Source organism: Microcoleus sp. T3_B1 (assembly GCF_036700445.1).
GTDB lineage: Bacteria > Cyanobacteriota > Cyanobacteriia > Cyanobacteriales > Microcoleaceae > Microcoleus.
This window is the reverse complement of the sequence record NZ_JAUBOX010000050.1, coordinates 1-55,566: the sequence shown is the minus strand read 5'-3', so window position 1 is coordinate 55,566 and position 55,566 is coordinate 1. Positions and strand designations below refer to the sequence as shown.

The 55,566-nt window shown below is 46.1% G+C and carries 42 protein-coding genes and 3 pseudogenes; 31 read left to right on the top strand and 14 right to left on the bottom strand.

From position 1 onward, the window contains the following. The 15 genes and pseudogenes from QT990_RS23335 to QT990_RS23265 form a co-directional block, all read left to right on the top strand. Positions 1-797: pseudogene (locus tag QT990_RS23335) on the top strand (IS701 family transposase); the annotation flags it as partial. 299 nt (positions 798-1,096) lie between these two features. Next, on the top strand, positions 1,097-1,435 hold the full coding sequence (locus QT990_RS23330; protein WP_333143916.1) for a DUF433 domain-containing protein: 339 nt from the start codon (positions 1,097-1,099) through the stop codon (positions 1,433-1,435). Positions 1,436-1,438: 3 nt separating this feature from the next. Continuing rightward, positions 1,439-1,801: a DUF5615 family PIN-like protein gene (locus QT990_RS23325; protein ID WP_333143917.1), complete on the top strand. Its 363-nt coding sequence runs from the start codon at positions 1,439-1,441 to the stop codon at positions 1,799-1,801. Positions 1,802-2,049: 248 nt separating this feature from the next. Further along, the gene (locus QT990_RS23320; protein WP_333143918.1) at positions 2,050-2,211 is read left to right on the top strand and encodes a hypothetical protein; all 162 of its coding nucleotides are present in this window, start codon (positions 2,050-2,052) and stop codon (positions 2,209-2,211) included. A 37-nt stretch (positions 2,212-2,248) separates the two neighbouring features. Then, a complete protein-coding gene (locus QT990_RS23315) occupies positions 2,249-2,569 on the top strand; it encodes a DUF433 domain-containing protein (protein ID WP_333143919.1) in 321 nt (106 codons plus the stop codon). A 355-nt stretch (positions 2,570-2,924) separates the two neighbouring features. Beyond that, positions 2,925-4,553, top strand: a complete 1,629-nt coding sequence (locus QT990_RS23310; protein WP_333143921.1) for a leucine-rich repeat domain-containing protein — start codon at positions 2,925-2,927, stop codon at positions 4,551-4,553. A gap of 138 nt (positions 4,554-4,691) precedes the next feature. Beyond that, complete coding sequence (locus QT990_RS23305) at positions 4,692-6,137, top strand: tyrosine-type recombinase/integrase (protein WP_333143922.1); 1,446 nt, start codon at positions 4,692-4,694, stop codon at positions 6,135-6,137. Positions 6,138-6,494: 357 nt separating this feature from the next. Then, positions 6,495-7,208: a hypothetical protein gene (locus QT990_RS23300; protein WP_333143923.1), complete on the top strand. Its 714-nt coding sequence runs from the start codon at positions 6,495-6,497 to the stop codon at positions 7,206-7,208. 580 nt (positions 7,209-7,788) lie between these two features. Next, a complete protein-coding gene (locus QT990_RS23295; protein ID WP_333143924.1) occupies positions 7,789-10,659 on the top strand; it encodes a DUF3854 domain-containing protein in 2,871 nt (956 codons plus the stop codon). Positions 10,660-10,729: 70 nt separating this feature from the next. Next, positions 10,730-11,068 (top strand): hypothetical protein, encoded by a 339-nt coding sequence (locus QT990_RS23290; RefSeq protein ID WP_333300897.1) that lies wholly within the window; start codon positions 10,730-10,732, stop codon positions 11,066-11,068. A gap of 416 nt (positions 11,069-11,484) precedes the next feature. Next, on the top strand, positions 11,485-12,972 hold the full coding sequence (locus tag QT990_RS23285) for a COR domain-containing protein (RefSeq protein WP_333300895.1): 1,488 nt from the start codon (positions 11,485-11,487) through the stop codon (positions 12,970-12,972). A 66-nt stretch (positions 12,973-13,038) separates the two neighbouring features. Continuing rightward, on the top strand, positions 13,039-13,551 hold the full coding sequence (locus QT990_RS23280; RefSeq protein WP_333143927.1) for a dihydrofolate reductase family protein: 513 nt from the start codon (positions 13,039-13,041) through the stop codon (positions 13,549-13,551). 223 nt (positions 13,552-13,774) lie between these two features. Beyond that, complete coding sequence (locus tag QT990_RS23275; RefSeq protein ID WP_333143928.1) at positions 13,775-14,194, top strand: XisH family protein; 420 nt, start codon at positions 13,775-13,777, stop codon at positions 14,192-14,194. Beyond that, positions 14,182-14,517 (top strand): XisI protein, encoded by a 336-nt coding sequence (locus QT990_RS23270; RefSeq protein WP_333033025.1) that lies wholly within the window; start codon positions 14,182-14,184, stop codon positions 14,515-14,517. Before QT990_RS23275 ends, QT990_RS23270 begins: the two co-directional genes overlap by 13 nt. Before the next feature lie 7 nt (positions 14,518-14,524). Further along, entirely contained in the window at positions 14,525-14,821 is a 297-nt protein-coding gene (locus tag QT990_RS23265; RefSeq protein ID WP_333143929.1) for a hypothetical protein, read from the top strand. Between the two features lie 207 nt (positions 14,822-15,028). Here QT990_RS23265 and QT990_RS23260 read toward each other — a convergent pair whose 3' ends face one another. The 3 genes from QT990_RS23260 to QT990_RS23250 all read right to left on the bottom strand — a co-directional run bounded on the left by QT990_RS23260 (position 15,029) and on the right by QT990_RS23250 (position 20,542). Continuing rightward, the gene (locus tag QT990_RS23260; protein WP_333143930.1) at positions 15,029-15,628 is read right to left on the bottom strand and encodes a hypothetical protein; all 600 of its coding nucleotides are present in this window, start codon (positions 15,626-15,628) and stop codon (positions 15,029-15,031) included. Positions 15,629-15,733: 105 nt separating this feature from the next. Then, complete coding sequence (gene ileS / locus QT990_RS23255; protein ID WP_333465806.1) at positions 15,734-19,348, bottom strand: isoleucine--tRNA ligase; 3,615 nt, start codon at positions 19,346-19,348, stop codon at positions 15,734-15,736. 630 nt (positions 19,349-19,978) lie between these two features. Next, positions 19,979-20,542 carry a Uma2 family endonuclease gene (locus tag QT990_RS23250; RefSeq protein ID WP_333289406.1) on the bottom strand — a complete coding sequence of 188 codons (564 nt, stop codon included), beginning with the start codon at positions 20,540-20,542 and terminating at the stop codon, positions 19,979-19,981. Positions 20,543-21,093: 551 nt separating this feature from the next. Between QT990_RS23250 and QT990_RS23245 the strand changes: the two genes are divergently transcribed. Continuing rightward, entirely contained in the window at positions 21,094-21,330 is a 237-nt protein-coding gene (locus tag QT990_RS23245; RefSeq protein WP_333465805.1) for a hypothetical protein, read from the top strand. Positions 21,331-21,334: 4 nt separating this feature from the next. On the opposite strand, the gene QT990_RS23240 is transcribed toward QT990_RS23245, so the two are convergent. Next, positions 21,335-21,745 (bottom strand): Npun_F0494 family protein, encoded by a 411-nt coding sequence (locus QT990_RS23240; RefSeq protein ID WP_333143934.1) that lies wholly within the window; start codon positions 21,743-21,745, stop codon positions 21,335-21,337. 92 nt (positions 21,746-21,837) lie between these two features. Here QT990_RS23240 and QT990_RS23235 point away from each other — a divergent pair, with 92 nt between their 5' ends. Beyond that, positions 21,838-24,573, top strand: a complete 2,736-nt coding sequence (locus QT990_RS23235; RefSeq protein ID WP_333143935.1) for a DNA methyltransferase — start codon at positions 21,838-21,840, stop codon at positions 24,571-24,573. Positions 24,574-24,803: 230 nt separating this feature from the next. On the opposite strand, the gene QT990_RS23230 is transcribed toward QT990_RS23235, so the two are convergent. Further along, positions 24,804-25,094, bottom strand: coding sequence for a hypothetical protein (locus QT990_RS23230; protein ID WP_333143937.1), 291 nt, complete (start codon positions 25,092-25,094; stop codon positions 24,804-24,806). Positions 25,095-25,469: 375 nt separating this feature from the next. Here QT990_RS23230 and QT990_RS23225 point away from each other — a divergent pair, with 375 nt between their 5' ends. The 3 genes from QT990_RS23225 (at position 25,470) to QT990_RS23215 (ending at position 29,931) form a co-directional block, all read left to right on the top strand. Then, on the top strand, positions 25,470-25,952 hold the full coding sequence (locus tag QT990_RS23225) for a hypothetical protein (RefSeq protein WP_333465804.1): 483 nt from the start codon (positions 25,470-25,472) through the stop codon (positions 25,950-25,952). A gap of 213 nt (positions 25,953-26,165) precedes the next feature. Continuing rightward, complete coding sequence (locus tag QT990_RS23220) at positions 26,166-26,615, top strand: peroxiredoxin (protein WP_333465803.1); 450 nt, start codon at positions 26,166-26,168, stop codon at positions 26,613-26,615. Between the two features lie 661 nt (positions 26,616-27,276). After that, positions 27,277-29,931 carry a C39 family peptidase gene (locus QT990_RS23215; RefSeq protein ID WP_333465802.1) on the top strand — a complete coding sequence of 885 codons (2,655 nt, stop codon included), beginning with the start codon at positions 27,277-27,279 and terminating at the stop codon, positions 29,929-29,931. A gap of 294 nt (positions 29,932-30,225) precedes the next feature. On the opposite strand, the gene QT990_RS23210 is transcribed toward QT990_RS23215, so the two are convergent. The 4 genes and pseudogenes from QT990_RS23210 to QT990_RS23195 form a co-directional block, all read right to left on the bottom strand. Then, positions 30,226-31,113 (bottom strand): PEP-CTERM sorting domain-containing protein, encoded by an 888-nt coding sequence (locus QT990_RS23210; protein ID WP_333143941.1) that lies wholly within the window; start codon positions 31,111-31,113, stop codon positions 30,226-30,228. A 1,112-nt stretch (positions 31,114-32,225) separates the two neighbouring features. After that, the gene (locus QT990_RS23205) at positions 32,226-33,431 is read right to left on the bottom strand and encodes a transposase (RefSeq protein WP_333300899.1); all 1,206 of its coding nucleotides are present in this window, start codon (positions 33,429-33,431) and stop codon (positions 32,226-32,228) included. Then, positions 33,370-33,984, bottom strand: a pseudogene (locus QT990_RS23200) (IS607 family transposase). The gene QT990_RS23205 and the pseudogene QT990_RS23200 overlap by 62 nt, the downstream one beginning before the upstream one ends. Positions 33,985-34,035: 51 nt before the next feature. Then, positions 34,036-34,275, bottom strand: a complete 240-nt coding sequence (locus QT990_RS23195) for a hypothetical protein (protein ID WP_333143942.1) — start codon at positions 34,273-34,275, stop codon at positions 34,036-34,038. Positions 34,276-34,886: 611 nt separating this feature from the next. On the opposite strand from QT990_RS23195, the gene QT990_RS23190 reads away from it, so the two are divergent. The 8 genes from QT990_RS23190 to QT990_RS23150 all read left to right on the top strand — a co-directional run bounded on the left by QT990_RS23190 (position 34,887) and on the right by QT990_RS23150 (position 47,222). Beyond that, complete coding sequence (locus QT990_RS23190; RefSeq protein WP_445252066.1) at positions 34,887-36,773, top strand: ferredoxin--nitrite reductase; 1,887 nt, start codon at positions 34,887-34,889, stop codon at positions 36,771-36,773. A 91-nt stretch (positions 36,774-36,864) separates the two neighbouring features. After that, positions 36,865-38,184 (top strand): CmpA/NrtA family ABC transporter substrate-binding protein, encoded by a 1,320-nt coding sequence (locus QT990_RS23180; protein WP_333465801.1) that lies wholly within the window; start codon positions 36,865-36,867, stop codon positions 38,182-38,184. 180 nt (positions 38,185-38,364) lie between these two features. Continuing rightward, a complete protein-coding gene (gene ntrB, locus QT990_RS23175; protein ID WP_333143944.1) occupies positions 38,365-39,234 on the top strand; it encodes a nitrate ABC transporter permease in 870 nt (289 codons plus the stop codon). A gap of 225 nt (positions 39,235-39,459) precedes the next feature. After that, the gene (locus tag QT990_RS23170) at positions 39,460-41,484 is read left to right on the top strand and encodes a nitrate ABC transporter ATP-binding protein (protein WP_333465800.1); all 2,025 of its coding nucleotides are present in this window, start codon (positions 39,460-39,462) and stop codon (positions 41,482-41,484) included. A gap of 104 nt (positions 41,485-41,588) precedes the next feature. Next, positions 41,589-43,247, top strand: coding sequence for a nitrate ABC transporter ATP-binding protein (locus tag QT990_RS23165; protein WP_333465799.1), 1,659 nt, complete (start codon positions 41,589-41,591; stop codon positions 43,245-43,247). Positions 43,248-43,620: 373 nt separating this feature from the next. Beyond that, entirely contained in the window at positions 43,621-45,816 is a 2,196-nt protein-coding gene (locus QT990_RS23160; protein ID WP_333310362.1) for a nitrate reductase, read from the top strand. 268 nt (positions 45,817-46,084) lie between these two features. Continuing rightward, positions 46,085-46,399, top strand: a complete 315-nt coding sequence (locus QT990_RS23155; RefSeq protein WP_333143949.1) for an RNA-binding protein — start codon at positions 46,085-46,087, stop codon at positions 46,397-46,399. A gap of 364 nt (positions 46,400-46,763) precedes the next feature. After that, complete coding sequence (locus tag QT990_RS23150) at positions 46,764-47,222, top strand: phosphate-starvation-inducible PsiE family protein (protein WP_333143950.1); 459 nt, start codon at positions 46,764-46,766, stop codon at positions 47,220-47,222. 69 nt (positions 47,223-47,291) lie between these two features. Here the strand turns inward: QT990_RS23150 and rimM are convergent, their stop codons facing one another. The 3 genes from rimM to QT990_RS23135 all read right to left on the bottom strand — a co-directional run bounded on the left by rimM (position 47,292) and on the right by QT990_RS23135 (position 50,207). Further along, positions 47,292-47,933, bottom strand: a complete 642-nt coding sequence (rimM, locus tag QT990_RS23145; RefSeq protein ID WP_333143951.1) for a ribosome maturation factor RimM — start codon at positions 47,931-47,933, stop codon at positions 47,292-47,294. A 165-nt stretch (positions 47,934-48,098) separates the two neighbouring features. Next, on the bottom strand, positions 48,099-48,731 hold the full coding sequence (locus QT990_RS23140) for a response regulator transcription factor (protein ID WP_333206562.1): 633 nt from the start codon (positions 48,729-48,731) through the stop codon (positions 48,099-48,101). A gap of 222 nt (positions 48,732-48,953) precedes the next feature. Then, positions 48,954-50,207: a molybdopterin-binding protein gene (locus QT990_RS23135; RefSeq protein WP_333143952.1), complete on the bottom strand. Its 1,254-nt coding sequence runs from the start codon at positions 50,205-50,207 to the stop codon at positions 48,954-48,956. Positions 50,208-50,324: 117 nt separating this feature from the next. Here QT990_RS23135 and QT990_RS23130 point away from each other — a divergent pair, with 117 nt between their 5' ends. The 3 genes from QT990_RS23130 (at position 50,325) to cobO (ending at position 52,375) form a co-directional block, all read left to right on the top strand. Then, entirely contained in the window at positions 50,325-50,942 is a 618-nt protein-coding gene (locus QT990_RS23130; protein ID WP_333143953.1) for a hypothetical protein, read from the top strand. Positions 50,943-51,101: 159 nt separating this feature from the next. After that, on the top strand, positions 51,102-51,680 hold the full coding sequence (locus QT990_RS23125; protein WP_333143954.1) for a Uma2 family endonuclease: 579 nt from the start codon (positions 51,102-51,104) through the stop codon (positions 51,678-51,680). A 59-nt stretch (positions 51,681-51,739) separates the two neighbouring features. Further along, positions 51,740-52,375 (top strand): cob(I)yrinic acid a,c-diamide adenosyltransferase, encoded by a 636-nt coding sequence (gene cobO, locus QT990_RS23120; RefSeq protein ID WP_333411082.1) that lies wholly within the window; start codon positions 51,740-51,742, stop codon positions 52,373-52,375. A 298-nt stretch (positions 52,376-52,673) separates the two neighbouring features. Here cobO and QT990_RS23115 read toward each other — a convergent pair whose 3' ends face one another. Together QT990_RS23115 and QT990_RS23110 are read right to left on the bottom strand one after the other, a co-directional pair. Continuing rightward, positions 52,674-55,211, bottom strand: coding sequence for a CHASE4 domain-containing protein (locus tag QT990_RS23115; RefSeq protein ID WP_333143955.1), 2,538 nt, complete (start codon positions 55,209-55,211; stop codon positions 52,674-52,676). Between the two features lie 72 nt (positions 55,212-55,283). Then, positions 55,284-55,566 (bottom strand): annotated as a pseudogene (locus tag QT990_RS23110) (RNA-guided endonuclease IscB); the annotation flags it as partial.

Below are 55,566 nucleotides of genomic sequence, written 5' to 3'. Positions count from 1 at the left end.
CTCATTACCAGAGGGAGAGGAAGACCCAGAATTCAAGAAAAAGCCAGAAATAGCCATAAATTTAATCGACAAAACCTCCTTCGAGAGGCTATAAACCAGGAATAGTCTTGATGGATGCAGGGTATGGTAATAACACCAGTTTTTTACAAGAATTAGAAAACCGCAAATTAAAATATATCGGAGGAATCGCCAAGAATCGCAAAGTAATAATTCAAAAAACCGAAAATGAAACAGAGGAAATTCGAGTAGACAACTTAACAAAAGCTTTACCTGTAGGGGCTTTCACAAAAATTCAACTCAATCTCGAACGACCGAGAACAGTATGGGTAGCAATTAAGGAAGTCGAATTATCAAAATGCACAGGTAAGAAAGTAATAGCCATCGTCATGAATGCAGAGACTTTCGATACCGCGACTGAAATAGATTATTTGATGAGTAATGTTGACTTATCAACAGCGACAGAGGAGTGGATAGTAAAAACTTATTCACAAAGAAATTGGGTCGAAGTTTTCTATCGGGAAGCCAAGGGCTGGTTGGGGTTAAATGAATATCAAGTCAGAGATGAAATCAGCCTGAAAAGACATTTCATTATGGTGTTTTGTGCCTACACTTTCATTCTCTGGCATACCTTAACAGGAGGATTAAGGCGCAAATGGGCAAACAAACCTTTAAACACTTTTAGTGATGCACTCGAAGCATTTCGGACAGCCATATCTTTTAGGTTTGTGAAATGGTTGAACCAAAATTGGGACGTATTCTCCGCTTATAAAGCCAGTTTAGGCTTTGTTTGGGCTTAAAATTTGTTTAAGTCCCGCTAAAAGCTTGTAGAAACCGGGCTCCTCGCCCCATGCGTGAATCTCAGAAACCGGGTTTCTCTCGATATTTCTCATCACCCAACCAAAAATTCGTAGAAACCCGGTTTCTCGCCCCATGCTTAAATCTCAGAAACCGGGTTTCTCTATGCTTCACCCATCCCCAGCGAAAATTTAACAACAGTTCGATCGTGTTTCGAGCGCCCTCATCTGGCAGGATGAAGCATTTTAAATTTGGGCGATCGCGAGTATAATAGTAAATAGCTAAAAGAGGAATTTTAGATATGGAATTGAATGAGTATTTTGATTTCTTGGCACCAGATGATATTCGCATTAAAGGACACCGCATCGGGATTGAGACGGTACTGTACGAGTACCTGCATCGGGAACGCACCGCCGAAGAAATTCAGCAATTCTATCCATCTCTAACTTTGGCAGAGGTTTATGCGACTATTTTGTATTATTTGGAGAACAAAGAAGCAGTAAGTCGATATTTGGAAGACTGGTTGGAGTGGTCGCACCAGCAGCGAAAAATGCAAGCAGCAAATCCCCATCCGGCTGCCGAAAGATTGCGAAAATTGAAAGCAGAATGGGCAAAGCAAACCGCGAACCAGAGTGATTGAGAAATGGCGTTTAAATATTTGATGGATGAGAATGTTACTCCCGTTTATGCTACACAGCTTCACCGGAAACGGCCTGATTTAGTAGTTTGGTCGGTGGGTGACATCGGTACGCCTCCGAAAAGTACGCTCGATCCTGATATCTTGGTGTGGTGTGAAGAGCATAACTTTATTTTGGTGACGAACAACCGCAAGTCAATGCCCGTGCATTTGGTAGATCATATAGCTGAAGGTAGGCATATTCCAGGGATTTTTATTTTGAACTCAGATTTAAGTATTGGGCAAAATATTGAGGAATTGATTTTGATTGCTTATGGTTCGTTCGATGATGAATATCAAGATCGGATCGTCCATCTTCCTTTAACATAAACGGGACTTATGCGCGGGGGATAGGCCATGCGTGAATCTCAGAAACCGGGTTTCTCTCGATATTTCTCGTCACTCAACCAAAAAATTCAGAGAAACCCGGTTTCTCGCCCCATGCGTAAATCTCAGAAACCGGGTTTCTCTCGATATTTATCGTCACCCAACCAAAAAATTCAGAGAAACCCGGTTTCTCGCCTCAATGCCAAAAATTCCTGTCACAATAAAATGAATCCTAGCAAGAGACAAAGGGCATGACGCGAGAGGAAGCAGGGCGGCGAATTGACCAAGCAGCCGAGGAACAATTGACGGAACTGGATTTGGCGGGGTTGGGGTTGGAGGAATTGCCGCCGGAGATAGGCAAGTGTACGGAGCTTGAGAGGTTGGTGTTGGGAAATTTTGCTATGATAGTTTGAGCGATCGCACTATTATATATTCCGTAAATTACCAGCTATGAACATTCAGTTGGTTGACTCCTTAATTCAAGTCATTGAGTCGCTGACACCTGAAGAGAGTTTGCTATTCCAAGAAAAACTCTCGGCTAGGGCGATTCAGAGTACGCCTGGAGTCTGTGGAGGAAATGCCCGGATTCGCAACACCCGCATTCCTGTTTGCACACTGGTTTCGCTTCACCAACAGGGGGCCCATGAGGCTGAGTTACTTCGGAATTATCCAGGTTTGTCGGATCGCGATTTAGAGAATGCTTGGCGTTATTACGATCGCCACCGCGAAGAAATCGATCGCGTTATTGTTTCTCATCAAACAGATGATTGAAAGGGTGAGGCTTTATTAAGAGTGAAAATTTCCAGATCGTAACGCTCGATGTTGGCGTAGCCTTTTTCCTCAAACAGGATATTTCCCTCATTCCAGCAATCCGGCAGGGGTTGAAACCCCTGCCTCAAAGTGAAAGTCCTCTCAAAGAGGACTAATGAGTTTTTCAGTCCTCTTTGAGAGGACTTTCGCTATTAGACAGGGAATTCATTCCCTGGCGGACTGTCGGGTGGGCGAGAAGGCTCGGTGGACTGACAGCTTAAGTTGTCACACCTTGGTCACTGCCGTGTAGTTATTCCCCTCTACTAACCAAAAATTCCTGTCACAATAAAATGAATCCTACCGAGAGACAAAGGGCATGACGCGAGAGGAAGCAGTGCGGCGAATTAACCAAGCAGCCGAGGAAAAATTGACCCAACTGGATTTGTCGGGGCTGGACTTGGAGGAATTGCCGCCGGAGATTGGCAAGTGCACGCAGCTTGAAACGTTGCGGTTGGGGGAGAAGTTCTATGAAGAGAAAAGAGAATTGGTTAGGAATAAGTTAACTGAGTTTCCTGATGCTGTTCTTCAATTAACCAACTTAAAAATACTTAACCTCAGTCACAATCAGATTACCTGCATCCCAGGGGCGATCGGGCAACTGTCGAATCTGACACTGGTTAACCTCAGTAGCAATCAGATTACCCAAATCCCAGATGCGATCAGCAAACTATCAAATTTGACATGGCTGCTCGTCAGTAGCAATCAGATTACCTCCATCCCAGATGCGATCGGGCAACTGTCCCATCTGACATTGCTTGACCTCGGTGACAATCAAATTACCTCCATCCCAGATGCGATCGGGCAACTGTCGAATCTGACAAGGCTTTACCTCAGTTACAATCAGATTACCTCCATCCCAGATGCGATCGGGCAACTGTCGAATCTGACACGGCTTGACCTCGATAGCAATCAGATTACCTCCATCCCAGAGGCGCTCGGGCAACTGTCGAATCTGACAGGGCTTTCCCTCCGTAGCAATCAGATTACCTCCATCCCAAAGGCGCTCGGGCAACTGTCGAATCTGACACGGCTTTCCCTCCGTAGCAATCAGATTACCTCCATCCCAGAGGCGCTCGGCCAACTGTCGAATCTGACACGGCTTTCCCTCAGTAGCAATCAGATTACCTCCATCCCAGAGGTGCTCGGCCAACTGTCGAATCTGACACGGCTTGACCTCGATAGCAATCAGATTACCTCCATTCCAGAGGCGATCGGGCAACTGTCGAATCTGACACTGCTTGACCTCCGTTTCAATCAGATTGAAAAGATTCCTGAATGCTTAGAAACACTGCCACAACTTAAATACCTCGATCTTCGCCACAATCCCCTGCCCGTTTCTCCAGAAGTTCTAGGGTCTGCAAACCAGAACGAAGAACCCGGTACTCCCGCCGCCATTTTCAACTACCTGCGCCAACTCCGCAGCGGCGAAGTCCGCCCCCTCAACGAAGCCAAAGTCCTCCTCGTCGGGCAAGGCAGCGTCGGCAAAACCTCCCTGATCAACCGCCTCATCGACAACAAATACAACCCCAACGAGCCCCAAACCGACGGACTCAACATCACAGACTGGAAAATTACAGTCAACACCAAACAAGTCAAACTCAACGTCTGGGACTTCGGCGGACAAGAAATCTACCACGCCACCCACCAATTTTTCCTTACCAAACGCAGCCTCTACCTCCTCGTGTGCAACTGCCGCACCAGCGAAGACGAAAACCGCCTCGAATACTGGCTGAAACTGATCGAAAGCTTCGGCGACGCTTCCCCCGTCATCCTCGTCGGCAACAAGTGCGACGAACAACCCCTGGACCTCAACCGCAAAGCCTTGCGCGACAAATATCCCAACATCAAAGCCATTCTCGAAACCTCTTGCCAAAGCGGAAGCGGAATCGACGAACTCCGCAGCGCCATCCACACGGAAATCTCCGAACTCAAACAAGTCTACTAAAAATCTGCTATACTATTCTAGGAAGTAGCCGCCTACAGTTGGCGGCTGCTCATAAAAATGCACATAAGTGCAGAAATCTAGAATCCGTCTAGAAAACCCAGAACCTTGACAAACCAATAGTTTCAGGAAGAACAACCTATGAGAGCCGATAAACGTCCTCAACAGTCCTGCGATGTTAGTGTCACCCGTGACGGTAAATCACTCCGATTAGGGTTTCCTAAGCGTCACACGCCGTTATGGGAACAGTTAAAAGGTAAATCCCTTAAAGGAAAGCCTAGTTACCTGTACCTGACTAAATACGGGTTTAGTGCTGACAATCCAGAGGACTGGAAACGGGCTACCCAGTTAGCGATCGCTATGGAGGCTGACCTTGACCACACTGAATGGGAGAAGCTATTTGACCCGACACTTGCCAAGTACGGCTTAGGGGGAGGTAAATATGCCAAACTGGCCGATGTACTTCAATTACCAGGTACAGTACAGCTTGAACCCGAAATAACAGTAGGGGAGATGTGGGAAGCTTACCTAGAGTGGAAAAAGACTGTTATTGAGGAAACAACGTTCAAAGTCAGGTATGAGACACAATTCTCAAATTTGATTTACGGTAAAATCTGGAACAATCAAACCAAAGCATTTACTCAGTCAGGATTAAGCATTGATTTAATCCGATTGGATGACAAACAAAATTTGATTCTAGTATTGTCTAGAATCAAATCATCAAAAAAAACGTATTTTTTGTCTGAGTTAAATCAGGCATTTGAGTTTTCCAAATCCAAAGGGATGTTGGTTAATGCAACCACCGAAAACCCGTTTGCACTTGATAAGTTCAGCACACCCGCTGTTACAACGCAGCAAAAGTACGCATCTAAAATAGTAAACGGAGAGGAAAAAGAATGGCACGAGGTGTTAGACGAAAAAGAACTTGAAGACGACCGACGTGCTTTTAGTAAGGAAGAATGCAAGATTATTATCAAGGCTTTTTATGAATCCAAGTCTAAAGCTGTAATTCTGTACGCTCCCTTGATCGAGTTTTACTTTTTAACCGGGTGTAGAACTTCTGAAGCATTACCTCTCACGTGGAAGGATGTTGATTTAGAGCGCAATTTAATTCGGTTTAGCAAGTCGCTAGGCTCGTCAACAAAAAAGGTAAAAGAAACCAAAACAGGTGAGGTAAGACTTTTCTACTTTAGTGAGAATTCTCGATTAAGGGAGCTATTGTTAAAGTTAAAAAGTGAAAGTTCAAGCGAGTTAGTTTTTCCAAACAAAAAAGGGAAACACAGACTACAATCGAGCGTTGCACAAACTTGGAGAGGGTACAAGCAAAAGAGAATACTCAAAGATGGTACTGAGACAGATTACTGGTATTTCGGAGTAGTTGCTCGATTAGTAGAGGAAGGCAAGATATCAGGCTATCTCTCCCTATATCATACCCGTCACACTTACATCACGCTTACAGCACAGGCTAACAAGCACAACAACAACGCACTATTACATATTGCTACTTCCTGCGGTAACAGTGTAGATGTAATTCTCAGGCACTATCTGGGAGTAAGTGAAGAAACTAGAATCGTAGAAGCTTTTTAGCCCCAGCTACCTCCCAGCCTACCGCCCCCCTTAATAAGGGGGGTTTTTTATTGGCTATTTTTTGCCTTGCCTGTTTGTGTCTCTGCCTGTATTTTCTGGCGTAGCCGCCAACAGTTGGCGGCTATTCGTAAAAATAGAGATAAATAAGCAGTGAACTTAATATCAAGTATTCACTTGTGTCACGTGAGTGACAGTAAGTAGTCCCGTTCTGTTGGCAACAAAACTTAACAGTTGCAGTATTGACACTTTAGCCTGAATGCTGCGATCGTCAAAAGTAAGAGAAAGCAACACAGCCACCGGGTTGCACCCCGATGACTGCTGTTTTCTCAATTGGTTCAAGCAATTGAGAATATTATTATGTCACAACAGTCCGCTTCACGTACCCCACGATCGGCTTCTTTTAACTATTCGTGGGATAAGCCCCTTGCACTCCGTTGGTATCGAGATGCCGTGTTTGATGGTATCCGCCACACCGAGGCTTTTGCCTGCATTGATATCGGTACTGGCGTTAAGCCGTGGTTGCACTACTACCAGGCTCCCGTGCTATTACCGGAACAGGTAGATGCCCTTTATGACGTTGAGCCAAAAACTACCGATCGCCTAATCCGCAACTTTGAACCACAACTTGTAGGGGATGGCTTGTTCAGTTGTCCCGAAACCTTCATTGAACACTCGGAACCCGTACTCGGTATCTGCTGGATAGGAAAACCCCACCTCAACTACCTGTTGCCCCCACGGGCCGTACTTAAGCTGGCCTGTTGGATGCCAGCAACTACCGAGGTGCTGCGGGTACTAACGTGCCTCGAAGCGATCGCAAAAAAGGCATATGAGCCACTACCGGAACCGGTGAGGATGAGCCAACACTACAAGGTAGTCGAACGGCGAACCGCCCCCAAGGATAAATTGGTAATGGTACAAGAAGCGCAAGAGCTAGGGCTTTACGCCTATGCCAAACACTTTGGGGACTTGAAGTCGGGCATCACCTACAGTCGGTTGCTTACTCACTACAAACGGGGTGGACAGTTCCCGCCCACACGGCAAGAGCTTAATGATTTGTTGATTGAGTTTTAGGTTGGTATCCGATCGGTAAGGTCACAAGTAAAAAAGCTAGAGTCACATCATCTGCATAGTGTGAAGCTAGCTTTTCTTTTTTTGTGAGCATTTTTACAAGTAGCCCCCTACTGTAGGGGGCTACTCTAGGAAATACACTTACTTACTTAAGCACCTGTTATACAAAGTAAGAAAAATGCGTCTTGTGTATAAATTTTGTGAGATTTAGTGTAAATTTCTCTCACGCTGTATAGACTTTAATACACGAGAAAATAATCCTAACCCTTATAGGGTTCCGGAAGAATTATAACGCTGTATAAGCTTTATTTGTGGGATATTTGCCATCCCCCGACAGGTTACAATTTCAACAGCAGAATTTGCCCGCTTGTACCCGCAGGCAAAAAAAAGGCTCTCGCTGTCCCTAAATAGCGTTAGCTGGTGAAGAGAGACAACAAAAACCCAAAAAACCTGAACCAAATTTAACTTATTTTCTAGACTTTTTCTAGAAAGTCCCCTTGCCGGAAGGGTATATCACGGCATCAATTCACTAGCTAAACACTAGGGATAGCGGTTAATCACCTTACTTGCAGGAACAACCGCTATGGATAGTATACCATCATCTTCTACAGTTGTTGCCGCTACCCGCAACAAATCTTTACTCAATGCCGCTGACAAGGACTATTTAAGAGTCGAGCGAAAACTTCCTCTGGATTGGATATATGCAAACTGTGGTAGTGCTGACATCCCGAAAGCCACGGTATTGCTGGGATATGAGGCTAAATCACCCTGTATAGTTTTTTACGGCAACCTCGAACAACTGCAACTACGGCCAATTAACCCGTGGCCGTCAAAGGACGGAAAGCTTCCTAAATATCGCACCCCTAAAGGTGAATACGATGCTTTCCTTGCCAAGCATCCAGAAGTCGAAACATATTGGACTGATTTAGAGGCTCTTAAAGCCCGATGCTTCACCATTAACGGCAAACCCTACCTACTCATCACCGAGGGGTGCATAAAGGCAATTAAGGGCTGTATGTGGGATATCCCTACGGTAGCCCTAATGGGGATAGATATGGGATTAACCCCAAAGGCAAAGGGTGAACCCGACTTGATACCAGGGCTGAAACGATTAGCTGAAGCGGGTTTTAACTTTATCATCTCTTATGACTCCGATCCACCTGAGAAGGTGGAAACCATAAAGAATGTTCGCCGTGCCGAAAAAACCCTCACTAAACACCTGAAAGCCTATGGCTGCGAGGTACTATCGGTTACAGGCAATTGGAACCACGAGGACGGCAAGGGGATGGATGATTTCATCAATAATCAAGGGATTGAGGCCTTCAGGGCAATACTGATGAAAGCTAGTAATGTAGTTGAATCACCTGACACAACTGATAGTGATACACCAACAAAAAAGAAAAAGCCACCGACACCGCGAGAAGCAGCGGCCCGGTTAGCCGAACAATATGGGCATCAGTGGAAATATGATGACGAACAAAAAACGTGGCGGATATACTCCGGTAAACACTGGGAAAAGGTAGGGATAGGGCCGTTTAAGAGTTTGGTCAAAACCACTATTGACGCAAAAAACATAAACTACAGCGGGATTGAGTATATTAACAACGTGGTGGAATTGCTCCAATGTGACTTGCGACAAATCCGCTGGCAGTATTGGGATAGAAAGCGTTACATCAACTTTAGTAATTGCGTTCTAGATGGTAATACCCTCACAACTCAACCGCACTCACCGGGTACGGGGTTTACCTCGTTCTTACCCTTCGACTACAAGCCACTAGAAGGCGATTTAAGCGACCCGTTAGAGGCTTTACGGGTAAATTGTCCTAATACCCATAAATTCTTCAGGACGGCGATGCAAGACGATGAGCGAAAAATGTTTAAGTTGCTAGCCATTGCTAACGCCATACTCAAACATCGGTTTTTCGACTTGCAGATGTTCGTTCACTTGGTCGGAGCGCCGGGTTCCGGTAAGGGTACTTTTACTCGGTTGATGGAGAAAATGGTTGGACGGGAGAACTTTAAGGGCTGCCAGCTCGATCGCCTAAGTGACGGATCGACTAAGGCATCAGTTGTGGATAAACAATTGGTAGTGTTTGCCGATGAACGAAAACCCGTAGGTATTGACTCGATTCTCAGTTTTACGGGTGGAGATGCTGTTAGTTACCGGGAATTGCACACTCCGGCCGCCGATGCGTTTTTCTACGGGTGCTTCCTCATCTGTAGTAACAAACCCATATTTGTGGGTGACACTACCGGGCTAGAGCGTCGGTTGTGCCTGGTTCACTTTGATAACCCCATACCTACCGAAAAACGCGACCACGCTATCGAAAGTGAGTTTGAGGCAGAAATACCCGCATTGATTGGAATAGCCCTCTCCCTCGCAAATAGCGCCGTTACTCAAGCGATACGCGGTATCGGAGCCGAAAAGATTGCTGAGTTCAAATATAAGGAATGGGAGATGAAAGTCGAAACAAGCTCGACCGCTGCATTCTTTGATATGGAACTGGTACTAGACCCGGCCGCTACTACCCGCACCGGGAAGCTTTACGAGGCTTACAAGGATTTTTGCGAAGAGAGTGGGTTCTCGAAAGTAAGTATTGTCAAATTCCCCCGCTTGCTTGCCGACTTGCTGACAGACGAGAATTTACCCTTTACCCGACATCAGGGTGCACAAGCCTATTTTGAGGGATTGAGGGTGAGAGAAAAGTCGGATAACCATATCACTCACTCCGAAACTTTAGTCGGGATTGAGGGAGTTAGCGAGGGAGTTGCAGGGAGTTTGCAGGGAGTTGGGGAGGGAGTTGAACCCCTACCAGATATACCTTTGAGGGAGTTGAGGGAGTTAGACCCTAAAGTTTCAAACGGAAACAAAAATAAAGAAAATTATCTGCCAGATAAGGAAGAAAGTGATCGAGAAAGTGAGTTAGAAAAAGATTTACCCCCCCAAACTCCCTCAACTCCCTCAAACCCAGTACCAGTAACGATTCAAACTCCCTCAATAACTCCCTCCCAAGTGCCACCACCCCCCCCCTCAACTCCCTCAAACCCGACTAAAGCCGATATGCAAACCACCGCCAACAGACAGCGGGCTGAAAGGATGGCCGACGAGTACCGGGAAGCAAAAGCGAGCGGCGATACCGAAAAAATGGAAGAGATAAAGAAATTTATTGAAAGTACCGATGGACTTCACTTGAGGGGATTTTTCAAGCGAGCACTTAATGGGACATCCCCTACACAACAGCCCGCACCGAGGCCTTCCCGTATTTTGGAGGTAGGCGATCGGGTTGTTGTAGTGAAGCCCGGCGATCGCGCTAAGGGCGTTAAAGGGGAAATTACCAAAATTACCAATTACCCCACTTATACGGGCTTGCGGGTACAATTCGACAAAGAAGTAGCATTCGTAAGGGAACAGGAGTTCGTCGCCGGGGATTTGATGTATCTCTCCGAAAAGTAGTAGTTTCGAGTGTCATCTACCTACAGCCTAACTTTCTACCCCTAGTCACTTGTGTCGCGTGACTAAACACTTGACAGAACTAAAGCATCCGTGCCAGTCTGTTAATAATAAATCACCTGACACAAGTGAAATAACTAAAAACATTAATGACGCTAGCCTAGCCAACCTCAAGCACTATGAGGGTAAATGGGAACACGGGCAAACCCGCACTATCCGAGTACCGATCGCCCTAGCAGATCGGGTGCTGACTATAGCTCGACAACTGGATAGTGGAAAATCATTTGACACAAGTGATTTACCTGATGCTGCTGTCTTACTCAACCAATTGAAAGCTAAGCGCAAAAAGTCTAAATGCGACCTAGCGGACGTAGAAGCAATTTTGGATATGCTGGGTAGCCTGTTACCTTAACTGATGACGATCGGCTGGCACGGCAGTGCGATCGCGTCAGTCACGCTATGTGTATGTTGTGATTGTAGGTTTTCGGCTTCTGACCGGGACGGGATAGCATTTTGAACAATAGCCGCCTACAGTAGGCGGCTATCCCTGGAAATACAGGCTTAGACTCGCAGATAGCGGCTTTTTTTTTGCTTAAATCCCAAAAAGTAAATTTTAAAATGGCATTTACCATCGAAAAACCCGATTTTGAGTTGAGGCCTACAGAGCGATCGCAAATATCGCTACCCTACCGCGTCTAGAATTTATCTAGAGAATATTCCCTTTAAAATAAGCTAGCTCAACACCTGGAACGACGTGTCCACGTTAGTCTTCTAGAAACAGTCTAGATTCTAGACTGAGAACGGCTGAAAGCATTGTTTTTTGGTAAATTGTTTAAACTCAAACAAGTCTACGATCTTTTGCCGCTAAGCTGGTTCCAAGTCAAGCAGCGCCTGGAAAACCTCGACAAAGACATCATCAGCATCAGCGAATACGCCACCATCTGCGCCAAAGAAAACATCTGGGAAGAAACCGACCAAACCCAACTGATCGGACTGCTGCACAACCTGGGCATTGTCCTCAACTTCCGCGAACACCCCATCCTGCAATCCACCAACATCCTCAATCCCCACTGGGTGACAGAAGGCATCTATGCCCTCCTCAGCGACGACGCACTCAAAGTCAAAACCAAAGGTATTCTCACCTACGCCGACCTCAGCCGCATCCTCGACTCAAATAAATATCCCAGCCGCCGCTACCACTGCCTCACCGGGTTGATGGAGGAATTTGAACTCTGCTTCCCCGTCAGCCATTGTCGGGCGCCGACTTTCCTCATCCCCGGCATCTTGCCCAAAGAACAACCGGAAAACACCGAACTCCAAGGCGAAACCCTGGAATTTCAATATCACTACCGCATCCTCCCCGACAGCATCCTCTCGCGTTTCATCGTCCTCACCCACGAGAAAATCCACAACAGCACCCACTGGCGCACGGGGGTTATGCTGGAGTACACCGAAGGCGCTGAGGTGTACAACATCGCCCGGATTAAATCTGACCCGGAAGATAAGAAAATCTTTATTGCCGTTAGCGGGCGGGAATCGACGCGGCGTTCTTTCCTCAGCATGATTCGCGATACGTTTACCAAAATCCACAATTCTTTTGCCAATCTGGAAATCAGTCAATGGGTGCCGGTTCCGGGTTGTCCCGATGCCGATCCGCTGGATTACGAGGAATTGCTAGGATTGGAGGAGATGGGCGAAAATACGGTGCGCGTTGGGAAACTTAAACTTAAACTGGATTTGCGGCCGTTGTTGGATGGGTATGAGTCGATCGAACTTCGGCGCAGAAAGCAAATGGGCGATCGAGAAATGGAAAAATACGGAAGAGAATATGACGACCTTGTAGATATCGCTAAACTAGCTGTTAGTAGACCAATTATTAATAAAGCAGAAGCAAAAATGACTCAAAATTCTTCTGAAATCAACAACTTTCAAGGTGCTTTTCAAGGTTCTAACTTTTCCGGCAATATCGGCGGTTCGTCGAACAGTGCCGAAGTTGGCGGCAATCAATCCCTGCAAAACAATAACGCCAATACGGCAGAAATCCTGAAACTGATTTCATCGATGCGTCAAACCGCCGATCAGTTTCCCGAAGACATCCGCGATGAGATAATTATTGATATTGAAGATGTCGAAGCGGAAATTAAGAAACCGGAGAATCAATGGAATAAAGCCAGATTAAAGAAAAGCTTAACAGCTATTTTAGCGGCGGGTACTGCGATCGCTATTCCGATCGCAGGAATGACTGATTTTGCTAATACGGCGATCGATCTCGGTCAAAAGGTGGGTATCGAACTCAAGCGGCCGTCAGGACGCTAAATCATTTAAAATTAAGGTGATTGGGGCGATAATCACCTCAATCAGTCCAAAAACCTCGGTGTTGCCATGCGTAAAATTGTACTATTCATTGCATCTAGTCTGGACGGTTATATCGCCCGATCGAATGGCGATATTGACTGGCTGTTTACAGACCAAAATTACGGTTATAGTAACTTCTTAGGTAGCATCGATACGGTTCTCATGGGTCGAAAAACTTACGAACAAGTTCTAACTTTTGGCGAGTATCCGTACCAGGAAAAAAAGAGCTATGTTTTTACGAAAAATCTAGATTTTCAAGGCACTTCAGATGTCGAAGTGGTAACAGATTTAGAGATTTTTGTCAATGATTTGCGCTTGCTGGACGGCAAGAATATTTGGTTGGTGGGAGGTTCTCTGCTGATTCGCGATTTCCTGAATCAAAACTTTGTCAACGAAGTGATTCTCTCGGTTCATCCGCTTATTTTGGGCGAGGGAATCCCTTTATTTGTTAATCCCATAAATACTACAGCTTTGCAGTTAACTGGATGTCAGACATACAGTTCTGGTATGGTTCAGCTATCTTATGATGTTGCGACTTGAGGGCGTGTCCAATTTTTAAGTGGCTTCTAACTGAGATGTTGCATCATTGTCAATAATCCTTTTAGGAACAGGCAAGATGCCTGTTCCACAAGAAAATTTATCTCTTGTGGAACGGGCATCTTGCCCGTTCTTGAGAATAGTGCCACATCTCAGTTGCCAAATACTGCCAGTTGGTTATCAAAAAAGGTAAGATAGGAATAAGTAAGTTAGTTATCGATATATTATGTCTGCCAGAGATGTTTTTCATGAAGTTGTCAAAACAGCTTTGCAAAAAGAAGGCTGGCATATTACCCACGATCCGTTTCCGATTAGTGTTGGCGGTGTAGATATGTCGATCGATCTGGGAGCAGAAAGGCTGATTGCGGCAGAAAGGCAAGGCGAAAAAATTGCCGTTGAGGTCAAAAGTTTTTTGGCAAAATCGTCGGCAATCTCGGAATTTCACAGAGCATTGGGGCAGTTCATTAATTATCGAGCCGCACTTAAAGAAAAAGCACCCGATCGCATTTTGTACTTGGCTGTGCCGTTAATAACTTATGAAGAATTTTTTAAACTAGATTTCCCGAAAGCAAGGATCGAGGAAAACCAGGTAAAAATGATTGTTTATGATACAGCACTTGAGGTAATTGTAGAATGGAAAAATTAATCAAATATCGGCAAATTGTGCAGCAAATGTTACTGGAGTACGGCAAGCGCAAACCTGCTCACGGAGACATTGAAGTCGAGACAATTCTTGATACAGAACGAGATCATTACCAAATCTTTTATGTGGGCTGGGACAAGCAGACTAGGGTGCATCACTGTAGCATTCACATTGATATCAAGGGCGGGAAAATTTGGCTTCAATGGAATGCCACTGAAGATGATATTGCTGAAGATTTAGTAATAGCCGGAGTTCCCAAAGAGGATATTGTTTGGGGATTTCAGCCCCCGTTTATGCGGAAGTATACGGGTTATGCAGTAGAATAGATCGCAGATGATGAAATGTGTTTGCTGCTTGTTGCTATTAATATCTTTTTTCTGGAATGCGCTTCCTGCTGAGGCCTCTGTATGCCGCAATTACCAAGGGCGCGAGATTTGCATTGTCGATATCAAACGCAGTGCAAAAAATTATTGGGAATACAGGGTAATTCTGAGTGTTGATGGAGTGAAAAAGCCTCTAGAAGTCTACAATTGCCGCGATCGCACTACAGTTAAGAAAGATGGCACAGTTTTGGCGTTTGGACAAAACCACCCTGGTGAAATCGTCTGCCGTTTTTTTAATCAGAAATAGTTTTGGTAATCGATTTTATAACCTCTATCTGTATAGTGTACACTGGACACCGGTTGAGTTTGTATGGTGTGGACTGCGTACAGTTTGACTATAAGTTATGGTAGGGTGCGTCAGCGCCGAAGGTTTTAATCGCCTACCTACTCAAGAAATTTTCCCCTGACACACCCTACAGTTAGCTACTAATACTGTTGAGTACACACCTTACTGTTAGCCGTTCATAGCTTTGATTAAAATTCCGATGATTTTCTGAATATCTCGGATAAAATACTCGGTTAAATCTATCGAAACCACGTTATTTTCTAGTTTTAGAAATTGCCAAACTGTACCAGTTGTGACAGCGCCGTAAATAATCGAGATTTCATTACCTTCTTGTTGGTTAAACAATTGTGCTGCTACCATTTCAGCGATACACTGACCTAATCCTGCTTTCAAGTTATCATTTTTTGCCTCTACAATTGCTAATATGGGAGTGGAAATAAACAATTGTTCCTGAGAATTGCTCATTAAAAAATCGCAAAATCCATTGAGTCCTTTACTTGGATCGACATTAAACTCGATCCCAGAAAATAAACTTATATGATAATTTAATTTGCGCCTAATTTCTAGAAGAATTGGGGCTATAATCATTTCTGATCTGGCTTTTTCGGTATTAATTGAAACAGCGAGATCGATATTTTCTTTGAGAATAGTTGTTAATAATTCGCTGGGTTCTATTTCGAGAACATCAGCGAATAGTTGGGAAGACTCAGTAATTGTTAATTCAAATATTTTACTTACATTACTTAATTTGAAATCGCTGTAAGCCATTGCTTTTATAATTCCGTAGTTACCAGAAACAAGGTTGCAAAAAAAATTTTTGAGATAGTAACGCACCCTACATTAAGATGTAAGGTGCGCGGTACACAGCCTACGTTAGAATTTGTGGTCTACTGCTGAAACGCAGCGTTCGCAAATTAGCGGATGTTCGATCGACTCGCTGACGTGAGTCGAGTAATTCCAGCAACGATCGCACTTTTCCCCGTCTGCTTTCACTACACCAATCGCCAATTCGGGAGACTGATAACTGTACGGCAATTCCTGCAGGATTGCATTGGATTCTACCAGTTCCACTTCCGAAGTAATGAACAAATACCGCAGTTCGTCTACACCGTTGCCGGTCATTGTAGAATCGTGCCCTGCAGCTATTTCAGCAGGAATTTCTGGCTTGGGTTCGATCGCAACTAATTCTGCTTGCGGGATTTGGGGTGTTTCTACAAACACTTTTTCGGCTGGGGCTGTTTGTACGATCGCCTGTGTTTCTACAAGCACAAGCGCTGTCTCTACTGGCGGTGCGAGGACGATCGCCTTTGTTTCTGCAAGCACGATCGCGGTTGTCTGGCCCAGCACATCTGCTGTCAGCAAATCAATTTGTAGTGCAATTTCTTGACGGTTGGCGGCAAACAGCAAGTGACGGAAAGCAAACCAGATTGTAAATAAGATGCCGATGACTTCAAAGAGGCCTCCCAACATCGGAATCTGATTCATCGTATCCAAAATCGCCAGCGTTACTCTGCCCGTTACTAACACAGAGGCTAACAGCCCAAGTGTTACCAGCGCTTGTTGGTATTCTGTGAAAAAGTTGCCCGCATATTCAGGCAAATTAGCCACAAACTCGGCGGCTCGATCTAAGATTTGCCCAGAATCTGAAGCCGACAGTTCAGGGACAGAATACTCTACTATCTGAGAAGATCGATCGCCCTTTTCTGCGATCGTTTTCGCCTCAACATAAATTTTGTTTTCTGTCAAGACTTTGGCAACTTTTGCCGCTTGTTCTTCCTGTTTATCTTGTGCTGCTTTTGCTTTCTCCTGGGCCGCTAACTCGATGACTGAATTTTGCGATCGCACATAATCCACCAATTCTTCGCTGCTGGGATTGAAAGCTTGCAATTGCTCTCTTTTCTCAACATCAGGAACGTACAATAAAACCTTAGCTTCCAAAGAAGAACCGATCGCCTTTTCCATCCGGGCTTTTTCCAAAACCTTGTTAACTTCGCCGCGCACTTGTCGCAAATACTGCCAGCGAGTAGCCAATTCTGGATTGTGCCACGAAGCATCAATTTGCACCCAGCCGGCTTCAAACACGGACTTGTAAGGAGTCGGATAGGGAAGGTACTGCCAAATATCCTCAGCCATGTGACACAAAACAGGTGCGATCGCCCTTGCTAAATTCTCCACAGCAATTGCAATCACCGTCTGACAACTGCGGCGGCGACGGGTATCTGTCGCGCTGATGTAAAGTCTATCTTTGGCAATATCCAAGTAAAAATTAGACAAATCCACCGTGCAGAAATTCTGCACAGTTTGGAAGAATCGGGAAAATTGGAAGCTTTCAAAAGCATCTTGGACTTCCGCAAATACTTCGCCCATTCTGTGCAGCATATAGCGGTCCAGTTCCGGCAATTCCTCGTAAGCAACGGCATCTTTTGCCGGATCGAAGTCGTGCAAATTGCCCAGCAAAAACTTAGCTGTATTGCGAATTTTGCGGTAAACATCTGACTGCTGTTTGAGAATGTTTTTGCCCAACGGCACGTCTGCCGAGTAGTCTACCGAAGACACCCACAACCGCAAAACATCGGCTCCATATTCCTTAATTACTGACGCCGGATCGACGACATTGCCTTCAGATTTGCTCATCTTCCGGCCTTTTTCATCTAGCACAAAACCGTGAGTCAAAACTGTTTTGTAAGGAGCAACGCCGTTAGTTGCTACACTGGTAAGCAAGCTCGATTGAAACCAGCCGCGATGCTGGTCTGAACCTTCCAAATAGATATCAGCAGGATAGTTTAATTCGGATCGACCTTGGGCAACTGCGGCCCAGGAAGAACCAGAGTCAAACCACACATCCATCGTGTCTGTACCTTTGCGGTAAGTGCGGCCGTTATTGCGGTAAGATTCCGGCAGCAATTCGGCGATCGACAATTCCCACCAAGCATCGGAACCTTTCTCGGCAAAAAGGGCTTGCACATGGGCGATCGTTTCTTCATTTAACAACGGTTCGTTGTTTTCTTCGTCGTAGAATACGGGAATGGGAACGCCCCAAGTCCGCTGGCGAGAAATACACCAATCCGATCGATCGCCCACCATTGCAGTAATCCGATTTTCCCCTTGGGCGGGAATCCAATTCACACCGGCGATCGCTTTTAAGGCTTCATCGCGGAACCCTTCAACGGATGCAAACCACTGTTCCGTCGCCCGAAAAATGGTCGGCTTTTTCGTGCGCCAATCGTAAGGATAAGAGTGAGCGTAACTTTCCTCTTTAATCAAACAATTTGCTTCGGCAAGGGCATCAATCACTGCGGCATTGCCGTTTCCGAGGACATTTAAACCTGCGAACTGTCCCGCTTCTGCGGTGAAATTTCCGTTCTCATCTACGGGCGTTAAAACTGGTAAACCGCAGCGTTTTCCTACTATAAAGTCTTCTTGTCCGTGGCCGGGTGCAGTGTGCACCAATCCCGTCCCCGAATCAGCAGTAATGTAGTCACCGCCGGCAACAATTGGACTTTCGCGATCGAACAGCGGGTGTTTGTAGATGCAACCTTCTAATTCTTTGCCTTTGAAGGTAGCAAGTATTTTTAATTCAGTGTTAAAAGTTGCCGACAGCCGATCGACCGCATCGACAGCTACTAACATAAATTGTTGTGCGATGTGGGAATTTGCCGGCGGTTCCACCACCGCATAAGTCAGTTCGGGATTAACTGCGATCGCCAAGTTTGCCGGAATTGTCCAGGGAGTAGTCGTCCAAATCGCCGCCCAGAGACTCGGCATATAGCGCTGTAGGGGCGGTGCCCCCGTGCCCGCCTTCTTCGACTGCAAAGATTTTGACAATTTTTTGACATGAAACCCGACGTAGATGCTGCGCGACGTGTGGCCTTCGGGATATTCCAATTCGGCTTCGGCGAGGGCTGTTTTCGAGCTCGGACTCCAGTGAACAGGTTTGAAGCCTCGGTAGATGTAGCCTTTGAGCACCATTTGACCGAAAACGCCGATTTGAGCGGCTTCGTATTCGGGTTTTAGGGTTAAATACGGGTGTTCCCAGTCGCCCCAAACGCCGTAGCGCTGGAAGGATTCGCGCTGCTGTTCCATTGTTTGCTGCGCGAAGGTGGCGGCTTTGCGGCGGAGTTCGATCGGCGTAAGATTTAGCCGCTCCTCCGATTTCATGTTCTGCAATACTTTAAGTTCGATCGGCAATCCGTGACAATCCCAACCGGGAACGTACCGGACTTTTTTGCCGCGCAGCATTTGGTAGCGGTTGATAAAGTCTTTGAGGATTTTGTTGAGGGCGTGGCCGATGTGAAGTTGTCCGTTGGCGTAGGGTGGCCCGTCGTGGAGGATGAACAAGTCGCCTGGGTTATTTTCCGAAAGCCGATCGTAGATTTCTTGATCTGCCCAAAATTGTTGCAATTCTGGTTCCCGTTTGACGGCGTTGGCGCGCATATCAAACTTGGTTTTGGGCAGGTTTACCGTGTCTTTGTAAGATTTAGCTTCCATTTTTGACAAACTTTTTATGTAGTTAGTTGTTAGTAGTTAGCGGTTATTTGAAAGATGATATCAAGTTCGGTTAAATAATCATAAAAAAACTCGGTAAGTGGGAAACGAGCGCGGCTTTAGCCCGCTCGTGGAAAACGGCGCGGCGATTTCAATCGCCTTGAATCCCCTTTCGGGGTTGGAGAGGGAATTTAATCAACCTCTCCAGTGAGGTATGGTTGCCTCAATCTCCCTTTCGGGGTAAGGTTCGCTTCGCCAATGTTATAAAGGCTTGTCACGCTTACAGCACTGTCTCAGTGACTTTAAGACTGTTTAACTGTAAACAACAGAGCGGAAAACTAGCAACGTATTCTCCGGTGTTATGACCTAAATAACGTAGTCAGTGAAGACTTAGGCTGGTCAGTACAGCTTGCGAGAGATATCTCTTACAAGCTCAGTGGCTTTAGCCCTGAGTTACTGACAATTAAGTTTGTAGTGACAACTTTAGTCATCTCTCGTCATTGAAGAGCTGACAACTAGATATTCTAGTATAAGCGATCGACCGCACATTAGATCGAACCAAATCCATAGAGATATCTCTCTTCTCTTCCTCTGCGCCCTCTGCGGTTAAATCATTCCTAAACCGAGGTAGCGCTACTCAGTCAGCCAACTGAACATTTCACCCACGGTGAGATTGAAGGATTCGGCAAAGGTTGGAACGGGGATGCGATCGCCCGGTTCTTCAAAAACTGCTATGGTGCGATCGGCAAAATAGACAAATACCAGTTCTTCTTCCGGGTCAATCAACCAGCCCATCTGGGTTCCGTGGCCGAGACTGTGGAGAATGTTGCGGACGACTTTAGTTTGACTTTGGTCAGGGGAAAGAATTTCGATTGTCCAGTCGGGGGCGATGGCGAAAGTGTTGGCTACTTCGCCGTTTTCGTCGCGGGGAATGCGTTCCCAGGTAAAGACTGCTAGATCGGGTACAGTCGATCGACCGCCAAAGGTACAGCGCAATTCTGGATAGGCGCGGGCGATGCGTTGCGGTTTGAGTACCCGGTGAATGTCAGCAGCCAAATCGCTTTGAATTGTGCTGTGTTTTCCTTGGGGCATAGGTTTCTGGATAATCTGACCATCGATGAATTCGCTGGCGGGTTTGGTTTCCGACAGTTGGAGAAATTCATCGAGAGTCAAAGGTTTAGAAGCGGTTTGAACCATTATTTTTATTTGATTTAAGTTTAATTTGTATTAGTTAAGCGATCGGGCGTTTAATTTATACTCACATTTTGCACCCTTGTTAAGAACAGGCAAGATGCCTATTCCACAAAAAAGCATAAATTTGCTTGTGGGATTCTCCGTGAAAGAAAACACACCCCAGTCCTTCTAAGAAACTCAAGTGAGATCGCGGTCTAACTCGTTTGACGGCGAGTCCGACAGGGATTGAAATCCCTGTCTCATAGCGCAAGTCCTCTGCAAGAGGACTGAGGAGGTTGATTAACGTGAAATGCGAAACTCAACATCAAGTTGAATTTAGACTTGCAGTCGCTTTTATGCAAAACTCAACATCGAATTGAATTTAAACTTGCAGTCCGACAGGGATTGAAATCCCTGTCTCATAGCGAAAGTCCTCTGCAAGAGGACTGAGGAGGTTGATTAACGTGCAATGCGAAACTCAACATCAAGTTAAATTGAGACTTGCAGTCGGTTTTATGCGAAACTCAACATCGAATTGAATTTAAACTTGCAGTCGGTTTTAACCGACTTTCGCTATGAGACAGGGAATTCATTCCCTGTCGGACTGTGGGAATGTCGGACTGTGGGAATGTCGGACTGTGGGAATGTCGGACTGTGGGAATGTCGGACTGTGGGAATGTCGGACTGTGGGAATGTCGGATTGTCGGAATGTCGGAATGTCGGACTGTGGGAATGTCGGATTGTCGGAATGTCGGAATGTCGGACTGTCGGAATGTCCGACTGTCGGACTGTCGGACTGGGACAAGCAATAAACGCTTAAAGAAACAGTCCCAACCCGCGGCTAACGGCATTTCCCATACGATCGCACAATGACGCGGCCGGCACCCCCTGTCCTTCCTGTTCCCATTTTTCCACGAGTTGGCGGCCTAGGGGCGTGAGGCGAAAACTGTCGGTAATCCCTTGTCCGTCTACTTCCCGCCGCAACACGCCGACTTGGATCAGCCAGAGTAGGGAGTTTTCGGCTACGAGTTCGGATACGGGCGATCGAGTGTAGCCGCTTTCGACACCGGAATTTGAGGCGATCGCAGTTAGGAAAACACTATTATCGCGGATGGTCTGGAAGAAGTGTAATTGAAAAGGGGAACAGCGGACGGCGCGATCGGCTCTTTTTACGGTGCGATCGGGATAACTAATAGATTTAAACGCTTCGGATGGAATAAAAGTCATTCAAAAAACCTCTGAACAGGTACTATATTTTTAATTGTTACAGATATCCGAGCGGGCTGATTCACCCTATCGATCCTAATTTTACACTTATTATGACCGATACACTAAATAATATCAACAGGTTTGTTGAATACGTCCGTACTTTGAATGGAGACGAAAAAGGCGAGGCACAGGTATTCTGCGATCGCCTGTTTCAAGCCTTCGGTCATCCAGGCTACAAGGAAGCGGGAGCCGAACTAGAATTTCGAGTAAAGGCGAAAGGCAAAACTACGAAATTTGCTGATTTGCTGTGGCGGCCCAGGTTGTTACTGGAGATGAAAAAACGGGGCGAAAAACTGGAAAAACACTATCAGCAAGCCTTTGAATACTGGCTTGAGCTAGTGCCGCAACGTCCCAAATATGTGGTTCTTTGCAACTTTGATGAGTTTTGGGTTTACGATTTCGATTTACAACTGCGGGAACCGGTAGACCGCGTAAATCTGGAAGAGTTACCCGCTCGCTTCACAGCCTTAAACTTTCTTTTCCCCGAAAATCGCCAGCCTTTATTCAATAACAACCAAATTGATGTAACGCGAACTGCCGCTGACAAAGTTGCTCTAGTTTTTAATCGGTTAGTAGAGCGCGGCGAAAAAGTAGAAACAGCTCAAAGGTTTATCCTTCAGTGTGTAGTAGCCTTGTTTGCTGAAGATATCGATTTGTTGCCGCGCGGTTTATTCACCGAGTTTTTAGGTGATTGCCAGATGAACCGAGTTAGTTCCTACGATTTAATTGGGGGATTGTTTCGGCAAATGGGGAGCGATCGCCCCGCACCTAAAGACAGTCGCTATCGGGATGTATCCTATTTTAATGGCGGTATCTTCTCAGTTGTTGAACCGATCGCCCTGACTCGCAGCGAAATCGATCTGCTATTGGAGGCAGCAAAGGAACGGTGGTCAAAGGTAGAACCGGCGATTTTTGGCGCGTTGTTTGAGTCCAGTATGGGCAAAGAGGAACGTCATGCCTTGGGAGCGCACTATACCAGCGAGGCAGACATTCAAAAAGTGGTTTTGCCTACGATTATACGCCCGTGGCGAGAACGGATTGAAGCTGCGAAGACGCTGAAAGATTTGTTGGCACTGCGGCAAGAATTACTTGATTTCAAAGTTCTCGACCCAGCTTGTGGCAGCGGTAATTTTCTCTATGTTGCTTATCGGGAACTGAAGCGACTAGAGGCACAATTGCTAACTAAAATTCATGAAAATTTCTCTCGTGCTGCTAATGCGATAGGTACGATGTCGCTGGTGAAGACAAGCCAGTTTTACGGCATTGACATCAAACCCTTTGCCGTGGAATTGGCAAAAGTGACGCTGATGCTTGCCAAAAAGTTAGCTTTAGATGAAGAAAACCAGTTGCTCAATGCGGTACAGTTAAACCTGGCACTGGAACTAGAGCAAGCATTGCCGCTCGATAATCTCGATCGCAATATCCGCTGTGATGATGCTCTGTTTTGCGAGTGGGAACAAGTTAATGTAATTATTGGAAATCCTCCCTTTTTGGGTGGTAATCGTCTGCGACTAACCCTTAGTGATGATTATGTCGATCGTATTTTTGCTAAATTTCCTGATGTAAAAGGTAAAGTAGATCTTTGTTCCTACTGGTTTCGCCTTGCTCATAATCACTTAAGGGAAGATTTCCGGGCTGGCTTAGTCGCAACAAACACCATCTCTCAAGGTCAAACTCGTCAAGCTACTTTAGACTACATCATTCAAAATGGTGGTTGTATTTATGATGCAATTTCTACTCAGCCTTGGTCTGGTGAAGCGAAAGTACACATTAGTATTGTCAATTGGCTCAAAAGTTCTGAGAGTAAAGAATTAACCTGCCGTATTGATTATAAAGTTGTTTCTCATATCAATTCTTCTCTCAAGGCAGAAGTCGATGCTTCTCAAGCTGTAAAGATTAAAGCCAACTTAAATCAATGTTTCGTAGGAGTGCAACCTAATGATAAGGGTTTTATTGTAACTGAAAGAGAGGTAAAGCAATGGATTAAAGCCGATCCTAAAAATCAAGATGTTCTCAAGCTCTTTTCAACGGGTGCGAATCTGGCACAGAACCCCCAGGGAAAGCCAGAGCGTTGGATTATTGATTTTGACAATCGCAGTTTAGAAGAGGTTAGTGATTACCAGCTACCGTTCGATCATGTTAAAAAGTACGTCAAGCCTCAACGAGAATCTAATCGAGAAGCCGTCATGCGGGAAAAATGGTGGCGATTCAAGCGCACGAATGAAGCAATGCGAAAAGCTCTAGCAACTTTACCCTTTTGTTTCGCCGTCCCAGAAACTTCAAAGTGGTCGATATTTTTAATTTCTGATTGTAATTACTTGCATGGAAATAGCTGCCATCCTGTGGCTTCAGATGACTTCTATGTTCTTGGCATCCTAACTTCAAATCTGCATCGTCAGTGGGTAAAAGCACAAAGCTCAACCCTTAAAGCCGATACACGTTACACTCACAACACCTGTTTTGAAACATTTCCCTTTCCCCAAAATTGCCCAGAAAAAACCAAAACTGAAATTCGAGCAGCCATGCAGGTTCTCCATGACTACCGCACCGAGTATATGGAGCGCAAACAGTGCGGCATTACCCAACTATACAACCAATTTTTTGATGAACCCGCCAGCCAACTTGCCAAACTCCATGCCCAATTAGACCAACTCGTTTGCAAAGCCTACGATATCAAAGCCAACCAAGACCCCTTAAAGTTTCTATTAGAATTAAACTTTGAAGTTGCACAGCGAGAAACTGAGGGATTACCTGTTGTCGCTCCCTGTTTGCGGCCTGTTGTATAAGAATGCTAGTTAAATCAACTTACTTAACGAATCATCCCTTCAATTTCTGGATCGGTAAACCCAAATTGCCTGAAAATCCGCCACACATAAGCTGGTGACATTTCCCTACACCGATATCAATCGTAACAATCCTTTTTCGGCCTTCAATTTCACGCATATACAAACTATGATCCCCTTTACCCTCTCGGTAAAACTGACATCCGTTTTGTTCTAAAATCTTAATTAATGCTTTAGGTTTTAAAGAGGGAAGGTTTTTCGGCATAAACTTTCCTTAATTCATAAGTATCTGAAGCTTCCGCATCTTCTAAAGTCAGAAATTCGTGTAACTCATTAATAGAAATAGGACTGAGATAAACATCAGACTCTGATTCATAGACTTCGGAAAATGACTCAATAGCTTGTTTGAGTTTATCAATAGATTGTTCGGGAGTATTGCCTTGTCCCACCAATCCATTTTCTAAACACAGAGAGACCCAACGCTCAGCACTTTTTATGAGAATAACAGTGTAGAAATCAATCATATTCTGTTGGGTAAATTAAACAGGGCTCTTATACATATCGCCGGCTGTATACTATAAAGTAAGGACAAGCGTCATGTCCGATTGCGGTAACACCCGGACATGACGACTACTCCAAATGTTGAAATAGCCAACAAGGGAGCATATTAATTATGTCACAACCTCGGTATGATGACGAAAAAAACGAGACGCGCCATACAGCTACAAGCGAAGAGGCTTGCACTAATATGGAATAAAAATACGGTTGGCAGCTTAAAAATGTAGAAGAGACTGGCAATTCTATTTTGAGCGTAGATTGCATTTTTGAGGGAAATTGCGAGTTTCCGCCCTCGCCAATGGACTTGAGTCAAGGTGATTACCTGAAGGAGAGAAAACAAGATGCGTAAATACATTATTTTCCGAGCCGACAAAGGTGAACTGGAAAAATACCGATCGCTCACCGAAACAAAAGTAGGAGAAAGCTTTTACCGAGTAGCTAATGCTGGATCGGTTAAGTCATTGATTTGGACAATAGCCGAGCATTATGACTCTAGCGGCAAGCCATCCCCAGCACCGGGCTATCGTTTAACCGAAAGCGTTATTGTCGAAAGTGCGATCGCCCCAATGTTTCCCACTGCATCAACTCATTTCAGAGACAGCGGCTGGGAGGTTGTGAAAGTTCACGAATACACTCCTGAAATTCCAGCTCCCTATGGCGCAGAATTTGACTCAATTTGTATTTGCTATTGCGCTTACAAACCAATAGAAAATGCTCCTCTCAAGCAATACGAGCGATCGCCCGTCACCCTTGATTCATTCGCAGGCGATCGAACAGCTTACGATCGCTGGTTAAAGTCCCAAAAACAAACGACTGAAGTTTAATTAAATGTCATGAACAGGCAAGATGCCTGTTCCACAAAGAGGAAATTTTATTGTGGGGTGGGTTTCTCGCCCGCCCCTAAAGAGATTATTGCAAATCCTGCAAGATGTCATATAAAAACGTTCTGAACCCAGATTTGGTATTATGCCCCCAGAATTTAAAACCCGCCCAAAATCAATTAAAATACATTTATAAATCCCAAGAAAAACAAAACTATGACTTTACCAGTTGGGTGCGCCGCCCCTCAATTTACCGCCAAAGACACCAACGGCAACACCGTCTCCCTGTCCCAATTCGCAGGTAAAACCGTAATCTTGTATTTCTACCCCAAAGATGACACCCCCGGCTGCACCAGACAAGCCCAAAGCTTCAAAGCAGCCCATGAAGAATACAAAGGCAAAGATATTGTAGTTCTCGGTGTCAGCCGGGACAACGAGGAATCGCACCAAAAGTTCACAGAGAAATACGGTTTGCCTTTCCAACTATTAGCAGATGTTGATGGCACGATTACCAAAGCTTACGATGTCGAGAATGTCGAGAAAGGCGGTTATGCCAAGCGCGTTACTTTCGTCATCGACGGCACCGGCAAAATCATTCAAGTTTATGAGGGCGAAACCATGAAAGTTGACACTCACGCTCAAGATATTCTTGTCACCATAGTTTAGTCGAATTTTAGCCGATCGCACTAACACTCCTGCACGCACCAAACGGCTAAAAACCCGGTTTCTTACTAGATGCCTCGTTGCTATAGGCAATATTCTCGTAGGAACCGGGTTTTTTTAGTAAGGAATGAGAATTAAATAACTTCCACTCTTGAAAGTGGGATGGGCGTCCCGCCCGTCCAAAAAGGACGGGCGGGACGCCCATCCCACAATAACAATTAAAATTGTAAGTTATTTAATTCGCGATCCTAAGTCCTGACCGAAAGCATCCAGGATACAAGCCTCCGCATTCATCCGTGGGGTCAATGCTTCAATTCTAAAATCTAAAATCTAAAATCTAAAATCTAAAATCGATTGACTCAGCCAGTGAGGGATCAAGGGTTCAGCGGGAAACAACCGACTCGAACTAAATTCCTTCCTTCAAAACTTGCACCACAAATCCGCTCAACCAGGCATATATTTGGTTAAGGTGGTTATTGTACGCCTAAAGTGAGATTTGTGGCGCAGATCCCGCCAATAATTAAAAACTTATGCTGGAAAACGCATTAACCGCCCATAGGCTGAATCTAGGGGCCATTTTGTCCTGGTTCGAGTCATTGTGTTTGATAAAATCAGAAGTTATCCTTGCTTTAGCTGAATAATTAATTAGATAGGGGGATATATAATGACAAGCAGCAAAATTATTTTGAGTTACTTAGGCCCGCGAGAAATTGAGGTCAATAGGGCCGCTGTGTTAGTTGGCACTTTTGACACAAATCTAGTGGCAGCGATTTCAGCAACAGAAGGCTCAAATGCCCTGAATGTCGGGAGAAATCTCTCTAGAGGCATTTGGAACATCAGTTTAGATAAAGGATTCCCTAGCGCAGGAACTCGCACATTGCTGGTGAGGGCAAGTGATAAGACGGGCCAAGTTATCGGTCAACAAACAATTAACATCAAAGTTAATCCTGCTTCTGGATCACCCGCTCAATTTTTGACGTTAATTACTCTCAGAGATACCGCATTCAAAGTCGGAACACTGCCCGCAAGCAATCTTAACAACCTGCAAAAAGCGGAAATACCAGCAGGTAAAATTTATCAAATTAGGGACTACGAGTTAGAAGATGGACATCTGAATGTTCAACTAAATAATCCAATTACTCCGGTGGGAACCTCTGGCTTTTTCTATGAAAAACACGTACTTATAACCAAAGGCGCAAAAATTCTCATATTCGATCGCGCCGAGTTGCCGACCCCGCCGCGTGGAATGCAGTTACTGTGGGTGATCAAAAAGACCTGGTTAAAGTTAACCCCCGCAGATTCTGCAACTTTAGGAGCAACTCAGAAATTACAATTTAACGCAGGAGAAACTTTCAATCTTCTCGGCTACGCTTGCGTGGAAAACCATTTCCGAGTCGCTTTTGAGCGGGCAGTTCCTAACTTAGGAACTTCGGGATTTGTGTACTGGCTGCACGTCCAAATTTTGCGAGACGGGAGGGGAATTGAGTATGATAGAAATGCCGTTACGATGACAATCATCAAAACGACTGTGTTTAAAAAGCGGCCGATAAATGCCGCTAGCCTGCCACCTCAAGAAAAAATTACCTTGCCGGCGGGAATGATTTACGGAATTGCCGGATTCTCGATCGAACAAAGCCACATTAAAGTCTCGCTGACCGAGAATTTGCCGCAATTTGGCAATACGGGTTTCATTTATCCCGATTTTGTGCAATTCAGCCGCGGTGGCAAATCTTTCAATCCCGCTCCGAATTTAACTTATCAAGGGCCGTCAGAAGTTTTGGTAAATCAGCCGATCGTCCTTCGGGGTACTTTTGACCGAGAAAAAACAGCAAAAATTGAGGTGATAGCTGAGGATACATTTCCCCTAAGCGTCACGCTAAACCAAGAGGCCAGCACTTGGCAAGTTAATTTGTCTAAAGGATTTAGCGTAGCGGGAGCTCGGTGGCTCAGGTTGCGGGCAACTGACAGCAAAGGCAACGTTACTGGCAGCCAAATAATTTACATTGCCGTAACTTCCGATCCGCTAACTGTCGGACGAGGTTTGACCTTAAAGATACTTTCTGACACTTTGTTTAAGGTAGCTCCCCTTGATTCTTCCCGGCTCAACAATCAGCAAAAAGTTTTTGTCAAAGCAGGCCAGACTTTGGCGGTTAGCAAATACGGATTTATTGACGGGCATCTCAAGGTGGTTGTGGATTCAGCAATTTCACCGATCGGCACTTTTGGCTATTTTTATGAACCCGACGTTCAGTTGGCCAAAGGTACTCAAATCCTGAGATTTGACCTGGCTGACGTACCGAATAGCAACGTCAGCGCTCAACTTTTGGTAACTCAAACAACTCAGATTAAAGCTAAACCCGAAGATTCATCGAAACTGCCTGCCGATCAAATGGCTGACCTACTTTTAGGCACTACCTATGCCATTACTGGTTATGCCTGCATTTTGGGGCATTTCCGAGTAACTCTCGCCGAATCTATTCCCGGTTTCGGCAATATCGGATTTATTTATTGGCAGGACGTTAAAATTAAAAAAGACGGCAAAGAGGTTCCCTTTGACCCCGATGCTTTGACGATGACAATCCTGCAAGCAACTGTCTTTAAAAAGCGGCCGGTAGATTCTGCTAACCTGAGCAGTACCGAGAAAACTACGCTGCCTTTAGGTCGAGTTTACGGCGTGAACAGCTACGGTGCGGAAGGATCTCACCTGAAAGTTTCCCTGACTGAAGAACTGCCGAATTTGGGCAATACAGGTTATGTTTTTCCTAGTTTTGTTCAGTTCAAGCGGGGAGATAAAATTTTCGATCCGGTTCCGAACAATGTGGAATTGAACGTGCCGTATTTTTCGCAGCGGGACAATCCGCGTTTTGACTGGTCTACTTGCAACGTAACTTCGATCGCGATGGTATTTTATTACTACGGCGTTCGTTCTGAGTGGGGCGGACAGTTGGAGGATGAGTTGTTGCAGTGGTGTTTCGATTATGCCGGCCAGGGTTCTCAAACCGATCACAGCGTGCTTTCGGCGCTGATTCAGGCCTACGGGTTTAAGACGAGTTTTAGTACGACTCGCACGTGGGCGCAAGTGCGATCGGAATTGCTGAATCGGCGACCAGTAGTTTTAGCAGGAGATTTTACTGCGGCCGGTCACATTCTTACTTTAATTGGCTACAATTCTCAGGGTTATATCGTGCAAGATCCTTGGGGAGATGCACTCACTGGTTACAGCGATACTGAGGGGAGAAAGTTGATGTATCCCTACAGTTACGTCAATCAAGTTGCTGGGCCAGATGGGAATGTTTGGGCGCATTTTATTTCTCGATAGTCTACTCTACTGTTGGCAATTTGTGAGGCACTACGCCTATTCGTAAGGTGTGCATAATACCAATTTAATGTGAAGTTGCACATATCTCGCTCCCCCTCGCATACCCCCTACTCCCCCTGGTTGTTGGGGAGTAGGGGTTGACTTTGAGAAGAATCTTGTCCCCCCCCTTGTAGGGGCGGTGCGACCCCTACTCCCCGTGCCCGCCCTCTTTAGGGGGGATCAGATTCTACGGGGCCTCATAAAAATTTGGTATAACAGCTATTCGTAAGGTACTTAATGCACACCCTACCTAACTTAGGAAATCTTGCGCTTAATTTTGCGTTTTGCAGCCCCCATACCTAAAAAGCTCAATCCTACTAAAGTACCAAACCAAGTAGAAGGTTCCGGTACAGCCTCAAACGATCCTTGAATAGCGATCGCATCGTTAGCGCACTCGGCAAAAAAGTTAGCAATATAGTTCCCCGAAGGCATTGATGATTTATTGAAACTGAATCCAATGGTTTGAGAACCTACGGCATTAAACTGAGCGAAATTAACACCGAGGACACTCAAAGTCGCTGGTGTTAAAAAATTGATTTCTCCTACTTTTGTACCCGTAGCTATTGAGTTGAGAATAGTCGAGTTTCCGGTTTGTTGAAAATAGGGGTCTGTGGCAGCTAAATCGCCCATTGATGGGGTTCCGCCTTGAGATGCCACTACCGTATTGAATTGATTTAAATTGGTAAAACCAGAGTTAGTTTTGGTAACGCTTTTAGCGGTAACATCCTTGTAAACGCCTGTTGTCGCCACGCCGGAGTCATTTCCTTCGGCAAAGCGGATACCAAACAAGCTGCCGTTTGCGTTAGCTGTATTGAAGTTTTGACCGGAAAAATTGAAGAATAAATCGCCGTAGTTGATGTTGCCTCTTTGAGCTAGTGGGTCGGCATATCCTGCTAAACTTAGATTGGAGTTGATGGCGATGAAAGCTGTATCTGATGTTTCTTTGATGGCGAGGCCGTAAAATTCAAATTCCCCGCCGCCGATTTGGGGCCCTGTCACGCCGTCGTTGAAGGAATCGATCGCATAATTCCAGCCATGAGATAGCGTTGCTGCTGTAGCTTTTTGTTGCTGTAGTGCGAAAAGGGCACAGAAAATAGCCAGTGAGTAAGTCCAGTGGATGCTGTTTTTAGCAATGGATTTCATAAAATGCTCCCTGGGAATCATTGTTAAATTGTCAAGTCTGCTCGCTCGACTGTTTTAAATTTTTAGTAAATCATACCTTCAGGCCGAATTTCTTAAAGTTTTGCTACAAATTTGGTCGGGCAATTGAATCATGTTAAATAGATTGCTTAAAACACCCAACCAATGCCAGTAACTAAATACAGCAATCCTCGCATCAGTTGTAAAAATATGTACGGGTAGTGCCTTTCTTTGCCTACCCCACCCAAGGCGGGGCAACCGGGCGTGGGTTTTGCCCCTACAAGAATTACACAACTTACTTAGGATTGCTATACAGGACTTACGCAGGCACAGTATTGTAGTGAAGCTGCATAAGTCCTGTAGGTGCAAATAAACCGACTACCGGGTTTGGGCGGTTGAGAACAGCAATAAACTGCCTGCTAGTCGAGATATAGGCGGTACCCGCCTCTACAAGATATTATTATTTTTTCCTGCCGATCGACTTAATTGATTTTTTATCAATTACCAATTAATTTTGACAATAGGGGGCGTGATGTTGTAGATGCCGATGCCGGATTCTATTAATAATTCGATTGTTTGATTAATAATTTTCATAAATTGTCTTTCATCGCCAGCCCTGTTCCATATACCTCTCCAATAATTATTGTGGAACAGGCGTCCTGCCTGTTCAAGACAGGCTTTGCTGGATCTGTCTAATAATTATAATTACCTGGGTTGGGATGACTTCATTCCTCCAACTCCTCAAATGCCGAGCGCGCATAACAATTTTACTAATATTACCATAAGCGTTCCACCCAACAGGCTCTCATGAATCATATCAACTCCGCTAGCATCGGAATTGTAAAATCGAATCAACAGTCAATACTCAACTATCATTGAGTTTTTCGACTGACAGTTAACAGTCAACAGTCAACAGTCAACAATAATTCCGGTGCAACCGGAATTGATATCACCACTTTTTCTCTAAGTGCCGCACAAAGCGAGAATTGGATAGTCAAAAAAAATCATACGGCAAGAACGATCGCACGTTTTTAGAACACCCAATCAACTTCCGGCCCTACATCCGCTGCAGGCATCGCGGGTTCCTTCTAACTCGGCCGGTGGTTTCTGCACTCTTATGCGCTGCATAAATCAATCAAATTTTTAAATCCTGTTAATATATCGCCGACAGATACATTTAACCCGGTAAATCCCGGACGCTCGCCAGGAATAACCGTGTATGGCAAGATAGAGAAAGCAGCAAGCTCTCCCATCAAGGAGGTATCTCTCAAAGCTTTCAACAAAATATTGAAAGCACCGTTTTTGTCTCTGTCCAGGGTGTGTCCGCACTCTGGACATTTAAAGACTTTAGACCCGCCTAATTTAGTATGGATCTGTCCACACTTTGAGCAGGTTTTTGATGTGTACTCTTCTGTTACGTCTACTACAACACCACCATGTTTAGTGGCTTGATGCTTCAACATTTGCTTGAAACGATAATGACTTAAAGTGACCATCGCCCTAGCTGTTTTAGTTGCTAAAGAGCGCTTACCTTTCTTGACCATTTGTTGTGTCTCAAAGGTTGGCAAGAAAATTAACTTGTACTTACCTGTCAAATATTTTGCAGCTTTTTTATGCAATTCATTGACTAAGTTTTTGATTTTGATTCTAATTTGGGCTGCTGATTTTCGCAGGCAATACCTCAGTCGCTTAAATTGCCTCCCTTTACTTACCCCAATGCGGGACATTAATTTGTCTAGATGTCTTGCTAGCCGATAGATGCGACCGATATCGTTTTTTCCTATTTCGACAAAGCCACTGCCGTCAAAACCAGTAAGGAAAGTTCTAACGCCAGGATCTAAGGCTATAACCAAATCGCTATCAATCGGCTTTATTTTTGCTACATCAATTGCATAGCAGATAAACCATTGCCTGTTAATCAAGCTGAGTGTTGGTTCGTGTTGCATTACCTCGATGATAGGTTCCGAGGTTTTAAAGGTTAGCCCTTTAGTAGAAGTTGGATAAAAAGTCCCTAACTTCCAATTAGACGTTTGAAATCGGATAGTTTGAGATGTGTCGAAACGGCTTCTAAATTTTGCCGTTCCTTTTGTCTTTTGAGCTGCCTTGTGCGCTTCAAAAGCTTGAAAGACTGCCATTTGTCGCGGGTTGTAAGGTTGCTCGGAAACCCAGGTGGGAGCCAAGCCCATTACCTTTTTTCTTAAGTCATACTTGCCAATTCTTTCGTCTTTAAGGATAGCAATTGCTTGGTTGTAACACCATCTACTTGCTGCAATCCAAGTCCTCCATTTTGCTGCTAGCTTGGTTTCCGGGTAAACTCGAATCTTCTTTGATAGCAGATTTGTATTTTCGCAAGCCGTAGAGTCGGCAACTAAAGACGTGGATGATGGCAAGGATATCTTCAACCATTTCTCGTTCGGGAGACAGCTCGTTTCTGCCCAGAACCATGAGTTGGCAATTGTTTTGCTCGCAGATCCATTTGATGAGATCGCCGCCAAACCTTGCGAGTCTGTCTTAGTGTCCCACCACAACTGTTGAGATATCTCCTGACATGACTTGTCCCAGAAGGGCAAGCAGCGCTTTTCTTTTGAAGTTGAGTCCACCTCCGATGTCTTTGAAGACTTTATGCGGGTGGAGACTTTGGAGGTAGCTGACTTGCCTGTCAAGGTCTTCTCGTTGTTTGTAGCTGCTAACTCTGGCTTAGATGGCTGTAATTCGGTCGTGTCCGGTTCCGAGAACGCTGTCGATGTCGTAGCGTCGCTGGTTGGAGGGGGTTCTGATTGCTGATATTTTGTCGGCAAGTTCCCAGTTTCTAAGGGTTTTGTCTGAGACTTGCAGGATTTTGCAAGCTTCTGGCGGTGTGACATATCTGGTCATCGCTAGGTGGTATTTTTGTTCTCAATAGATAATATAAGGTTTTACAATGATTTACAAAGAATTTCTAAGAAATCGTTTACTTTGCGACGACAGTTCGTTGACTATCTTGACTCTTCCCTTGATCACAGAACGCAGCAGGCGGTTGATCGAATGTCTGTATTCATCGTCGAGAGAGTCGTCCAAAACAGCGGCCATCAAGCCGTAGCGATCGGCTAAAGTCAAACAACCCGTCTCCGTAACAGAGGCAAGCATTTCGGAAATAGCGCCGGGGATAAGTTGAACTAAAAACATGAGACATTCCCTGAATTCGATACTTATATCATCTCTCGTTCTGGGAAAATTAATAGTGACGCTGGCATAGCACACAATGTGATGTTTTGAGGCAAACTGTGTGACAGCGACCCTCTAATGTTGTGACGATCTCGTTTTAAGTCTGCGATCGCAGTCACAAAATTAATCTTAGATATTCCAATATCCCCCTCTCCCCTCCTAAATCTAAAGATTTAGAGAGATTTTTCGGTTTTGGGGGTCTCTTTACCCATTTCCCATGTATAAAACGCATCGGCAGTATGCGAAATATTCATAAAACTCAATATTTTGTAAAAATAGATACGAATATTTACAATCGGGGGCTTTACATTAGCTCATAACAAAGGTGCATCGAAACAGAGCGATCGACCGAATCCTCGGTAGCAACTATAACCATAAATAGTTGGGCGACGTTCGAGCCAGCGCCCAGTCAAGCTCAACTGTACAGCCGATCAACCATGCTTAAAAGAAATTCCATCTAGTAACTAAATATACAGTTTTAAATCCATACAGTCACTAAGGTTAGCAGGAAAGACACACTTTATGCTCCAAGTCAAGACCTCCCCACACAAGCCAGCAGCGAGGGTAAACCGATGACCCAAACAGTAGAACCCAAAGCCCAAGCGAGCCTGAACAAGTTTGAAAAACTCAAAGCCGAAAAAGATGGCTTAGCATTAAAAGGCGAACTCGACCACTTCGCCGAAATCGGCTGGGAAGCAATGAACGAAACAGATCGCGAGCACCGCCTCAAATGGCTCGGCATCTTCTTTCGGCCAGTAACTCCCGGCAAATTCATGATGCGGCTGCGCTTGCCCAACGGCATCATTACTAGCAATCAAACCAGAACGCTAGCAGAAATCGTCCAACGCTACGGCGACGACGGCAGCGCCGACATCACCACCAGACAAAACCTGCAATTGCGCGGAATTCGCATCGAAGACGTACCCGACATCTTCCGTCGCCTCAAAGAAGCGGGCATGACCAGCATCCAGTCTGGCATGGACAACGTGCGTAACATCACGGGTTCCCCAGTCGCGGGCCTGGACGCCGACGAACTGATTGATACGCGGGAACTGGCGAACGAAGTCCAAGACATGATTACGAACAGCGGCGAAGGCAACCCCGCGTTTTCAAATTTGCCGAGAAAGTTTAATATTGCGATCGCAGGCTGCCGCGACAACTCAGTCCACGCAGAAATCAACGACATCGCCTTCGTACCCGCTTACAAAGACGGCAACATCGGCTTTAACGTTTTAGTCGGCGGTTTCTTCTCCGCCAAACGCTGCGAAGCTGCAATTCCTCTCAACGCATGGGCAAGTCCCAGCGACGTTGTAGATTTGTGCAAAGCAATTTTAACTGTGTTTCGCGATCAAGGCCCAAGAGCAAACCGCCAAAAATCGCGGCTGATGTGGCTGATTGACGAACTCGGAATCGCACAATTCCGAGCCGAAGTCGAACAAGAATTAGGGCGCACTTTGCCCGCCGCCGCGCCCAAAGATGAAATCACCTGGGACAAACGCGACCACATCGGCATCTACCCCCAAAAACAATCAGGGCTCAACTATGTAGGGCTGCACGTTCCAGTCGGACGGCTGCAGGCATCGGATTTGTTCGATTTGGCCAGAATTGCCGAGGTTTACGGCAGCGGCGAGCTCAGGCTCACTGTGGAAGAAAACGTGATTATTCCCAACGTTCCCGACTCGCGGATTGAATCGCTGGTCAAAGAACCGCTGTTGCAGCGTTTTTCCATCGAGCCCGCACCGCTGATGCGAGCCTTGGTTTCCTGCACCGGCGCCAAGTTTTGCAACTTCGCCCTCATCGAAACCAAAAGTCGATCCGTGGCAATGATTGAGGAACTCGATGTCGAACTGTCACTTCCCAAACCGGTCAGAATTCACTGGACAGGTTGCCCCAATTCCTGCGGTCAACCCCAGGTAGCAGACATCGGTTTGATGGGAACAAAAGTTCGCAAGAACGGCAAAACCCTCGAAGGTGTAGACATTTACATGGGAGGCACAGTTGGCAAAGACGCTCATTTGGGTGCTTGCGTCCAAAAAGGCATCGCTTGCGAAGACCTCAAACCGCTGCTGTATCAACTGTTAGTCGAGCAGTTTGGGGCAGTTCCCAAAGAGATCACAGGGGATGTAGCTGTGCTGCAGCGGCAACTGCAATTGACGGTTGAGGAGGGCGAAGCGGCAGCCCAAGCACCCAAACCTCAGACATCTACTGTCATTTTCGCTCGATCGGGCAAAGAAGTTGCTTGCAGCGAAGATGAGTACATTCTCGATGTTGCCGAACGGGCGGGAGTCGAACTTGACAGCGATTGCCGAAAGGGAGTTTGTGGCACTTGCAAGCAGAAACTCCTAGAAGGTAATATTGCCGCCTACGACAGCCACCCCGAAGCGGCCGCAGGCTTAGAACCAGGGTTCATTTTAACTTGCAGCGCACGGGCGATCGGCAGAGTGACGATCGACGCCTAATCTCATAATGTGAGATGCGATGCGAAGGTCGCGAATCAATCTCACATCTCACATTTCCACCATCTCAAAGTACAACAACAATTCAAGACAAATGAGCAACCTTTCCAGAAGAAAATTCATCATCACCGCTGGAGCAACAGCAGCCGGCACCCTCCTAGCCCACGGTTGCAGTTCCGGCCCCACCACATCTAACGCCACTCCCGGCGGCGCTTCGCCCACCGCCGCTCCAGCAGTCAACATCAACCCTGCCGACGCCCCAGAAGTTACCGCAGCCAAACTCGGATTCATCGCCCTCACCGACGCAGCACCCTTAATCATCGCCCAAGAAAAAGGGTTATTTGCCAAGTACGGCATGAAAGATGTACAAGTTACCAAACAAGCATCTTGGCCAGTTACTCGCGACAACTTAGAACTCGGTTCCGAAAAAGGCGGCATTGACGGGGCTCACATTTTATCCCCGATGCCTTACCACATGACATTAGGCACTATTACCAAAGGCAATCAGCCAGTGCCGATGAACCTTGTGGCGCGGTTAAATACTAACGGTCAGGCAATTTCGCTCAGCAAAAAATACCTAGATTTAAAAGTAGGTACAGACAGCGCACCCCTGAAAGCAGCTTTTGGCCAAAACCTTCCTGTTGCTATAACTTTTCCCGGTGGCACCCACGACTTGTGGATGCGCTACTGGCTAGCAGCCGGCGGCATCAATCCAGATACAGATGTTTCCGTGATTCCCATACCGCCGCCCCAAATGGTAGCGAACATGAAATCTGGCAGCATGGAAGCCTTTTGCGTCGGCGAACCTTGGAATGCTCAGCTAGTTACTCAAAAGGTAGGATACACCGCCTTAGTAACCGGAGAACTTTGGAAAGACCACCCAGAAAAAGCTTTAGCTTTAAGAGGAGATTGGGTTGAGAAAAACCCCAAAGCTGCTAAAGCAATAACAATGGCTGTACTGGAAGCCCAGCAGTGGTGCGACAAGGCAGAAAATCAGGATGAGATGTGCCAAATCATCTCTCAAGATAAGTGGTTAAAAGTTCCAGTAGCAGATATTATCAGTCGCTCTAAAGGTCAAATTGACTACGGTACCGGCCGCATTGAAGCTGCCAGCCCAGTGGCGATGAAATTCTGGGCGGATAATGCTTCTTATCCCTACAAGAGTCACGATGCTTGGTTCTTAACTGAAAATATTCGCTGGGGTTATATCCCGGCAACTACCGACATCAAAGCCACAGTGGATAAAGTTAACCGCGAAGATATTTGGAAAGCAGCAGCGACAGCACTTGGCGTTCCCGCAGCCCAAATTCCTACTACCACTTCTCGCGGTGTCGAAACCTTCTTTGACGGCGTGAAGTTTGACCCAGAAAAACCAGAAGAATATCTCAAGGGTCTGGCAATCAAAAAAGCATAATTAGTTGGTTGACTGTTGACAGTTGACTGTGAACAGTTGACTGCTGACAGTTGACAAACCCCTAAAAGTGATGGTGTTGGACAGAGTGAAACGGAGGGTTCGTTCGACGGGCCAAACCTGCTGAACTCTGTTCAAAGTATCTACAAATAATCGATTATTCACAATACTGCAAAAAGAAAAATGGCAACAAACCTCGCTGTTACTAAAAGCAAAAATCCAGTAAATTTCCTTCTGGATAATGTTCAAAAAAACCGCCGAAAAATCATCCGACCGCTGGTAGCAATTACAGTTCTGCTGATAATCTGGCAAATCCTCTGCAACAGTCCAGAGTCGAGCTTGCCGGGGCCAATCAAAGCTGTCCAAGAAAGCTGGAATCTGATTATTAATCCTTTCTTCGACAACGGCGGTACAGACAAAGGCTTGTTCTGGCAAATTTTGGCTAGCTTGCAGCGGGTGGCGATCGGCTTTACTCTAGCAGCAGTTCTCGGCATCAGTTTGGGAATCCTGATCGGCACAAACTCCTTAATGTTCGATGCTTTAGACCCGCTGTTTCAAGTATTCAGAACTATCCCGCCCCTAGCTTGGCTGCCGATCGCCCTGGCTGTATTTCAACAGTTCAATCCCTTTGAAGGCATGGGGGTGAAAGCTAACGAAGTTTCTGCACTTTTCGTAATCTTAATTACAGCAATTTGGCCGATTTTAATTAACACCACAGTAGGCGTTCAACAAATACCCCAAGACTACAGAAACGTCGCCCGCGTATTGCGCCTCCCCAACCAAAAATACTTCTGGAAAATCCTGCTCCCCTCTTCTGTTCCTTACATCTTCACTGGCTTGAGAATTGGAATCGGTTTGTCTTGGCTGGCGATCGTAGCTGCGGAAATGTTAGTCGGCGGCGTCGGTATCGGCTTCTTCATCTGGGACGCTTACAACAGTTCTCGACTCAGTGCAGTGATTCTAGCAGTGCTTTATGTAGGAATCGTCGGTTTGATTTTAGACAGAATCGTTGGTTTCATCGCTTCCAAAGTGGTTCCCGAAGAACAGAAATAGGATTTGGGAATGGGGCATCGGGCATCGGGCATCGGGCATGGCGAATGGGGAATGGTTGCCAGCTACAAACTGCTAGAAATTAGTTGTAAATTAATGCCCAATGCCCAATGCCCTGGGCGGGCAAATGCCCAATGCCCAATGCCCAATGCCCAATGCCCAATGCCCAATGCCCAATTTCCCCTTAATAATTAGCATCTAGAAATTACCAACTAACCTAAAAGAGCCATGTCAGTATTTGTTGAAGTAGACCACGTTGATCGCGTATTTAACTTGCCCAACGGAGAGCAATACATTGCTCTTAAAAATATCGAACTGAAAATTAAAAAAGGAGAATTCATCACCTTAATTGGACACTCTGGCTGTGGCAAATCTACACTGCTAAATATCATCGCCGGCCTCGACAAAGCAAGTCAGGGCGGGATTACTTTAGAAGGCCGCGAAGTCCGCGATCCAGGCCCGGACAGAATGGTGGTGTTTCAAAATTACTCACTGCTACCTTGGCTGACGGTGCGCGAAAATATCGCCCTAGCAGTAAATGAAATTTACAGCGGTAACTCTCAAGAAGATCGCGAGTTGGTGATCGAACACCACATTAAATTAGTCGGACTCGGACACGCCGCCGACAAACGCCCAGGCGAAATTTCTGGGGGGATGAAACAAAGAGTTGCGATCGCCCGCGCCCTGGCGATTCGCCCGAAATTGCTGCTGCTAGACGAACCCTTCGGCGCCCTCGATGCCTTAACTCGCGGCGGTTTGCAAGACCAGTTGATGAAAATTTGCGAAGAAAGCAAAGTCACCAGCGTCATGGTAACTCACGACGTGGATGAGGCTTTATTACTGAGCGATCGCATTGTGATGCTCACCAACGGCCCGGAAGCGCAAATCGGGCAAATCCTCGAAGTCAACATTCCCCGCCCCCGCAAACGCATGGAAGTTGTCAACCATCCGAGTTACTACGCACTGCGTAACGAAATGGTTTACTTCCTCAACCAGCAAAAGCGGGTCAAACAGCGCAGGGCCCAACAACAACCCGCTGTCATAGCCCGCAACGGCTTGGAAAAAATCAACCTCGACATCGGCTTTATTCCCCTCACCGACTGCGCCCCCTTAGTAGTAGCTAAAGAAAAAGGATTTTTCAAAGCGCACGGCTTGGAAGAAGTTACTCTCAGCCGCGAACCTAGCTGGAAAGCGATCGCCAAAGGAGTCGCCGAAGGACGGCTGGACGCGGCGCAAATGGTCGCAGGAATGCCGATCGGTATGCTGTTGGGGCTCGACGGTGAAGCCCCTGTACCCGTCTGTAGCGCCCTCACGCTGTCTCGCAACGGCAATTCGATTGTTTTCAGCAAAGACCTTTACAGACAAGGCATTCGGACATTACAGGATTTCAAAGCTGCGATCGCCAAGAGTCCCGATAAAGTTCACACCTTGGGCATGGTACACTCCGCCTCCATGCACAATCTGCTGTTCCGCTACTGGCTCGCCGCCGGCGGCATCGACCCCGACCTCGACGTGGGCTTGAACGTGATTCCCCCCCCGCAGATGGTATCGAATTTAAAAGCAGGCAACATTGACGGCTACTGCTCAGGCGACCCCTGGAACTCCCACGCCGTCAACACCGGTACGGGTTTTGTCATGGCCCGTTCCCTCGATATTCTGCCCGGACACATCGAAAAAGTTCTCGGTGTTAGCGAAGATTGGGCTCAGAAATATCCTCAAACCCACCTGGCCCTCGTCAAAGCGCTTTTGGAAGCCTGCGAATACTGCGACGACCGCCGCAACCGCGAAGAAGTCCTAGGATTGATTAGCCAAGAACAATACATCGGCGCCGATCCGAAAGACATCCGTCCAGGGTTCATCGATCCGTACAACTCCGGTACGGAGGCAGAACCCGAAATGCTCTACAACTTCAATCAGTTCTATGTTGACAAAGCCAATTTTCCAGACCGCCTAGAAATGGTGTGGGTGATGGCGCAGATGGCTCGCTGGGGACTGATCCCGTTCCCGAAAAACTGGGTGGAAGTGGTCGATCGAGTTTTGCGGCCCGATGTTTTCGGTCAAGCAGTGCGCGAATTGGGTTTACCGGATATTGCCAGAGATCGCCGGACGATCGAGCTATTTGACGGCACGGTGTTTAATCTCGACGACCCGATCCACTATCTTCAGAATGTCAAAATCAAACGCGGCGTCCGCATTGAAGAGATTTTAATTGAACAAATAGGCAGTCAGTGTTCCATCAAACTGCTAGCATAGCCAGCAAATAGGAAGAGGGAATGAGGAGCAAGAAATCAGGAAACAAGACTCCACATTTCCCCCTTCCTAACTCCATAATTTCAAATTATCAATCGAAAGCTGTCATGTCTAATTCCTCAACCCAAAATCCCAATCCTGAAAATATGCAAACTCTAAAAACCCCCCAAACAACCAAAATTCCAACGCCCAAGCAAGACTTTCTTACTATTAAAGACGTATCGAAAGTCTACGAAACTCCTAAAGGCCCTTACGTGGTTCTAGACGGTGTAAACCTGACTATTAATGAAGGCGAATTTATTTGTTTGATCGGTCACTCGGGCTGCGGCAAATCAACTTTGCTGAATATGATTGCGGGATTCAACGGGCCGACAAACGGAGAAGTAGCCCTGGAAGGTTCGCAGATTACTGAACCAGGCCCCGATCGCATGGTGGTATTTCAAAACTACTCGCTGCTACCGTGGCTGACTGCTACAGAAAATATTCACCTCGGCGTTGAAAATGTTTACCCGGAAAAGTCCGCAGACGAACACAATACCATCGTCAAGGAACACTTGGAATTAGTGGGGCTGACCGAAGCTTGTAACAAAAGACCGGGCCAATTGTCCGGGGGGATGAAACAGCGGGTGGCGATCGCCAGAGCTCTGGCAACTCGTCCCAAACTGTTGATTTTGGACGAACCTTTCGGAGCTCTAGACCCGATTACCAGAGAAGAGTTGCAGGAAGAATTGCTGAAAATTTGGCGGAAGGAAAAAATTACCGTCATTATGATTACTCACGATATTGATGAGGCTTTGTTTTTGGCCGATCGCATCGTGATGATGACCAACGGGCCTGCAGCTTCCATCGGCGAAGATATGCACATTCCGTTCAGCCGTCCCCGCAACCGGGCGCGGATTATGGAAGACCCGAAATACTACGAACTGCGTAACTTTGCTTTGGAGTTCCTGTTTTCTCGCTACGCCCACCACGAAGAAGGTGAAGAAACGGACTCGGAGACAGAAGCCGTCGCGCTACCGATGCCATTACCTGCTAGCAAAAAGCCTGCGGTTGCGGAGACTGCTAACAGGCCGATCGCCCCTGCGTCCTTTGTGCATCACGCAGCCGTTGCCCCTGAAGCTTCGCCGATCAAACGCGGCATCCTGGGGGCCTCGTGGTTCGTAGCAATGGTTACTTTAGCTGCCGTCAATATGTCTGCTATTTCCAGCCAGCTAAAGCAAGCGAAACTAGAAGAAACTACACCGCAGGCGACGACTGCGGCGGCGGTTGTGAGTTCTCCCCCCAGCCCGCAAATCGCAGCAAGTTCGATCGCACCCAATGCTAGCCCTGCACCCATCGCTGCTGCTAGCCCAGCACCCATTGCTGCTGCTAGCCCAGCACCCATTGCTGCTGCTAGCCCAGCACCCATTGCTGCTGCTAACAGCGCAGGCGCGCCCAATGCAGCCACCAGTGCCACATCAGAGATTTCTGACCAAACCGAACTGGATGCGATCGGAAAGCAGTTGTATGCACAAATCGACCAAACATGGAAAACAACTCCGACATTTACCGAAAGCTTGACTTATCGGGTCAAAGTCAAAGAAAACGGCGATATCCTACAGTTCGATCCCACAAATAAAGCAGCTAAAGATTTCGTCAAAGAAACTCCTCTGCCGGTTTTGCAAACTCCTGCCGGTGCCGCAGCAGGCGCTGAAAAAACTGCTGAGTTCCAAGTAACTTTTAGCCCCACCAACGGTGGCGTATTTGAAGTAAAATCAGGGAAATAGGCGACATAATACTCCCGCACTAAATCTCACCTTGCTATCAACAACTATGCCAAAAGTAGTACCGACGCGCTGTTTGAGCTATGCAAAAATTCCTCCTAGCCCCCATCCTTGGGGGTGACAAGAGTTAGGTGGAATTTCCTCTGTTTGAGGAACATTTAGTAGCAGCCCGAAGCTGGCTACAAGCCAGAGCAAGGGCGATTTTTAGTAAGATAGCGGGTAATTTTAAATCAGGGTATTGTCGATTTCTGAGAAGCATATATGCGGAAACTAAGTAATTATTCTCACGTTATTTGCAGGAACCCTCAGTTCCGACTATAATAACGAATTACCAATTACGCATTAGCTTTCAAAAATTAGCATCTAAAATCACCAGATGGAAACTATAAAAACTCTTTGCCCATACTGCGGTGTAGGTTGCGGTCTAGAAGTTGTTCCCGACAAAAAACAAAGTTGGAAAGTGCGGGGCGATCGCAATCACCCATCGAGTCAGGGCATGGTTTGTATTAAGGGAGCAACCGTAGCAGAGTCCATTCGGAGCGATCGGCTACTGTATCCAATGATGCGAGATACTCTCGACCAACCGTTCCGCCGCGCTAGCTGGGACGAAGCTCTCGATGCAATTGTTAATCGCATCCAAACAATTCGCAGCACCAGCGGCGCCGATGCTTTGTGCGTTTACGGTTCTGGTCAATTCGCAACAGAAGATTATTATATTGCCCAGAAACTAATGAAAGGTTGTCTGGGTACTAATAATTTTGATGCTAATTCTCGCTTGTGTATGTCTTCAGCAGTCTCTGGATACGTTCAAAGCTTTGGCTCGGACGGGCCGCCTTGCTGTTACGACGATTTAGAATTAACAGATTGCGCTTTTATTATCGGTAGCAATACAGCGGAATGCCATCCGATTGTATTCAATCGATTAGCTAAGTACCACAAAAAGCATCCCCATGTCAAGATGATTGTGGTAGATCCAAGGCGGACTCCGACTGCTGAAGCGGCGGATTTGCACTTAGCAATTAAACCGGGTACGGATATAGATTTGCTTAACGGAATTGCATATTTGCTGTTACGCAGGCAAGCAATAGATTCAGAGTTTATAGAAGAATGCACGGCGAATTTTTCAGCTTTTGCTGAGGTTATTAGCAGCTACACGCCGGAGTTTGTAGCCTCGCGCTGCGGCATTACTGTCAGCGAGTTAGAAACGGCGGCAAACTACTGGGAACAGTCGCAGCGCGTTTTGTCTCTGTGGTCGATGGGAATCAACCAGTCGTCGGAAGGCACGGCAAAGGTGCGATCGCTGATTAATTTGCACTTGATGACCGGTAAAATCGGCAAACCGGGAAGCGGCCCGTTTTCCCTCACCGGCCAGCCAAACGCGATGGGAGGGCGGGAAGCCGGAGGACTGTCTCACTTGCTCCCAGGCTACCGTTTTGTGAAAAATGCCGAACACAGAACCCAAGTCGAGGAGTTTTGGGGAATCGCACCGGGAAGCATTTCCCCGAATCCGGGCCGCACAGCTTGGGATATGATCACCGGTTTGGAAAGTGGCGAAGTCGAGTTGCTGTGGATTGCAGCTACTAATCCGGTGGTGAGTATGCCGGATTTGGAACGCACTAAAGCCGCTTTGCTGCGATCGCCCTTTACTATTTATCAAGAAGCTTACTATCCCACTGAAACCTCGGCCTACGCTCACATCCTGCTGCCGGCAACGCAGTGGAGCGAAAAAACTGGAGTAATGACGAATTCCGAACGCCGCGTTACCTTTTGTCCCGGTTTCGACACTCCCTCCGGGGAAGCCCGCGACGACTGGAGCATTTTCGCTGAAGTCGGCCGCCGGTTGGGTTTTGCCGAACACTTTGCTTTCGAGAACAGTGCGGATGTTTTTACAGAGTACGCACAGTTGACGCGGGGGCAGCCTTGCGATATGACCGGCCTCAGCCACGAATACATCCGCCAAGAAGGGCCGCAGCAGTGGCCTTGCCGGGAAAACGAGCCTGTGCATCCAGCGAACGAAGCGAAACGGCTGTATACTGACAGGCGTTTTCACACTCCTGACGCGCGGGCGAGATTTTCGGCCTATCACTCGCGGGGACTGGCAGAACCTCCCGATCCAAATTATCCGTTTGTGTTGACGACAGGGAGACTTTACGGACACTGGCACACGATGACGCGGACGGGTAGAACAGAGAAAATTAATCAATTGCACCCCGATCCGTTTTTGGAAATTCACCCCCGCGATGCTGCCACATTGCAGATTAAGGAGGGGGATTTGCTGGAAGTTCGATCGCGCCGCGGCAAGGCGCAGTTTCCGGCAAAAGTCACAAAGGCGATCGCCCCAGGTACGCTATTTGTACCGATGCACTGGGGTTCTCTGTGGGCCGAAGGCGCTGAAGCCAATGCCATGACTCATGCTGCAAGCTGTCCAGATTCCAAACAGCCTGAGTTAAAAGCTTGTGCGGTGCAGTTGGTGCTGGTTGGGGCAGAAACTGCGGCGGAAGTTGGATCAGAAGTTACCGCAGAAGTTGGGGAATTTAATTGGCCAAAATCCCCCCTCGCCGCCACTTCTTGATCTGCTGTCTAACTATGGGATGTTACACATCACCGCAGAACGATCGGGAAGCCGCGGGCGATCGACATGGGGGGGGTTTTCCTTCGGGAGAATGTCTTCTGGCGAAGGCCTTCTGCGTTCTTTTTAATTAATCGAGTCAGACAATTGCCGTTTGCACCTCAAGGTGCTATAATCGTTTTACAAGGCTTTATTTTCGGCAGTGCAGTTCGTTCGATCGGCGTTCCTCCGGATTTAAATCTCTACACACTCTGATTCTGGAGAATGTTCAATGTCAATCTATGTCGGCAATTTATCCTACGAAGTAACGCAGGAGCACCTCAACCAAACTTTTGGAGAGTACGGTACAGTAAAGCGGGTTCAGTTGCCTGCTGACCGGGAAACAGGTCGGATGCGGGGCTTCGCTTTTGTAGAAATGTCTACTGAAGCCGAAGAAGCCGCAGCCATTGAGGCTCTTGACGGTGCTGAGTGGATGGGTCGCGACCTCAAAGTCAACAAAGCAAAACCCCGTGAAGAACGTGGTTCCAATTCTGGTGGTGGTAACTGGGGTAACAACGATCGCGGTGGCAATTCTCGTCGCTACTAAACCACCCGAGCTAAATTTTTAGCTATCTTCTATATGGCGTCGGGGCAAGCTGGGAGCCAACAATCATTCTCTGTTGAGAAGAGATAGTTAGTTCAGTGGTCGCACCGCGCCTTAAAAGCCTCAAAATATTGCTAGACAATAGTTTGAGGTTTTTTTATGGCAAAAATTTATTAAGCAGGAGTTGATCGCGTGCGATCGATTCCTCGCTGACAGGAAAAAGTATAAAATATAACAGGCAGAGAGAGTCGCCTTCCCCAGTGCCCGGTTGCCGTTGTGAAACTACACACTCGCAGAGTTTTACGCTTGCAAAGTGTACCGAACAATGACAAAATCATTAATTAAGAATTAAGACTAAATCACTGGTATGCTGAAAAAAATATTTAGGCAAATTTCCAAGTCAAGCAGTGATGAAAATTTTCTGCATTTTACAGAAAGTGTAGAAGTAGTAATATCTAAAATTTTATCACTGGCGATGATTTGGGTAATTCTCCTCAGCGTTTGCGATTTGCTGATTTTTTTAGCAAAAGAATTGGTAAACCACACTGATAATTTGTTAAAAGACACGTTGTTTGTGATATTTGGGTTATTTTTAAATGTTTTAATTGCTCTGGAAATCTTGGAAAATATTACAGCTTATCTGAAAAAGCACGTAATTCAAGTAGAGCTAGTTATTGTAACTTCTTTGATAGCAGTATCTCGAAAAATCATCATTCTTGACCTGGAAAAAAAAACCGCAGCCGACTTGATTGGTTTGGCGACAGCAATTTTCGCGCTTTCCATCAGTTACTTGATAGTGCGAGCCACAAATAGAGGAAAAGATTAATATCGGGAATTGAGAAGTGGGAATTGTTAATAACTAATATCAGATGCGATCGAGCGACCGGACATGATATTATTCCAACAAACCAGGAGGAGGCACAATTTCAATTCGGCCTTGTTCTAAGTCAACAACTGGCACAATCTCTTCCACAAAAGGAATCAAGATTTTTGTGGATTTAGGCTCTTTAACGCGAATTTTCCGTGGTTTGCGGGTATTTCTGGGGTCAGCGTTTGCTTGGGGAGTTTCAGGCTGTTTTGGCTTTTCTAATTCTGCGGCGACAGTTTCCGGCGGCGTTAGATTCGTTTCTACTTCTAAAAGGTCGTTACCTGCAGGAATAATATCACTTACCTTGCCTAAGATTTCCCCGGTTAACTGGTTAAAAACTTCCATACCGATCAAATCTTGGACGTAAAACTCATCAGATTCGAGGTAAGGTCGATCGGTCTTTTCAACAAACAACTTACAGCCCCGCAGCGCCTCAGCACTATCGCGGTCTTCCACACCCTCTACCTCTACAGCATACAGCCCTTTGCCCGGAATGTAGCGACCGCCCAAAAACTCGATCGGTTCCGGTTCACTTTTGTTAGGTCGCAAAATCCACCGCTTCCCCGGTTCGATAAACCTTTCCGGGAAATCCGAATCGGGATAGACTCGCACTTCCCCGTCCAAACCTTGAGCTGCTACAATTTTACCGATTTCTATCCATTCAGACATAAACTTTTTGGGAATTGGGAATTGGGAATTGGGAATTGGGCATGGGGCATGGGCCAAACAGGGCATGGGCCAAACAGGGCATGGGCCAAACAGGGCATGGGGCATTGGTAGCAAACAACAAATAACTACTGACTACTGACTAATGACTACGGACTACTGACTTCTTTACACCAATCCCGTTCTCAGCGCTACAACTGCGGCTTGCACGCGGTCATCGACTGCCAACTTATTCATAATACCGCGAACGTGAGTTTTAATAGTATTTGGGCTCAAGTAAAGCGCCGCTGCAATTTCGGGATTGCTGTTACCTTCCACCATTAATTTTAACACTTCCAATTCCCGCTGCGACAACTGGCCAAAAGTAGTTGTAGAGGCAGGTATCGGCGGTTTCAGGTGTTCGATGACAGTCCGGGCAATTTGAGGGTCAAGATATGTAGCCCCCTCTGCTGCGGCTGCAATCGCTGCTAACAGCCTGTCTACGGAAGCACCTTTAATACAATAAGCATCAGCCCCGCTAGAAAGGGCAGCAATAATTTCCGTTTCTGCCGTGTGAGAAGTTAACATTACTACTCGAACTTCTGGCAATTGCGCTTTAATTTGCTGCGTCGCTGCTATGCCGTCGAGCCGTGGCAAACCGATATCCATTACAATAATATCAGGTTTGAGTTTCAGTGCGGCTGCTACGCCTAAATAGCCGTCTTCTGCTTGTCCTACTATTTCTATGTCTGGGGAATCGGCTAAAACTTGCTCTAATCCCAGTTGCATCATCGGGTCATCTTCAACAATTAAAATTCTCATAATACGAAGGAAGTTCGGCAACGGATTGTGTAACGGATGTAACGGATGTAACGGATGTAACGGATGTCAGGAAGAAGGAAGTTCGGCAACGGATTGTGTAACGGATGTAACGGATGTAACGGATGTCAGTCCGATGGAAGTCCGAAGAAGGAAGATTACTTAGTTGTTAATATTTTACATGAACTTATACCGAACCAATAACACATAACCAATAACAACTAACTACTGACTAACTTTTAAAACTTCCACGAATTCGCCCGGTACAATCCAGGTGTCCCCTGGTGGCAAAACTGCTAAACCACTCGTATTGGCGAGGTTAATTAAATTCGCTGAATTTTGGCTGCCGCTAGCAGGTTCAAATTCCCAGACTCCGGCAACTAAATGTAGTTTACCCCAAACATAAGTTTCGCGCCGACCTGGCGATCGCAATTCAGCATTACACCTAGCTTTGAGAAACTCCGGCCCCCAAGCATCCGGGCCAAGCCCAGACATCTTTCTCAAAGCAGGTACAACAAACCGCCAACAGCAGACTAAAGCCGAAACCGGATTTCCCGGCAAACCAAAATAGAGACAATCCGAATTTTTTTCACCTCCTTTAAACCCAGCAACCGTTAAAGGTTTCCCCGGCTTAATAGCCACAGAACTAATGTGAACTTTTCCTCCCAAATCTGCCAAAATTTTCTCGACATAATCGTAGTCTCCTACCGAGACGCCGCCCGTAGAAAGCACCACATCCGCCGTCGCCACAGCCCCGGCTATCGCCTTCTTTAACGCCTCTTCATTATCAGGAACTATGCCCAATCGAATCGGTTCAAATCCCATTTGTGCCAACAAAACTGTCAAAGCATACTGATTCGAGTCTACCAGTTTCCCCGGTGCCAAAGGTTCGTCAGGCGATACCAATTCGTCACCAGTAGAAAAAATTGCCACCCGCAGCCGCCGATAAACGGGAACTTGAATGCACTGGGCAGTTGCTAACACCGCCATTTCTGGGGCGTTGATAACTGTACCGGGAGTTAGCAAAGTTGTTCCTGCTTGATAAAAAGCGCCTTTGTGTCTGACAAATGCTTGCGGTTTTTCAGGAGAAACTAAGATAAAAATACGATCGCCCTCACGCCTTGTTTCTTCCTGCATTACCACCGTATCAGCACCCGCTGGCATTATAGCACCTGTAAAAATTCGCGCCGCTTGCCCCGATTGCACCGTACTTTGAGGTCGATATCCCGCTGGAATTTCCTCAACTACTTCGAGTACCGCTGGTTTTTCGGTGCTACAGTTTTCCACATCCGCAAACCGCACCGCGTACCCATCCATTGCTGAATTATCCCAATAAGGAAAATCCAGGGAACCAGTGACGGGTGCAGCCAAAATGCGCCCCGATGCTGCCAGTAAGTCTACAGTTTCTACATCCCGCTGACTGTCGAGGGGTTGCGCCAAATTTAGAACGATCGATTCTGCTTCTTTCACTGACAGCATGACTGTCTCCTTGTTTTGATAACACTCATGATTAAGTTTAGCAAAATATCCAGAGATATTGGTGATATAATTTTTTTGGCTTTTGGCAGTAAACCTAATTTTGGGGATTAATTGCTTATGACTATTTCTCGCTTTGTTGTTCGCCTCAATTGTTTCTCCTTATTATTGGTGGCGATACTGATATTTTTCACTCAACTTTCCGGGTTAAAAGTCAGCGATTTATTCTTGCCGCCTTATTCTTATCCCCATCCCAATGTCGCTTTGTTAACTCGGACTTTCCAAATTTTATGTTCTGTACCCGTCATTGTTTGTACTTTCACCTATAAATTAGCTCGAAGTATTCAACCGCGCACTTCAGAAAATCGATTTATTCTGTTTTCGGCTTTATTAACAGGTGGATTTTTACTAAATGAAATTTACAGAATTCATATATATATGGTAGCCGGGGGAATTCCTAAGCTCGGAGTAAGTCTTTTATACGCCGTGGTTTTGTCATCCTACGGATGGTTTTTTCGGCGAGAACTACAGTTAACTCCCTACCAAATATTGTTAGCGGGTGTAGGCTTGTTGTTTTTTGCGATCGGCGTTGATTCCCTGCATATAAAAAACAAGATATTCTCCAGTTTACTAGAGGGAATACCTAAATTGCTTAGCGAAATCAACATTGCATTTTATTATTGGTATGTCTGTAAGTGTTTCCTCCAAAAAGCATTTGATAAAACTATTAATAGCTAGTTATAAGGATGTGATATAATGAGCCAAAGTGCATAAAAAGATATCCATTAAATCCTCTTAACCATTAATAATATTTACAGCATCTGCATCGCTCGGCATTGAGCCGCCTTCATATACATAATCTGGCTTAAAAGTCCCAACGCATCCTGATAAAATACCATGATAGCAGTTACCATCAACTTCAACTCGATCGCCAAAATAACCGACGACCAATTTTATCAACTGTGTCGCGAAAACCCCGATGTCAAATTTGAACGCAACGCCAAAGGAGAAATAATCGTCATGCCACCCACAGGAGGAGAAACCGGAAATTACAATTTTGAAATAGCTACTGATTTTGGAATTTGGAACAGACAAACTCAACTGGGAATTTGTTTCGATTCTTCAACTTGCTTCAAACTGCCCAGCGGTGCAAACCGTTCTCCCGATGTCTCTTGGATTGAAAAATCAAGATGGGATGCACTCACTCCCGAACAAAAACAAAAATTTCCTCCCATTGCCCCGGATTTTGTCTTAGAGTTAATGTCGCCAACGGACAGTTTAAAAGATACTCAAGACAAAATGCAAGAATACATGAATAACCAAGTAAAATTAGGCTGGTTAATCAACCGCAAAACCCGGAGAGTCGAAATCTATCGCCAAGGACAAGAAATAGAAGTTTTGGAATGTCCAACAGAACTATCGGGAGAAGATGTTTTGCCCGGTTTCGTGCTAAACTTGAAAACACTGTGGCAATAACTAGACATCCTGCATCTGTCAGCGTTTATTTGCGTTCATCTGCGGTTAAAAAAAATCTCATGGAAACCAATACAGAAACTACTGCACCCACTGGCTTAACAGCCGAACAACACAAACAGAAAATGCAGCGACGCCAAGAAGTGCAATCACAGCGAATCGCTAACTCCTCCAAAGAAAAAGGTTTAATTATAGTCAATACGGGTAACGGTAAAGGCAAAACCACGGCTGCCTTGGGAATGGTTGTGCGATCGCTCGGTCACGGATACCGCGTCGCCATAGTACAATTTATCAAAGGAGCTTGGGAACCCGCAGAAAAAGCCGTTTTTCAACTCTGGGAAAAACAGCTAGAATTTCACGCAATGGGAGAAGGCTTTACCTGGGACACGCAAGACCGCGATCGAGATATCGAAACAGCTCAAAAAGCCTGGGAAAAATCCCTAACTTTTATCTGCAATCCCGAATTTAAATTAGTTCTTCTAGATGAAGTCAATATAGCATTAAAACTAGGTTATTTGCAAGTCGAGCAAGTGCTTTCCGGGTTAGACCACAAACCCGAAGAAACCCACATTATTTTAACCGGCAGAGGCGCCCCGCCAGCACTAATCGAACGGGCAGACTTGGTGACAGAAATGACTTTAGTTAAGCATCCATTCCGAGAACAAGGGATTAAAGCTCAAGCAGGTATTGAGTATTAAAGTTGTTGGTCTTCAAAAGTTTAGTCCTAATTAGCTAAAAGCTGATTGGGAGTTGACTGAAGCCTGACTACAAACCGTATTTATGTTGTTTCTAGTCAGGACTTTTTACCCAATCTAACATCTAACATCTAACATCTATAGCAATCCTAAATCATTCTCATAATTATTGTAGGGGCAATCCGACCCCTACTCCCCGTGGTTGCCCGATAGATAGGGGGTAGGCACGGGGAGTAGGGGTAGCACTACCCCTACAAATTTATCTGAATCATTTAGGATTGCTATAACATCTAAAATCGAGCTATGCTGGCAACATCAGAGTAAAAGTTGACCCCTTGCCAAACTCGCTACTCACAGTAATTTCTCCCCCCAGCATATGAGAGTATTTCTGCGCTATTGACAAACCCAAACCCGTACCTCCGTACTTGCGGGTAGTCGAAGCATCAGCTTGCGTAAAAGGTTGAAATAACTTTTGTAGCTGTTCAGGAGTAATCCCAATCCCCGTATCAGTACACTTAATAATTAACTGTTCCGAATTCCAACGATTCTCGTCATTTTTAATTCTTTCAACGCTGAGTGTAATTGTCCCTTTATGAGTAAACTTAGCTGCATTACTGAGCAAATTAAACAAAATTTGAGTAAACTTAATTTGATCGGAATACAATTCGCCAATATTATTAGGACATTCCACATTCAGGCGATTAGTGTTCCGCAAAAATAGCGGTTCAACAGTTCGGACTACATCTTGAACTGCCTCCGACACGTCAAAAGTTTCTAATTCAAGTTCCGCGTGACCGGCTTCAATCTTCGACAGGTCCAGAATATCATTAATTAAGGAAAGTAAAAGCTGGCCTGAATTGTGAATTCTCTCCAAATCCAACACAAAATTTTCCTCGCCCAAATCTAAAGCCTCTTCTTGCAGAATCTCGCTGTAACCGATAATCGCATTCAGAGGAGTTCGCAGTTCGTGGCTCATGTTAGCCAAAAACTGGCTTTTAGCCAAATTAGCTGCTTCTGCAGCTTCCTTTGCCTTGTAGAGTTCTGCCTCGGCTTGCAAGCGGTCGGTTACGTCGTGAGCCAGCACTAATTCAGCATTTCTACTATCAAATACCAGAGCATAAGAAGTAATTTCTACATCAATAATTGTTCCGTCTTTTTTCTGGTGCTGCCACACACCTGCAAACTCAATACCGGCATCTACTGGAGAGATATTTTCTATCAATCTCGGCATCTCTTGGGGGGGACGAATGTCCGCAACGGTCATCTTGAGAAATTCGTCGCGAGTGTAGCCGTAATGTTCGACGGCTGCCTGATTGACGGCTATAAATTCCAGAGTTTCTAAATCGTAAACCCACATCGGATGGGGGTTATTTTTAAACAAAAGTCTGTACCGTTCTTCCGAGGCTCGCAGTTCGGCTTCGGCTTGTTTGCGCTCGGTAATGTCGCGGACAACCGTGCAAATAATCTCGCGGCCGCCGTAGGAAATCACGCTCCCGCTCACTTCTACATCCACGCAGGAACCGTCTCGGCGGCGGTAGAGAACTTCGCCAATTCTGAATTGTTTGTCCGTCAGCAGCAACTCGATATTGTTGTCAATTAGGTCTTTAGAGTAAGCGATGATATCGTAAATAGTCAGTTGCGAAATCACATCAAGACTGTAATCGAGCAAGTCTCTAAACGCTGTATTGGCTTCCAAAAGACGTTTGGTTTGAGCGTCCCACAGGAAAATGCAATCTGTAGCTTGCTCCACGACGGCTCTGTAGCGGGCTTTTTCCTCAAGTTGTTCGCTGTCGGCTTGGGCGATCGCACTCAACATTCCGTTGATAGTATGGGCAAGGTCGGACAACTCGTCTTCACCCGTCACCGGTAGTCGCACCGAGAGGTCTTGGCTGCTACTGACGCGCTTCACTGCTTTCGCCAAACTGCTCAACCGAGACAGTACAAGACGCTCTAGCAGTAGTAGAGTGCAGCCGACTAACCCAACTCCTACTAACGCTACAGACCCCAGCAGGTACAGCAAACTAATCTGACCTTGCCGGTATATTTCTCTGGGGATATCCACCCGCAATAGCAGCGCAGGTTGGTTGTAAATATCCCTGATCAAAGCGTAACCCGCGATCGACTCTTCGCTTAAAGGACGCACCAAAATCGGTTTTTTTTCCGACAGTTTCTCCCGCACTTGCTGAAAGTCTGCAGGCAACCTAGCCTCATTCACGCTGTGTACGATTAGCGGCAAGCGAGTAATTTTAGAAACCTTTGCAATGCCCGTAGCATCCAAATTGCGCCCGAATATCAGCGTACCTCGGATCGGGCCAGTGCTTTTAGTCGTGAGAATAGGCCGGGAAGTAATCAGTATTGGCCCTGACGGTAGCAGCATGATACCAGCGAGGCTGCTTTTGGCGTTGGGGTGGTGCAACAGCGGGTCGCTGAGAGAAATGCGCCGTTTTAATGCTTCTGGAACAGGCGTTAGTTTCAGCTTTTCGCTGTCTAAACCCGTACCGTAAACTATTTTGCCCGAAGTATTGACAAATACGGCTATATTAACTCTTATATTAGCGAGCCCTTCTGGAATTAAATTGGAGTCAATGAATTCTGAGTTGCGGTTTTGGATAAAATTGTAGGTGTCGTCCCAGGACGACCAATCGGCAAAGCGCGAGTTAAAGTCATCTGCGGTTTGCCCGAACACATTGAGCACTCCCTTGACAACCTGTGTGGCTTCTTGTTCCTCTGCTTTGATCAGGCTGCCCAAGAGGATGCTTGAGGAGGCGACATACAGAATGCTAGTCAGTCCAGCGATGGTAATGCCAATGATCGATAGTGTTTTTCGACGCAGTTTCATCTTTATTCCCCCTTGGAGACTCCCACTGTACCTGTAGTCAGGTCAGTGGCGAGAGGAAAAGGGGGGCAAGGTTTAGGCCGCATATGAATAACCATCCTTTCTATGAACAAGTGAACAATATTTCTGACTAATTCCTGACACCAATTCCGAGGCGGAAATATTGAATGAACCACTGGTTCTTACGGCAACACGTCCAACGTATATACCAACCTTTTTACCAGAAGTTACAACCGCCTTGACGATATCTCCCGTTTGAAAACCTTTAACAAACTTAAACCTGGGAACATAGCGGGACGGGAAACCCAATTTGTCGGTACGACACATTTGGCGTGTCCCATGTCCAGTCGCTTTAATT

Bases quoted from the DNA above. Each gene is read 5' to 3' on its own strand.
- QT990_RS23215 (WP_333465802.1), top strand. From the start codon at position 27,277: ATGACAAGCAGCAAAATTATTTTGAGTTACTTAGGCCCGCGAGAAATT.
- QT990_RS23170 (WP_333465800.1), top strand. From the start codon at position 39,460: ATGTCAGTATTTGTTGAAGTAGACCACGTTGATCGCGTATTTAACTTG.
- QT990_RS23155 (WP_333143949.1), top strand. From the start codon at position 46,085: ATGTCAATCTATGTCGGCAATTTATCCTACGAAGTAACGCAGGAGCAC.
- QT990_RS23265 (WP_333143929.1), top strand. From the start codon at position 14,525: ATGATGAAATGTGTTTGCTGCTTGTTGCTATTAATATCTTTTTTCTGG.
- rimM (WP_333143951.1), bottom strand. From the start codon at position 47,933: ATGTCTGAATGGATAGAAATCGGTAAAATTGTAGCAGCTCAAGGTTTG.
- QT990_RS23160 (WP_333310362.1), top strand. From the start codon at position 43,621: ATGGAAACTATAAAAACTCTTTGCCCATACTGCGGTGTAGGTTGCGGT.
- QT990_RS23125 (WP_333143954.1), top strand. From the start codon at position 51,102: ATGATAGCAGTTACCATCAACTTCAACTCGATCGCCAAAATAACCGAC.
- QT990_RS23330 (WP_333143916.1), top strand. From the start codon at position 1,097: ATGGAATTGAATGAGTATTTTGATTTCTTGGCACCAGATGATATTCGC.
- QT990_RS23190 (WP_445252066.1), top strand. From the start codon at position 34,887: ATGACCCAAACAGTAGAACCCAAAGCCCAAGCGAGCCTGAACAAGTTT.
- QT990_RS23325 (WP_333143917.1), top strand. From the start codon at position 1,439: ATGGCGTTTAAATATTTGATGGATGAGAATGTTACTCCCGTTTATGCT.
- QT990_RS23305 (WP_333143922.1), top strand. From the start codon at position 4,692: ATGAGAGCCGATAAACGTCCTCAACAGTCCTGCGATGTTAGTGTCACC.
- QT990_RS23240 (WP_333143934.1), bottom strand. From the start codon at position 21,745: ATGACTTTTATTCCATCCGAAGCGTTTAAATCTATTAGTTATCCCGAT.
- QT990_RS23275 (WP_333143928.1), top strand. From the start codon at position 13,775: ATGTCTGCCAGAGATGTTTTTCATGAAGTTGTCAAAACAGCTTTGCAA.
- QT990_RS23310 (WP_333143921.1), top strand. From the start codon at position 2,925: ATGACGCGAGAGGAAGCAGTGCGGCGAATTAACCAAGCAGCCGAGGAA.
- QT990_RS23250 (WP_333289406.1), bottom strand. From the start codon at position 20,542: ATGGTTCAAACCGCTTCTAAACCTTTGACTCTCGATGAATTTCTCCAA.
- ileS (WP_333465806.1), bottom strand. From the start codon at position 19,348: ATGGAAGCTAAATCTTACAAAGACACGGTAAACCTGCCCAAAACCAAG.
- QT990_RS23180 (WP_333465801.1), top strand. From the start codon at position 36,865: ATGAGCAACCTTTCCAGAAGAAAATTCATCATCACCGCTGGAGCAACA.
- QT990_RS23130 (WP_333143953.1), top strand. From the start codon at position 50,325: ATGACTATTTCTCGCTTTGTTGTTCGCCTCAATTGTTTCTCCTTATTA.
- QT990_RS23245 (WP_333465805.1), top strand. From the start codon at position 21,094: ATGAGACAGGGAATTCATTCCCTGTCGGACTGTGGGAATGTCGGACTG.
- QT990_RS23165 (WP_333465799.1), top strand. From the start codon at position 41,589: ATGTCTAATTCCTCAACCCAAAATCCCAATCCTGAAAATATGCAAACT.
- QT990_RS23150 (WP_333143950.1), top strand. From the start codon at position 46,764: ATGCTGAAAAAAATATTTAGGCAAATTTCCAAGTCAAGCAGTGATGAA.
- QT990_RS23260 (WP_333143930.1), bottom strand. From the start codon at position 15,628: ATGGCTTACAGCGATTTCAAATTAAGTAATGTAAGTAAAATATTTGAA.
- QT990_RS23320 (WP_333143918.1), top strand. From the start codon at position 2,050: ATGACGCGAGAGGAAGCAGGGCGGCGAATTGACCAAGCAGCCGAGGAA.
- QT990_RS23300 (WP_333143923.1), top strand. From the start codon at position 6,495: ATGTCACAACAGTCCGCTTCACGTACCCCACGATCGGCTTCTTTTAAC.
- QT990_RS23220 (WP_333465803.1), top strand. From the start codon at position 26,166: ATGACTTTACCAGTTGGGTGCGCCGCCCCTCAATTTACCGCCAAAGAC.
- QT990_RS23195 (WP_333143942.1), bottom strand. From the start codon at position 34,275: ATGTTTTTAGTTCAACTTATCCCCGGCGCTATTTCCGAAATGCTTGCC.
- QT990_RS23235 (WP_333143935.1), top strand. From the start codon at position 21,838: ATGACCGATACACTAAATAATATCAACAGGTTTGTTGAATACGTCCGT.
- QT990_RS23280 (WP_333143927.1), top strand. From the start codon at position 13,039: ATGCGTAAAATTGTACTATTCATTGCATCTAGTCTGGACGGTTATATC.
- QT990_RS23295 (WP_333143924.1), top strand. From the start codon at position 7,789: ATGGATAGTATACCATCATCTTCTACAGTTGTTGCCGCTACCCGCAAC.
- ntrB (WP_333143944.1), top strand. From the start codon at position 38,365: ATGGCAACAAACCTCGCTGTTACTAAAAGCAAAAATCCAGTAAATTTC.
- QT990_RS23230 (WP_333143937.1), bottom strand. From the start codon at position 25,094: ATGATTGATTTCTACACTGTTATTCTCATAAAAAGTGCTGAGCGTTGG.
- QT990_RS23315 (WP_333143919.1), top strand. From the start codon at position 2,249: ATGAACATTCAGTTGGTTGACTCCTTAATTCAAGTCATTGAGTCGCTG.
- QT990_RS23270 (WP_333033025.1), top strand. From the start codon at position 14,182: ATGGAAAAATTAATCAAATATCGGCAAATTGTGCAGCAAATGTTACTG.
- QT990_RS23140 (WP_333206562.1), bottom strand. From the start codon at position 48,731: ATGAGAATTTTAATTGTTGAAGATGACCCGATGATGCAACTGGGATTA.
- QT990_RS23135 (WP_333143952.1), bottom strand. From the start codon at position 50,207: ATGCTGTCAGTGAAAGAAGCAGAATCGATCGTTCTAAATTTGGCGCAA.
- QT990_RS23115 (WP_333143955.1), bottom strand. From the start codon at position 55,211: ATGAAACTGCGTCGAAAAACACTATCGATCATTGGCATTACCATCGCT.
- cobO (WP_333411082.1), top strand. From the start codon at position 51,740: ATGGAAACCAATACAGAAACTACTGCACCCACTGGCTTAACAGCCGAA.
- QT990_RS23225 (WP_333465804.1), top strand. From the start codon at position 25,470: ATGCGTAAATACATTATTTTCCGAGCCGACAAAGGTGAACTGGAAAAA.
- QT990_RS23210 (WP_333143941.1), bottom strand. From the start codon at position 31,113: ATGAAATCCATTGCTAAAAACAGCATCCACTGGACTTACTCACTGGCT.